Raw genomic sequence first — 57671 nt, 5'->3', positions numbered from 1 at the left:
TGGGAACCGTGAGGATCAACATCAATACCGTGACGCTTCAAGCAATCTTGACATCCTTCGAGTAACTTGGTCGTAACCAAATCATTGAAGCGACCAATCACCAATGCAAAGCGCAATGTCTCGGTCTGAGTAAAAGTTCCCTCAAAAACTGTCATGACTGCCTCATTTACTATACGATTCAATACTTATTTCTAGAACTAACGCAAAAACCGGACTTTTTGATGCAAGACTTACGTTCAGAAACCCGGTTTCTAGGCCAAATCGTCGTTTTATCAAAGATTTCAACGAAGAAACCGGGTTTCTAGGATTTTATGCGTAAATCGTGTTACCAATTTTTTTATCTAAATAAATCAAATTGCGGCGCCTGCAAGCGTCACATTTCCATAAAATAGCAGAGAAGCTAACGTAGTAAAGTCATGCATTGACAGGTTTTAGGATATAATCCCTTCGCCAACCAATTTCTACCTTTACAACGCTTGCTCCTCTGCCTATCACTACATTATACGTGTAGTGAGTTGTAGCTTATCTTCACTTGGTAGCTTACACTACGAAAAAGTTTAGGACTCCCACTACAATTACTAAAATAAACCATGCTCCTGAACCAACCCAAAGAAGCTTTTTCGATTCTACCCAGTTTTGGGGTGTAGCATATGCTACCGGAACACCGATGACCATAACGAAGGATAGAGCTACTAGAGCGATCAATGCAATTTGGAATATAAAAGTCATTTTCTTTTCTCCCAAGACAGCTATCTATTAAAGATAAAATATTTTACAACACAAATTTTACCGACTTTATTTCATTTTAAAGTATCTGATTCTAGTATTGACTATTAGTCAAACATTTTTATGGATTTAATTTTATGCCATACCACAGTGGATTTTGATGCGCTGGGAGCTGCTGTTGGACTGACGCGCTTGCTTCCGGGTAGTAAAATAGTTCTATCGGGTGGCGCCCATCCTGCTGTCAGAGATTTTTTAGCGTTGTACCGCGATGAGTTTACACTGATTGAACGACGGGCAGTTAATGTTTCAGAAATTCGTTCGTTGATAATTGTAGACACTCAAGCTCGTTCACGTATTGGCAAGTTATCAGAATGGCTAGAACTACCCCATTTAGTAGACATCACTATTTACGACCATCACCCAGAAGACTGTGATATAAATGCTACAAAATTATATATCGAACCTGTAGGCGCCACAACTACAATTATTGCTGAAAAGTTACAGCAAGCAGGTATTTCTCTAACTACTTGCGAAGCTACAGTTATGGCTTTAGGTATTCATGCTGATACAGGTTCACTAACTTTTGAAAATTCTACACCTCGTGATGCTATCGCTTTAGGGTGGTTGATGCAACTTGGCGCCAATATCCCTAATATTAACCAATATCTAGAACCTGGTTTACCACCACAATTACAGCAACTTCTCAAAACATCACTCGATAACCTTCAAGTTATAAACAAGAATGGATATGCAATAGGGTGGGTGCATTTAAAGACAGATGCTTTTGTACCTGGACTATCAAGTTTAGTTTCGCAACTGCGTTCAATATCTGAGACTGATATGTTGCTATTAGTACACGAGTTTCCCGTGGGAGAAGGTAATGAAACTCGTTTGACAATAATTGGTAGAAGTCAAATTAAAACTGTTGATTTAAACGAATTATTTCAACCATTGGGAGGAGGAGGACATGCTCAAGCTGCATCTGTTAACTTACGTGGCACCAATACTCAGGTTATTATAAACGAGTTAATCGAAAGTTTAAAACTTCAAATACCCAAACCTCCTTGTGCCAGAGACTTAATGTCTTCCCCTGTTCGTAGCATTCGTCCCGAAACAACTATTGCCGAAGCACAAAGAATATTATTGCGGTATGGACATTCGGGACTGTCGGTAGTTGATATCGAAGGAAACTTAGTTGGTGTAATTTCGCGTCGAGACCTTGATATTGCTTTACATCACGGTTTTAGTCATGCACCCGTAAAAGGTTATATGACAACAAATATTAAAACCATCACGCCTGATACTACTATGCTGCAAATCGAGGAGTTGATGGTTAAATATGATATCGGGCGCCTACCTGTAATGGATAATGGGGAATTAGTAGGAATTGTAACCCGTACTGATATTTTGCGAGAACTACACGAGAGTGCTGAGTCAAAAGTGCTGAGTGCTGAGTCAAAAAAACTCAGAACTCAGCACTCTGCACTCAGAACTAATTTAAAAAACCATATTAACCCTGCGTTATGGCAGTTACTTACTAAAGCATCCCAAGAAGCGACAAAACGCGGTTGGCATTTATATGTAGTAGGGGGTGCAGTACGTGACTTACTACTTGCCCAAAATATACAACAAGAACCTTTGTTACTCAAAGATATTGACCTTGTTGTTGATGGGTTCCACGAATCCGCAGATGCTGGTGCTGGTGTCGAACTTGCAACTGCACTGCAAAAGTTATATCCAAATGCGCGTTTAGATGTTCATGGTGCTTTTCAAACTGCTGCATTGTTATGGCACAAAGACCCCGAACTTGATTCATTATGGGTAGATATCGCTACAGCACGTACTGAATTTTATCCATATCCAGCAGCAAATCCTGAAGTTGAAGCAAGTTCTATACGTCAAGATTTATATCGAAGAGATTTTACAATTAATGCAATGGCATTACGTTTAACTACCCCACGTGCAGGTGAGTTACTTGATTATTTTAATGGGTTAATCGATTTAGAAGCTCGACAAATGCGTGTTTTGCACCCAAATAGCTTTATTGAAGACCCAACACGTATTTATCGGGGAGTTAGATTTGCTGTGCGGTTAGGGTTTACTATTGAGTCACAGACCGAAAGTTATATTCGTTATGCGATTAATAGTGGTGTGTATGACCGCACTGCACGCGAAAATAATAAAACTCCCGCACTTTCGACTCGTCTCAAAGCTGAGTTAAAGTTAATTCTTGAGGCGCCTTACTGGAAACGGGCACTCGAATTGTTAGATAATTTAAGTGCGTTGCAATGTATTCACCCAACTTTAAAACTTAATGTAGAGTTATTGCGTCAGTTACGTTTGCTCGAGCGCTGTTTACAACGTTTTGATAACTCACAAGCTATTACTCATTGGCTGCTTCGTCTTGAAGCTATTATCGCTCACTTGGCGCCGGAGTTTCGTAGTAAGGTTGCTACTAATTTACAATTGCCTGACGATAGTATTAAAAGATTATCGCATTTTAGTAAGGCAATGGATAATATTGCTGGTTTGACAGAGTGTAGACTAAAGAGTCAGGTTGTTGGTTTACTTAAGAAGTATGATTTGGAGACACTGATTTTAGCTGCTTTACAAAGTCAACGGTCTATTCGTCGTTCAATTTGGCAGTATATTAGTGTATGGCGTTTTGTTCAGGCGCCTTTAAATGGTAATGATTTACAAAAATTAGGGTATAAACCTGGTCGAGCTTTTAAGGAAATGCTTGATGATTTGTTAGCTGCGACTTTAGATGGCGTTGTTAATGATAGAGTTAGTGCTGAGGCGTTTTTAAGTCAAAAATATCCTCTGTAAATATATTGTCATGCTGAGGCACGAAGCATCTAGTATATTGTCATGCTGAGGCACGAAGCATCTAGTATATATTGTCATGCTGAGGCACGAAGCATCTAATATATATTTTCATGCTGAGGCACAAAGCATCTAATATATATTGTAATGAGTCACTATAATGAAGCATATTAATAAACATCAAAACTTTAGAGATTCTTCGCTACGCTCAGAATGACAAGTACATTTTTATAAAATTAGCATACTCTCGGAGAATAAACGTGTTAGTTTGGCAAGTTGATTTTTATCGTCGTCCTCAAAATCATGAACAGTTGTGGGATTTGTTGATTAATGATAGTAGCGGTAATTTTAAATATGAGGCATCTTGTCCTCAGTCGCAAGCTAATTCTAATTGGCTGACTTCACAGTTTGAGTTGGCATGTGCTTCTGGTATGCCTAATAAAATACAGGTGTTTCGTCCTCAATCTCTAAGTTTAGTTGAAACTGCTGCACGGAATTTAAATATAGAGGTCGAAGCAACTCGTCGCACTACAGCTTTGAAACAGTGGTTGAAAGATAAATCTTATCCTATTGAATTAGAAAAGTTACCCCCAGTTCCTTTACCTGATAATCTTTTAGGAGAAAAATGGCGATTTGCTTCGCTTCCTGCGGGTGATGTTGAAGAGTTTCGTCAGCGTCGTATTCCTATTGTTGATTTTCCTGATTTTATTCTTCCTTTTAATTTGGGTTTAGCATCAACTCAACTTATTCCTGGTGTTGTTATTTATGGTGGTAGACAGTCGATGCGGTTGGCACGTTGGTTACAACAATCACGTCCTGCTTATTTAAATTATATCGCTGGGGCGCCGGATGGTTTGATACTTGAAGCTGCTTTGGCTGATAGATGGGTGATTGCAACTTTTGATGATAATGATGTTAAAGTTGCTGCTCAAAATTATGAACAGCGAAAACAACAAAGCAAGGGGTTACATTTTTTACTCGTTCAACCAGATGATTCTGGGATGACATATAGTGGTATTTGGTTATTATCGATGGGTTAGGCACCCCGCCTGACCGATAAATAACATTAAGCAATATAAACTAATATTACAAAAAATATATAATTTAATAAAAATTTGTAGCAAAGCAAAAAGAATCAAGAAAAATATTTCAATTAAATAAATAACTGTTAGTCTAGAACACATAATCAAACTCAGCAATCTCCGAAGAAAACGTTTTTGGGAGAAATTTTGATTAGCTTCAATGACTATCGCTGCAAACCCCTATATTTTTGGTGAGTCATTAACTGGGTATATGCAAAATTCAAAAAATCTAACAAAAAATCTAACAAAATATTATTTGTGCTGTGCTGTAATCCTTTCGTCAGCGATAATAAGCGGTTGTGGTGCCAATAAACCATCAACGAATGCTGCGGGTGGACCCCCTGCTGCCTTAGTAAAATTACAGCGTGTTGAAACATCGACAGTCGAAAATAGTACAGAATTTGTAGGAACACTCGAAGCGAAGCAGCGTGTTTCGTTAAAACCGCAAATTAGCGGACGTATAGTACAAGTTACTGTTGCCCAAGGTAACTTCGTTAAACAGGGGACACCAATAATACAGTTACGTCCAGAAAGAAGCAGAGCGTCGGTAGATGCAGCGATAGCTTCGGTAAATTCCCAAAGGGGAACTTTAGAAAATGCAGTTGCACAAGTACGCGCTAATGAAGCTGAGATCAAACAGCGTACAGCAGAAATTAAACGTTATCAAGCAGATATTGTTAATCGTAACAGTGATGTTGAGCTTGCCAATATTAACTATAAGCGTTCAGAAGAATTAGCTAAAGCTGGCGCCGTTGCAAGGCAAAATTTAGATGAACGTCGTGCCCAACGTAATAGTGCTATTGCTGCACGTGAAGCTGCGATACAATCACTTGCATCAGCACAAAGCGCACTCCAACAAGCGCAGTCACAGTGGAGAGGTGCGGTTGCTTTAGTAAAACAAAATGAGTCACAACTAAAACGCGCTCAAGCTGAAACTGCTGTGCAGGTAGAAGACTTAAGCTATAACCGAGTGGTTGCTCCTGTAAGTGGTGTCGTTGGTGATGTACCCGTCCGTGTTGGTGATTTAGTTAACGTGGGTGATTCGGTCACGAGTATTATTCAAAATGATGAATTAGATTTACGTATTCCAGTTCCTACAAATTTATCTGGACAACTACGACGGGGACTAGCGGTAGCATTAATTGACCCAAACTCAGGAACACAATTATCTCGTGGCAGTATTAATTTTATCGCTCCACAAGTAAGTTCAGGAGACCAAGCGATTTTAACTAAAGCACGTTTTCCCAATAATGACCAAAAACTACGCGATGGACAATTTGTACGTGCGCGAATAATTTGGAGTCAAGGTGCTGGTGTTAAAGTACCTGCTGTTGCAGTATCTCGCATTGGCGCCCAAGATTTTGTTTTTGTGGCAGAATCTGAAACCAAAAACGGAAAATCACAAATGGTCGCACGACAAAAACCTGTGAAATTAGGCGTAATGCAAGGACAAGATTATCAACTTGTTTCAGGCATACAACCTGGAGAGAACCTAATTGTATCAGGTATTCAAAGCTTGACTAACGGGGCGCCTATTAGACCTGCAAGTCAAACAGCTTCTCTATAGAGTAATGAGTGCTGAGTGCTGAGTGCTGAGTTGGGGAAAGAATTGAGTTAAGAACTTATAACTCATAACTCCTAACTCATTAACTTAGTACAGACGCGATAATCATTAACTTAGTACAGACGCAATTAATCCTTAATTTAGTAGAGACGCGATTAATCGCGTCTCTACTCAGCACTCAGCACGAGCGCACTTTCAACTTTTTTAAACCATGAGTATTTCACAAAACTTTATCAAGCGACCCGTTCTCACAACGGTCTGCACCATCTTAATTATTCTTGTTGGTGGTATTTGTATTCCGCTACTTCCTTTAGATAAGTTACCTCAACTCGCATTAAAGCAAGTTACAGTGACAGCTAATTATCTGGGAACTGATGCAAAGACTGCTGAAGAAAATGTGACAACAGTACTAGAACGTCAAATCAACGGTACGGAAAAAGTTGTTTACATGTCGTCGCAAACGACAAACAACGGTGATACATCAATTAATGTATCTTTTCCTACAGATATAGATAGGAACACAGCACAGGTATTGGTACAGAATAACGTAGCTGTGGCTGCGTCTCAGTTGCCTGTCGAAGTGAACCAAACTGGTGTAATTACTCAGAAGCAGTCACCAACGATTACGATTGCTTATGCAATTTCATCAGAAAAAGACAAGAGCGGAAAATTTCTTTACGACAACGTTTTTTTGAGTAACTATGTAGACCGTTTTGTTCTTGATGAAATTAAACGAATTGAAGGAGTAGGAAGCGCGCGAATTGTTGGTGAACGTAAGTACGCAATGCGAATTTGGTTAAACCCCTCATCGTTAGCAGCGCGCGGAGTTACTGCACAAGATGTAGTTAGTGCCATCAGCGAACAAAATATCCAAGTTGGTGCTGGACGTATTGGACAACAACCGACTCCAAGTACGCAGCAGTTTGAAATTGCATTGCGAGCAGTTGGCAGGTTTACGACGCCACAAGAAGCTGAAGATATAGTAGTCAAGGTTGGGCAAGATGGTACGCTAACTCGTGTTCGAGATGTTGGACGTGCGGAAGTCGGCGCCCAAGATTACAGTACAACAAATATATTCGATAATGCTCCGGCTGTTGCGCTATTAGTTAACCAACTCCCTGGTACTAATGCTTGGAATACTGCGGGGTTAGTAAAAGCAAGAATGCAGGAATTATCAAAGAATTTTCCACCTGGATTAAAAGCTACAGTTGCACTAGATAATACTGAGTTCGTTGCTGCTTCGCTTGATGAGGCATTTAAAACACTGTTAGAAGCTGTGTTGCTTGTGTTTCTGGTTATCTTCATATTTCTACAAGATTGGAGAACAACTGTTATTCCTTCAATTTCAATTCCTGTATCTTTGATTGGTACGATGGCGTTTGCTTATGCATTTGGGTTTACACTCAATCAATTAACTTTGTTCGCGGTAATTTTAGCTACCGGGTTAGTAGTAGATGACGGGATTATTATAGTAGAAGCAATTGCTCTAAAGCTTGCTCAAGGAATGAAACCTTTACAAGCTGCCTTGGACTCGATGGGAGAATTAACCGGGGCAGTAATTGCTACATCATTAGTATTAATGGCAGTGTTTATCCCTGTATCGTTCTTTCCTGGCACTACGGGTATTGTTTATAAACAATTTGCGCTCATTATTGCTTTTTCGATTTTACTTTCGACTTTCAACGCTCTTACATTCTCTCCTGCAATGGGCGCCTTACTAATGCGTCCTGTTCAAGAAGCACACGGTCCGATTGCTGTACTATTTAGATGGTTCAATCGATTCTTTGATTGGGTCAAAGGTGGTTACACTAGTATCGTTGTTTTTCTAATCAAGATTCGTGTAATTGTTGTTCCTGTTTTTATTGCTGGGTTAGTTGCTTCCGCATGGATTTATATGGTAACTCCCCAAGGTTTTATTCCAGAAGAAGACCAAGGTTACTTTTTTATCATTGGTGAAGGACCTCCAGGGGTATCATTAAATTACACCAATGATATCGTTGAAAACGTTCAAAAAATAGTGCGGAAATTTCCTGAAGTTGAACATGTTAATGGTTTAGCAGGATTTGGATTTGAAGGAAACGCGACTAATAAATCTCTCTTCTTTGTTAAGTTAAAACACTGGGAAGAACGTAAAAAAGCTAACGAATCAGTTTTTGGTATAACTAGTGCGATTAATAAAGAACTTGCATCAAAAATTTCGGGTGCGCGTTTAATTGCAGTGAATGCACCCCCGGTAGATGGTCTAGGAAGTGCAGGTGGTTTGGAATTTTTCATCCAAAACAAAGCAGCGCTACCAATGGAAACACTCATCGATAATTCGCAAAAATTCATCAATGCTGCTCGCAAACGTCCAGAGTTAGCTGGAGTATTTACACAATTTACAAATAGTACTCCCATGATGCAAATTGCTATCGACCGTAACCAAGCCAAAGCACAAAATATTGCCATCAACGATATTTTTAGCACGATGCAAACCTATCTCGGCGCCCGTTACGTCAATCAATATGTACTAGGAGGGCAACTGTATCGTGTTTATGCTCAAGCAGAAGGAGAATTTCGTTCTAACCCTGATGCTTTAAATAGTCTGTATGTACGCTCGCGCGACAATAAAATGATTTCTCTTACTAGTGTCGTCAAAGCCGAACGTATTAACTACCCACCAATTATTACGCACTACAACATCTATCCTGCTATTAAAGTTCAAGCTAGTCCCGCACCTGGTTTTAGTACCGGACAAGCTATGATAGCAATGGAGCAAGTTGCCGCACAAACATTACAGCCAGGTTTTGGATATGAATGGACAGGTACCGCATTTCAAGAACGTTCAGGAGGTGGCGCCGCTCCCATTATTTTTGGTTTAGCTTTTGTGATGGTATTTCTTGTTCTGGCTGCTCAATACGAAAGCTATATCGACCCAACTATAATTATGTTGACCGTACCACTAGCAATTCTTGGTGCTTTAGGTGCAATTCAATTTCGCGCTAATTTCTTGCAAGCAGGTGGTGTATATCCAGTTGTTAACAATAATATCTACGCTCAAGTCGCGTTAGTAATGCTCATTGGTTTAGCTTCTAAAAACGCGATTTTAATCGTTGAATTTGCAAACCAGCTACACGAAATTGGTATGAGCGTTAAACAATCTGCTATTCGCGCAGCAGAAGATAGGTTACGCCCCATCTTAATGACCGCATTTTCTGGTCTAGTAGGATTTTGGCCCCTAGTAATTGCCAAAGGTGCAGGCGCCATGAGTCGCTGGTCATTAGGAACAGCTTTATTTGGTGGTTATTTAATATCCACAGTTTTAAGTTTGTTTTTAGTACCAGTACTGTATGTAGTCATTAAAGATATAGAACACCGCTTCTTAACACCCAACAAAATCGACAAACCCAAAAAATCCAAGCAACCTAAATCCGAACCTGCCGTTGTTGCCTCTCAAAGCGATAAGGCGCCGAACCTAAATATCTCCACACAGAACAAATAAACACTTCTATTGCCATTCTGAGCATTTAAATTGCCATTCTGAGCATTTAAATTGTCATTCTGAGCATTTAAATTGTCATTCTGAGCATTTAAATTGCCATTCTGAGCGTAGCGAAGAATCTAAATATCTACATATATAACGAGATGCTTCACTACGTTCAGCATGACATCAAAATACAAAAATTCTCTAACCACTTGTACCATGCTCAAAAAAATATTTCACAACTGGACATTTGACGATTGGATGAATCACATTTTATTCTCACTCGCAGTAATCTTGCTAATTCATTCCTTCTTCTTTCACGGCTAAAGAAACCCGGTTTCTCACTAAACATTACATTTACAAATACTACAAGAATTAGCCAATACAGGAGCAAAAAGTTTTATGACTGAAGATTACATTCAATTACAAAACCGTATTGTCGAACTTGAGGCAAAAGTCGCGCGTCTGGAAACGACTTTATTACTCATGCCAGATGTGTATAGATTCCAACACTTACAAAAATTACTCGCAGCAGGCGATTTTCGTGAGGCTGATCAAGAAACGATTCGAGTTATGCTCAGTATAACTGGCGCCGAGAGTTTAGAAACAATTACACCAAACGATGTGCGTGCTTTTCCTTGTAATCAACTGCAAGCTATTGATAAACTCTGGACAACTTATAGTCAAGGCAAATTTGGTTTCAGTGTTCAAGGTCAAATGTACCAAGAAGTCGGTGGGAGCATTGATACTACTATTGCCCAAGATAATAGTGTAATTGAAAAATTAGGTTTATTAAATGGATGGCGCTTAAATAATAAATGGCAAAAATGCGATGAACTAGATTACACGCTAAATGCACCAAAAGGATGTCACCCCTCACGCTGGTGGAACTCCCCTTTTGGCTCAAAAATGACCAATTATTTCTTTAACAGGCTAATTACCTGCGAAATTTCAACTTAAAACTATTCTTCTTGTTGCATTTGGAGTTCACGCACGCACTCTTGAGCTACTCCAACTGCAAATCCTATTTTTGCTCCTATTAGTACGTATTTATTGTACAGATTTCGATAGTACTCGCTCTCAAATCTTAACTGATTAAAATCGTTTTGACCAATTCGGGCGCCTGCTAATCCAATTACAGAACCAGCTAATGCAGTCAAAATACCTGAAAACATAATCATTTTCACATTCATAACGACCTCCAATCAAAGGTAAAGTCCATTCTGCTTATGCTTTTATCCTCTCAAAGTTCCATGCAATGATATATGTATTGCAACATTTATTAAAATTTGCATAATTGTTATTTTGACGTTTTAAAAGTTATGCCGCAATCATTTAAGTTTAGTCTGATTACCGCATTAATAGTAACAAGTTTGACATCAACTTTTATTGACTGGCATTGGGGTGGTATGACTATAGCTGGTTTCTTATTAATCTATATATCTAAGGGTATAAGAAGTATGCGTTAATTCTTACTCTCTGCGCTCTCTGCGTCTCTGTAGTAAATAGGTAAAGTCTTTTATATTACCACAGAGGCACAGAGGGCACGGAGAATAATTTTTTGTATAGAGATTTTAAAGTATTTGTATAGTTTTTACAAAAAAGATTTCAGTATAAATATTGAGTTAATTAAATCAAACAGAGTAGACGTATCAGTTCAGTATGGGATATTACTGAGAAAGCTAGTTGGTATTCTTTCATCTTGAATTTTAATTAGATAATGAACAATCGTGTCAGCGACAATAATAGTTTGACATCAATTTCGTCATTGATATCGCCTATAAATACCTTAAATACATTAGATATATCTAAAACATTTGGTCAATCAAATCGTAGTAGCAGTAGCATTTTAGCATCAGGCGCAGGCAATGGTTTACGCGGTGAGTACTACGACAATATTGATTTTACAAATCTCAAACTCGCACGCGCAGACTCAACAATTAATTTTAACTTTGGTAGCAGTTCTCCAAGTTCATTAATTGCTCCAGATACATTTTCTATTCGCTGGACTGGTCAAGTCGAAGCACAATACAACGAAAATTATACTTTCTACACTACTTCAGATGATGGTATTAGGTTGTGGGTTAATAATCAGTTAATTATTAATAATTATCGTGACCAAGCGGCCACTGAAATTGCAAGTCAGCAAATTACACTTGAAGCAGGTAAAAAGTATGATATTAGACTCGATTACTATGAAAATGGTGGACTCAGTATTTCTAGGTTAGCTTGGTCGAGTCTAAGTCAAGCTAAAGAAATTATTCCTCAATCACAATTATATTCACCTGCGGCGCCTGTTGCTGAACTAAAAGCAACTACTACCCCAACAGTTAACACCAGTGATTACACTTTCAGCGTCGTTTATGCTGATGATGCTGCTGTTGATGTTAGCAGTTTAAACAATGCCATTCGAGTCACAGGTCTAAACGGGTTTAACCAAGTCGCAACTTTTTTAGGTGTTGAACCGAATACAAATGGTACTTTCAATACAGCAAATTATCGTATCTTAGCACCTGATGGAACTTGGGACTTTGCTGATGTAGGTGGTTATACGGTGACGCTAGAACCAAACCAAGTTAAAGATACAGCAAATAATTTCGCTTTGTCACAAAATCTCGGTCTAGTCACTTTTAGTATTGCGGGTACTGGTACAGGGTTAAAGGGTGAATATTACGATAACAGAGATTTTACTAATCTTAGAGTTACTCGCACAGACCCAACTGTAAATTTTAACTTTGGTACTGGTTCTCCCGACCCATCAATTGCTCCAGATACATTTTCAGTTCGATGGACTGGTCAAGTTGAAGCAAAATTCAACGAGGAATATACTTTCTACACAACTTCAGATGATGGCGCCAGATTATGGGTTAATAACCAATTAGTTATTAATAACTTCCGTGACCAAGCAGCAACTGAAGTGGCAAGCCAGAAAATTTTACTTGAAGCAGGTAAAAAATACGATATTAGACTTGATTACTACGAAAACGGTGGATTAGCAGTTTCTAGATTAGCTTGGTCAAGCAATAGCCAAGTTAAACAAATCATTCCTCAATCACAACTTTATGTTGAAGGAGTGGCGCCAACAGCAACTCTTAACGCTACAAACATCGACTCAGCAGGAGGCAATGATTACACTTTCACTGTCACCTACAGTGATAATGTCGGGGTGAACGTTGCTAGCTTTGGTAATACTGATGTCTTAGTTACTGGACCAAATGGATTTAGTCAGTTAGCACAATACGTTAGTAGCAGTGGTAATACAACTAACGGAACTCCTCGCATTGCCACTTACCGAATTAATGCACCCCTGACTACTTGGAGTGCAACTAGTAACGGTTTTTATGATATTTCGCTTCAACGAAGTGAAGTAAGTGATATCAATGGTAATTTTGCTGCTGGGGCAACCCTTGGTAGATTCTTTGTTGATATTGCTGGCACAGGTACAGGACTCAGGGGTGAGTACTACGACAATGAGAACTTTACAAATTTAAAGCTAACTCGTACTGACTCATCTGTTAATTTTAATTTTGGTGGAGGTTCTCCAAACGTATTAATTGCCCCAGATACATTTTCAATTCGCTGGACTGGTCGAGTTGAACCTAAATACACCGAAACTTATACTTTTTACACGACAAGTGACGATGGTATTCGAGTCAAGGTTAACGGTACACAAATTATTAGCCGCTTTTTTGACCAACCTCCGACTGTAAGTCAAGGTACCATTGCTCTCGAAGCAGGTCAGAAATATGATATCGAGATTGAATACTACGAAAATGCAGGTGGCGCCGTAGCTAGGTTGGAGTGGTCTAGTCCAACACAAACTCGACAATTTATTCCTTCCACACAACTTTACTTACCACCTCTAAAGCCAACTATTCGCCTTGGACAAGTTCCTGTAAGCGTTGCTGAAGGTGATGGCGCCGCAGTTGTAGAAATTCAAAGATTTGGCGAAGATTTGAATTTGACGTCAACGGTGAAATATACAACTGCTGCTGATACCGCTACCGAAAATATTGATTTCACTAAAGTTAGTGGAGAGGTGACTTTTGCTCCAGGCGAAACTAGTAAGCTAGTATCAATTCCAATTATTGAGGATTCATTACCTGAAAATGATGAAACCTTCACATTTGTAATAGACCAAACAACAGATGCAAATCTCGGACCACAGCGAACCGTCAGAATTGCAATAGATGATGACGACCGAACTTATTTAACCTTTAGTTCGCCAATTGTTAATGAGGGTGATGGTGTCACTACGGTAGTTGTCAAACGTGGTTTAGTAACAGGCGCCGCTAGCGTAGATTATATTACCGTACCGGGAACTGCACAAGCCGATTCAGATTATCAACCAGTAACCGGAACCCTAAATTTTGCAGTTGGAGAACGTACCAAAACTATTTCCATCCCAATTATCAATGACACCCTTGGGGAAGCGAATGAGACATTTTCTTTTCAGTTCGGCAACCCTGTGGGAGTAACGTTGAACGGTCAGAATAGCTCAGAAATCACCATTATTGATAATGACCCAGGAAGTTTTGCGCGCGAAGTAGTAGTAGGTGGGTTAACACAACCAACATCGTTTGATTGGATACCAAACACCAATAACTTATTAATTGCTCAGAAAAATGGAATTGTCAGGGTATACAGAAACGGAGAACTACAAACTACACCATTTGTTGATTTGAATGAAGAAGTCAATGATGTGCGTGACCGTGGTTTGTTGGCAATAGCAGTTCATCCCGATTTCCAAAATAATCCTTATGTGTACTTACTTTATACTTACGACCCACCAGAAACTAATATTAGCAACCCCGCAAATAATCCCAACTCTGTTCTTGATGACCGAGACAATACAGGAAATCGTCCTTCAAGATTGCTACGCTTGAGAGCAACAACTAACGCTAATGGCGATATAATATTTGACGCTAACAGTACAGCTACTGATAATCGAGAAGTATTACTTGGTAAAAACAGTAACTGGCAATTTACAAGTCGTCCAGACGGTAACAGTACCGATATTAAAGCCGATGCAAACGGTAATATAGACTACGCTGCTAATTTTGCACCATCAGGAATTATCAACAGTAGTGGTCAATTGTTTACCAATATGCAAGATTACTACAATAATCTCAATAATTTAATAAATGTAGAAGATTATTTAGCGACTGATAGCGAATCACATTCGATTGGTTACATGAAATTTGGTAGTGATGGCAAACTTTATATAACCAATGGTGATGGAACATCATATAACCGTGTAGACCCGCGCACTATTAGAGTTCAAGACATTAATAACTTATCGGGTAAAATGCTACGAATAGACCCCATCACAGGAAATGGTGTTTCAGACAACCCATTCTATGATGCCGCAAATCCTAACAGCAACCGCTCAAAAGTTTTCAACTCTGGGTTACGCAACCCCTTCCGCTTTACTATCAACCCAACAAACAGACCATATATAGGAGATGTTGGTTGGAAAACTTGGGAAGAAATCAACGCGGGTAAAGGTCAAAATTTTGGCTGGCCATATTTTGAAGGTGGCAACGCTATCAGCTTACAGCAACCCGAATACTTTAGTCTTCCACCCGCACAAGCATTTTATAGTAGTGGACAACCAGTAACGGCGCCAATTTACGGTTATAAGCACACAAGTTCTAATGCAATAGTTATGGGTGATTTTTACACGGGTAATACTTTCCCATCGGTTTACCAAAACACCTTATTCATTGCCGACATCAGTCAAGGAACAGTTGACAACATAACTCTTGACGGTAACGGCCAATTTGTTTCAATTCGACGCTTCGATGAATTTACCAACCCCAACCTAAACTCCCCAGTGCAAATTACATCTGGACGCGACGGTAACTTATATTTTGCTGATATCGCAGCAGGTACAATTAGCCGTTGGCGCCCAGCATAAAATGTAGAGACGTGATTAATCACGTCTCTACTTCAAATATTTATCGCACCAATTTACCATTTCCCAAAGTGTATGACCCACGGCTTCGTGCGACCGATAGCCGTGGTCTTCATATGGTAAAACTACATAACGTACTGTTGCACCCAAACCTTTGAGTGCTTCATAAAGTCGCTCGGTTTGCAAAGGATATGTACCCGGATTACTATCTTTTTCTCCGTGTATTAATAATAGTGGCGCCTTAACTTTATTTGCATGGGTAAATGGTGACATATTATTATACGTATCCGCCGCTTCCCAGTAATTTCGTTGTTCACCTTGAAACCCAAACGGTGTTAGTGTTCTGTTATAGGCTCCACTTCTAGCAATGCCAATTTTAAATAAATTTGTATGTGCTAGTAAATTTACTGTTGTAAAAGCTCCATATGAGTGACCACCAATACCAATGCGATTTGGGTCGGCAATACCACGTTTAACTACATAATTTACAGCAGCTTCGGCGCCTGCAATTAATTGTTCAACATAAGTATCATTCGGTTCGGTGTCACCTTCTCCAACAATTGGAATAGTTGGACCAGAAAGAATTGCATAACCTTGGGTAAGTAAAAATAATACCGAGTCACGCATTGGACGACTAAAGGTGTTAGTTGCGGTTGTTACCTGCCCTGCAAATTCACGGTCTTTAAACTCTTCTGGATATACCCAAAAAACACAAGGTAAGGTACCATCACGATTAACATCATAGTTAGGTGGTAAATATAACGTTGCTGATAGTTTGACTCCATCTGCACGCTGATATTGCACAAGTTCTTTTTGTAGCTGTGCCAGTTGTGGTGCTGGGTCTTGATAATTTGTTAACAAAACAGGTTCAGTGTTACCGTTCTTAAGATAGTAATTTGGTGGTTCGGTTTGAGACTGGCGCCTAGTTATTAATGTTTGTGCTTCTGAGTCTAATATATCAATTACTGACTCAAAGTAAGGGTCTTCACACTGCCATAATCGTGTTCGTTGCTTTGTATCCAAATTAAATTTATCTAAAAATGGATATACTCCCAATGGAGAGGCGCCTCGACCATTTAAATATATACTACTTCCATCTTCGGTAAATCTAATTACATCACGACCATATTTTCCGTGTGTCGAAATTGGAACACCTGGGTCATTGTACTTGTCTTCAAAACTACGGTCAAAAAGCAATATTGGGGGTGTTTCACTGTTTTGCGGATTGATACGCCAAACACGCTGTTTACGACTATCGAACCACTTTTCCCAAACTAAAGCGACATCTTCACGTCCCCACGCTACATGTTGAAATCTATACTCACATTGCCAAAGTTGTTTTGGTTCTTTATCGAAAGGTGCATCTAGTACAAATAAGGCATCTCGATAATTAACATCGCGTGTTGGGTCTCCCTCATCTAAAGCTTCAACCCAGTGTAGTACACAAGCTTGGTCGGGGCGCCAAAAAACTCGTCGTTTCCCAGGTCGGACTGCATCAAATTTAATTGAAATGTTGTCAGCAAGGGGTAAATCAGCTATTTCACGAACCAACTCACCGTTAGCATTGAGTATTTCAATACGTTTGGGAAAATAAGATGCTGGTAATTGATACGAAAATGGTCTATGTAAAGTTGTTAATAAGATATAATTACCATCCGGTGAAGGTCTAGCTTCATCTATTAGACGAGGGGAAACTATCTGCGTACTTTTACCATCCAAAGTTACTTTATTCAAACTTGATGATATGTAATATTCAAATAAAGTTTCATCGTGAGGACTTTCGAGTAAATTTGTATAAGTACGGCTGGGAGTTTTTCTACCTAAATTCTCTTCTATCATTGGCGCCGTTGGTATCGGCGATTTTATTGGGGCTTCACCGCGTTCTGTAGAAATAAATTTACATATTAATGTATCATTCGATAACCAACGGTGTGGCGCCCCGTATGCAGCATTCAAAATTGGCTCAGTTAAACGCTTTGTATTCAGCGTTGCTAGTTCAACCACCCACAACTCTAAACCTGAGTCTGTAGTAATTGTAAATGCTAACTTTTCACCATCTGGCGCCCACTTTAAAAAACTAATCCGAGGATTTTCTGGCAGTGATATATCATTAAAAGTTGTTGAGCAAACAGCCTTAATTTTTATACTGTGGTATTGATTATAACGGAACGGTGCATTAGTACGTGGATTTAGTAAAAATCCAGCCAGTGGTATTTGCGGTTCAGCCAATTCTGCAATTGAAGAAAGTAAAGGCTGTTCTAACTCAACTAACCATTCTTGGTTAGGAGATAGCAATACCGTTGTCGGTGCTGGTGCATCTAAAATTTGATTAATAGGTGGAGGTGGTGATTGCCAAGTAAGTGTTGTCATAAATTCTTAATTAGGGGGAAAGGGAAAACTGAAAAGGGAAATAATGTTAGGTAGAAAGGAAATGGGAAGATAAACAGTGAATTTTTTGTATCCCCTGTCATCTTTACCCTTTATCCTTTCCCCAAGTTCTTACTTCCCTTTTGGCGGTTTACTTGTGACACCTTTTTCGTAAGTTAATGTGTAGACACCTTGCGTATGTAACACTCGGTACCATAATCTTGCTTGAGTACCCGTTGAGAGCATTTTACTTACTGTCGCTTTTGCGATTTTAAATTGCTCTTCATCCAATCCATCACCATACAAATCACGGACGATTGCATCGACGTGAAAGTGTGTTGTAGGGTTATACCGCATTAATATCAGAATTGCATTCTGAACAGAGTAATCTTGATATTGCGCCAGTAGAGGTATTGTACTTGGTTTTCTAGATATGTGAAGCTTGGGAATATCAGAGATGTCTGGTTTGGGCGGTTTCGCGGCTAGATTGGTCGTAGCTGATTGAGGAGCGGCGCTATTCGTCGAAGTTGGGGATGCCGTTTCTATAATTGGTGAGGCAGCAGCCTCATAATGATGTCGATTAAGTTGACTCAGACTATCCTGAAGGTATGCTTGAGTAGAAGATAAACTAGATAACCGACCTAAAGGATGATACATCTGGTCTTCTTGGGCATAACCTGATATTAGACCATCTAGAGAATTAATCTGATGTCGGATGAAAGACAAGCGCCGCTCTAAATCAACTGCCTCCAGTATGTAGCGGTCGCGTTCTGCCGACAGCAAACTTAGCATCTCAGGTGAATCAGTCATAGTAGTAGTTACCTAATTTCAAAGGAATAAAACAAAGTGGAAACTAAGGAAATTTTTGTTAAGGCTCATGTTCGTATCATTCGACAAAAACTTTACCGCTTCGTCTGCAAAGAATGCAACTTAGTAGCAGAGCGGATTTGTTTTCCCTCACAACCACTCTATTGCGAAACATGCCGACCGCCAAAACAAAAAGTTGAAAAACCTTCATCTGAAGCAGTTGTTAAAGCTAAAACCACCAAGAGAAAGCCTCCAGCTAAACAGCCTCGCACCGGAGTTGCCAAGACAACTACAAGAGCAAAAAAAGCTGCTTCTGCCAAATGATATTAAATTTTCACTCCTACTGACAAATCTACGCCTACAACCAATTATGTAAGCAGATTGCGTCTTTAACCCAGAATGTCCGTCAATTCAATCGTCTTAACACGAAAATTAATAGACTGTTATTGAGTTGACTGACAATCATTCGTAAAAGCTCCAGAAGCTGAGGAAAGCACACGTCAACCTAGCTTCTGCACCTTTCTAGTTAGAACAACATCAACCCTCAGTATGATGAAATACCAACATGCTCATCTCAAAATTAGCAAATAATATTGCTTATATCTTGCATTCGCAAGAAGCCCTGCATAAACCGGGCTTCTGTACGATAAATTAGAGGTTTATAGCGAAAATTTTGTGACTGTTGCCCGGTTTCTGTTAGATTAAATATCATTTTAATAACGTAAGGCATGTAAATAATTGTAAAAAAACGTTTATACTACGGACTGTAGTATAAAATATAATCAAGCAAAATTTAAATTTATTTCGATAATTAGTACCAGTAAAATGTATTATGTATTACTATTATCAATTAGTTTTAACAAAATTATAGCTGGAAATTTATCCGCTATAATCATTGCATAGATAGGCTTACAGAGATTTAACTAAAATTGATTTATATTAACTTAAAACAATATTTAAAGTAACTTTACAGTAAATAACATACTTGTTAAATAAATAACATTAGTATTAACGAAATAATAAAGTCAGGACTTACGCATGAAAACCTAGAAACCAGGTTTATGCAGCGCAAGTCCTAAAAGTTTTCAAGCTAATTTCAAAAATAGCGAAAATATTATTAACGAATAGACGATAGACGATATATATATACTCGGCGCCACATCTGAGCGGCAAATGCCAGATGCAGGTTGTCTATGGAGACATTCGTTTACCGCAACTCGCTTTCGGAGTAAAATGGCGCCTTTAACACAAAAGATTTATAATCAGCGTCGAATCATTATTTGCTGCTAGAATTTTCCCTGATAGAGGACTCAAATGGCAGTTTTACTCTAGCAAAGCTTTTAGCACAGAGGTAAAAAAATATGAGACTTAATATTCAAGGCAAGTATTTAAAAAGATTGTGGTGCAATAGTGAATAAGAGTGATATTATTAAGAACTGTTTCGCCTGTCTCACACAATGAACGCCTGTTTATATGTCTGATACTCAGATTACAGCATCCGCAAACGGGAAAAATCATATGCTGCCACAAATGAATAGTCAAAATACTATTCGCATTCGAGGTGCGAGGCAGCATAATTTGAAGGATGTTGACTTGGAAATACCCAGAGACAAACTCATTGTGTTTACTGGAGTATCCGGTTCGGGTAAATCATCACTAGCATTTGATACCATTTTTGCTGAAGGACAGCGCCGCTACGTTGAATCTTTGAGCGCTTATGCACGTCAATTTTTGGGACAATTAAACAAACCCGATGTTGAAGCTATTGAGGGCTTAAGTCCAGCAATTTCCATTGACCAAAAGTCTACATCGCACAATCCTCGCTCTACAGTTGGTACTGTAACTGAGATTTACGATTACATGCGATTGTTATTTGGACGTGCAGGGCAACCCCATTGTCCAATTTGTGACCGAAATATTGCACCCCAAACTATCGATGAAATGGTCGATAGAATTATGGAGTTACCCGACCGTACCAAATTTCAAATTCTTGCACCCGTCGTTCGTGGTAAAAAAGGTACTCACAAAAAATTATTATCAAGTTTAGCATCACAAGGATTTGTTCGTGTTCGCATTAATGGCGAAGTGCGCGAACTATCTGATTCGATAGATTTAGATAAAAATTTTACACATACTATAGAAGTAGTTATTGACCGTCTAATTAAAAAAGATGGACTACAAGAGCGTTTAGTAGACTCACTTTCTACAGGTCTCAAACTTTCTGAAGGTATAATTGCAATATTATACACGCCCACATCAGGTGATAATACTGAAGAACAAGAAATAGTTTTCTCTGAAAACTTTGCTTGTCCCGAACACGGTGCAGTCATGGATGAACTATCACCGCGTTTATTTTCTTTTAACTCACCTTATGGCGCCTGTCCAAATTGTCATGGACTTGGCACATTAAGAAGATTTTCGCCCGAATTAGTGATTCCAAACCCAGAGGCGCCTGTTTATGCAGCAATAGCACCTTGGTCAGAGAAAGAAAATTCTTATTATTTAGAATTACTATATAGTTTAGGAAAAGCACATAACTTTGAGCTACAAACTCAGTGGTGTAAGCTTGAAGACGAACAGCGTGAAATTCTATTAAACGGTGAGACGGTAGAAAAAGGAGATAAAACGCCTCATTTTCGAGGTATTATTCCGATTTTGCAGCGTCAGTACGAAGGTGGTTCTGAGCTAGTAAAGCAAAAATTAGAGCAATATTTAGTAGACCAACCTTGTCCAGTTTGCCACGGAAAACGCTTAAAACCCGAAGCTTTATCAGTACGTTTAGGGCAACATCGAATTTTAGATTTGACGAGTGTATCAATACGCGACTGTCAAGTAAGTATCGACCAGTTAAAATTAAACCAACGTCAAGCTCAAATTGCCGACTTAGTACTACGTGAAATCAAAGCACGTTTACAATTCCTTTTAGATGTAGGCTTAGATTATCTCACCCTTGACCGTCCAGCAATGACCCTTTCTGGTGGAGAAGCACAGCGAATTCGACTGGCAACCCAAATTGGTTCAGGTTTAACAGGTGTACTATATGTATTAGATGAACCTAGTATTGGTTTACATCAACGTGATAACGGGCGCCTACTACGAACATTAAATCGACTGCGTGATTTAGGCAACACATTAATAGTTGTCGAACATGACGAAGAAACAATTCGAGCAGCTGATTATGTAGTTGACATTGGACCAGGTGCAGGTTTGCATGGAGGTAACATTGTTGCACAAGGTAATTTACAAGCATTACTAGATGCAGACGACTCACTAACAGGAGCATACCTATCAGGACGAAAAGTAATTCAAACCCCAGGAACACGACGCGAAGGCAACGGCTTAAATTTAATCATTAAAAATGCCTGTCGCAACAATTTAAAAAATATCACCGTCGAAATACCTCTTGGTAAGCTTGTTTCGGTGACAGGTGTATCTGGTTCAGGAAAATCAACATTAATTAACGAAATACTTTATCCAGCACTACAACACCATATAACTAAGAGAGTTCCATCTCCCAAAGATGTAGATGGCATTCAAGGGTTGAGTGCAATAGATAAAGCCATAGTTATCGACCAATCACCCATTGGTCGTACACCACGCTCAAACCCTGCAACTTACACAGGTGTTTTCGATGTTATCCGCGACGTATTTTGTCAAACCGTCGAAGCAAAAGCGCGTGGTTACAAAGCTGGACAATTTTCGTTTAACGTCAAAGGGGGACGTTGCGAAGCTTGTAGTGGACAAGGGGTAAACGTCATTGAAATGAACTTTTTACCTGACGTTTACGTTCAGTGCGAAGTTTGTAAAGGCGCCAGATACAATCGTGAAACCCTGCAAGTAAAATATAAAAATAAATCAATTGCCGACGTTCTCAACATGACTGTAGAGGAAAGTTTAGAATTTTTCCAAAACATTCCCAAAGCAGTAGTGAGATTACAAACCTTAGTAGATGTCGGTTTAGGTTACGTTCGACTCGGACAACCAGCCACAACATTATCGGGTGGAGAAGCACAGCGAGTCAAATTAGCAACAGAACTATCTCGACGTGCAACAGGCAAAACACTTTATTTAATCGACGAACCAACAACAGGTTTATCGTTCTACGACGTACATAAATTGCTAGATGTACTACAAAGACTAGTAGACAAAGGCAACTCCGTCTTATTAATCGAACATAACCTAGATGTTATTCGTTGTTCCGACTGGGTAATAGACCTAGGTCCCGAAGGAGGAGACAAAGGAGGGGAATTAATAGTAGTAGGAACACCCGAAGATGTTGCCAAAAACGAAACATCACACACCGGGTATTACTTAAAACAAGTACTAAAACATTACCCACCCGTAGTCACAGCATAATTTAATAAAATACATAACAGTGGAATGGGCACCTCTTGTGGAATGGGCACCTCTTGTGGAATGGGCATCCTTGCCCGTTCCAAACTTAAGAGGGCGGGCAAGGATGCCCACCCCACAAGAAACCCCACAAGAAACCTTACAAGAAAATTTTGTAAATTCTAAACAGCTAACTCATCCCCCAGTGCGGCAACAATACGCAATATCATCACTACAACTAATAAACTCAACAAAGGCAAAGCAATAAATGGTGATTTAGTTAATCTCAAAATATACTCAGCAACTAAACCCAACCACAAGAAATGCATACCTGTAGTATGTAAAATTTGCCAATTACGCTTACCTAAATATTTAGCGGGTTTTTCAAACGATGTAACAGTCATCGCAAATAATAATATATAACCAATTGTTCCCAAAGGGTCAATTGCTGGCGCCACTCCTGCCGTAACATACCATAAACCCAACAACGCAAAAGCATGATAGGTATGCGATACAGCCATAGATAAACCGAGATACCGACGATTTTTAATCAGCCAATTTGATATTGGACTAAACCAAAGTTTACGAAGTGAAGAAGCAATAAAAGCACTCAAGAACAATAATAAAGATGTTCTACCAGTAGCACGAATCATCATTCGCATAGCTGACTCGTTCATACCCTGTAACAATATAATCGTAATTATCATTAAACCAACAAACAACGTAGTAAAACTAACAAGGCGCCATTTTTGTAAATATGTACCTATCATGCCAAAATACCTACATATACTCTGATAGGTAGTAAGTCTAAAAAATCTATATAACTAGCGTCTTGCCTATTCTTTTAAAAAATGTTCTAAACTTATGAATCTAAAGTAAATCTCTATAAACTTTAGGTGTAAGCTTAGTATATTGTTTAAAAACTCTAGTGAAGTGGCTTTGATTTTGAAAACCAACTTGTAGACAAACTTCAACTAATGTTAAATGAGTTTGTCTAAGCAACTGCTTGGCTTTTTCAACGCGACATTGCGTTACATACTGATGTGGAGTAACTCCCATCGACTGTTTAAACAAACTAGCAAAATAAGTTGTACTAATGCAAACTACACCCGCTAATTCCTGAAGCGTTAAATTATTTTCTAGGTGTGTTCTAATATACTCAATTATTTGATCAAGCTTATATTTAGGCAACCCATCTGTATATTGCTTAATTTCAAGACTACGCGAACAATATCTCCTCAGTAAATGTACTGTTAAAGCAGTTGTCATTGATTCAATATACAGCCTACTACTGGCGCCACCAATTTTAACTTCTGCCATCATTGCAAGTCCCATCTGTTCTATCAATGGGTCATTTACTTGTAATTGTCGCACCAGTTCTATATCAGAACTACCAAAATTAGCAGCAGCATCTCTAAGTATGTCACGGTTTAAAAATAACTCAAGCAAAGGTGTTTCTCTATCAAGCTGCGTCCGAGGAAAAACCTGCGTCGATGGAATAATAATAATGTCTCCCTTGGCATACTCGCATCGGCGCCAACGTGCATCCATCATAAAGCTAGCGCAAAAATTATCTAGCGCAATACAAATAAAATCCATCCCAAGCTCAATTTCCGGTGTACAGTCTGCAGGTTCAATCTCATAAATCAAATTTAAGTTATCCCATCCTAACTCAAAGCTATCAAGCAGATGCAAGTGTTCGGGTGGTTCATAATTAGCCATAGTTTCTTAGAATTTCTTAACTTTATGAAATTTTGATGTAAATTTTGGTAGTAACCAGGATGGCGCCTAAAAGTAAGAGTAATATAATCTTTGAATAACTATCTAGTTATTTCGTGTAATCTTTAGGCTTTTGATAATAATCATGGCAAATTCACCTTTTGGGGCGCCATCTCCTCAACTACCTACTTTAATACCTGGAGCGCGCGCTTGGGTAAACGCAGTAGGTTTAATATTATTACTGCTAGCTTGGCAATATGTACTAACTGAGATATATGAACATATTATCTTACTCATTAACTGGCGCCATGTACCCGTAAGAGTTTGGTACGTGCTGTTACTGCTTGCGTTATTATCTCCAATCGCAGTAGTTGCTTTTGCCCATCATTGGATGCATAGAATATTAGATAACTTTTTCCCAGAAACCAAACTTCCCGATACAGAGACAGTGCCAGGTACCTTTCCTGGAATTATGAGTTGGTGGCAAGGATTATTTGGTTGGGTAGCAAAGCTAATATCTTCTGCCATTGCCTATACTACCTTAGCTTTATTCTTAACAGACAACGCTCTCTCGTATTATTTTCTTAGATTTTTTACAGACGGTTGGAATGTTTGGAGAGTTGTCCCCATCATCATTCAAATTATTATTGCAGCTTTTCTTTATCAATTTGAATACGCCGTTAACCAACGCTTAATTGCTGCCGCACGAAGATAAGTAACGCACTCACATTTAACTCACACTTAAATATACTAACAAAATGATTGATTTAATACTTTCATCGGGATTGACTTCATTTGGCGCCCTTCTCTACAATTTTGGTAATTACAAAAGTGCAATCGATAATTACAGTTTAGCTATTCAGTGCAATCCCCAAGATGAAGTAGCTTATGTAAATCGAGGAATAGCTAGAGTTGTTATTGCTGAATATGAAGCAGCAATTGAAGATTTAAATCAAACTCTTCAAATAAATCCTCAAAACGCTCAAGCTTATACAGAACGAGTCTTGCTCGTGCCATGATTGGCGAAAACGAAGCTGCTATAGAAGATTGCAGTCGCGCAATTGAATTAAATCCTCAGTATTATAGAGCTTACTATGGACGTGGCGCCGCTCGTTCGTATATGGGTGACACACAAGGGGCAATTGAAGATTTTACCCATTTAATTAGATTACAACCAAATGCTTATATTTATTACAATTTAGCTTGTCAACAGTATTTAAACGGTAATGTAGCCAAAGCGATAAAGAACTTAACTAAAGTCATTGATAACAGTTACAATAAGAGTTATGTTGAGTCTCTTGACTATAAAGCATTAGAGATAGTATCGGGAACTTATAAATATAGTCCACATGCTTCTTACTATCTTCGCGGTAATATTTTCTATGAACTTGGTGACGAAGAAGCAGCAAATGAAGATTATCAAGAAGCAATTGGTATTGAAGCTAAAGGTGTAACTTTAGTATCTGCTTGTGATGAATATGGCTTTTGGGGAAGAGGTTTAGCAAAACATCGTCAAGGTAAGCGAGAAGGTGCGATTGAAGATTTACAGAAAGCTGCGGAAATTGCTTTAGAGCATAAAAATATAGCTTTTCATCAAAGAGTATCAGATTTACTTACCGAGATTACTTCATCGCAATAATTATCATTATACTGTAGAGACGTGATTAATCACGTCTCTACATGAACGTAATAAAATTATAAAGTTTTGATGATTTTGGTGGTGTGACTTAGTTACGGCTCTTCCGTACTTTACGTGCTAAATTTGAATTTAAATCGATAATTATCCTTTAAAATCAAGACTTACAGGCACTTATAGATGAAATTTAATTAATTTGATATTTATAAAGGTAATAATAGCTCTAAGATAAGCACAGCAAAGATTTAAACCTGATTTTTCAACAGATTTAGCACGTAAAGTACGGAAGAGCCGCAATTCTAGGAGGTATTGGAGTTGTAGCACTACAAGCTGAATACGTCCGTCGTACATTAATCAATGCTACCAGAAAAGAATTTGCAAAACACCTACCGCAAATTGCAGAAGAACAATGGCGCCCAATTTTTGAAGGTGTTCAACAATGCTTCAATGATTATGCAAATCTAATTGGTACACGCATCAACTCAGATATAAACTCACGAAAACAGGAGTTAGATAACTTACTCAAACAAAAACAATCTCACGAAATTGACATCAAAGCAGAAGCAAAACGCTTAAAAGACCTAGAAATCGAAATTCAATCACAAGTCAAACAAATTCACCTTGTACGCGAATCCTTATAAACTTTTCTGTCATGCTGAGGAACGTTAACGCAGTTTTCCCGCAGGGTAGCATCTCTCTTATAATGTCATGCTGAGGAACGAAGCATCTAAAAAGCTTGAACATAAAAGAGATTCTTCGCTACGCTCAGAATGACAATTTTTCATAAAGTTTTGGTATACCTTGTCTTTCTCTTGTTTTTAGTAATTGGTAAAAAAGAATACTACTGCACAGGCAAGATGCCTGTGCTACAAGATTTAATCTTTACAGGGTTTTAATTTGGGGTAAGCGATGCGTTTGTGATGGAACTGTTGCCATACTTTTACGAAAATTTCTGCTATTTGCGTCATTTCCGCGCGCGTTAGTCCTGAGTCTATAAGTTGATTATCTTGCCAGCGTCCGCGCAATATATTGTTAACAACTGCTAACGCTTGCTCGTATGTTGTATCTTTAAGGCTTCGCAGTGCAGCTTCACAAGAGTCTGCTAACATTACTATTGCCGTTTCGCGTGACTGAGGAATAGGACCATCGTAGCGAAAATCTGCTTCGTTTATTTCTATAAAAGGATTCTCTTTTGCTATTTGCTGTGCTTGATGATAAAAATAAGCAATTTGCATTGTTCCTTGATGTTCGGGAATAAAAGTTTGTATTGCTGTTGGTAATCGGTGTTTACGCGCTATCACCAAACCTTCACTGACATGCTTCTTAATAATTTCTGCACTTAACCAAGGGTCGTTGATCTCGGTATCATGTTTATTTGGTCCCCCCATTTGATTTTCGATAAATGCTTTGGGGTCGTGCATTTTACCAATATCATGATATAAAGTCCCTGCTCTGACTAGTTCAACGTTACACCCAAGTTTACAAGCTGCTGCTTCCGCAAGACTTGAAACGAATAAAGTATGTTGGAATGTTCCTGGAGTTTTCGCTGCAAGACTTTTTAACAGTGGACGGTTAGGATTTGCAAGTTCTGCCAAACGAATTGGAGTTACTAAGTCAAATAGTTGTTCTAAGTAAGAACTTAAACCTAAAGCTACAATGCTCCAACATAATCCTGAACAAGCGAATAACAACGAATTTGTTAATACAGAGTACCATTTACCTACCGATACACCACCAAATATAATTGTCAAAACTAAAAATACACAACCTTGTGTTACTGCTATTCCTATTCCTAACAACGCTAACTCTTCCCGTGAACGTCGTTTATGTGCCATGTAGCTTCCTAAAAATGCTCCTGTCGCTCCGGCAAATAGTGCAATTTTACTAACCCCAAAGTTTAATGGTAGTAGTACTGTTAATAATCCAATGACTGTAAGACTAATACGAGTTCCGTAAAAGCTGCCTAATAATAATGAAACTGCACTCCAAGTTGTATAGTAGGTACCCATTGTCAATACTAGTGGTGTACTTAGAGTTAGCAATAAAATTAAAATTCGGTCTCTTGTGCGTTTAAGATATTTTACCCGTTTATCAACAGCTGCAAAAACTAGAATGGCGCCACTAATGGCAGTTGCAAGAAGCAGTAAAGCGACCCAGTTAACTTCACGGTCAATCAAACCATAGCTTTCTAAAACTAAAAGATGCCAATCTGTTATTTTTTCTCCTTGACGAACAATAATTGCATTTTGTTTGACCTCTACCATGACAGGTTTGACTTCAGCAGCAGCAACTTCTACATTTGCTTGCGTTTTCGCTCCATCGGTTATCAGGTTTGGTTGCAATACGTTCAATAGTACTTTTGTCGCTAATTCTTGTGCTTCTTTTGGTACCGATGATGATTGAACATTCAATCTTACTGCTTCAGTTAGTACGCTTTTTGGTAAACCAGGTGAAATACCTTGAGCTAACATCCGTTCGGCAATTTGTTTAATTAAAGTTTGGGTGTTTTTCCAGTCTTCTTCTGTTAAATCTACTAATCTCTCGTTATATACTGCGTTTGGTTGATTAATTATTTCTGAAATTTGAGCTTTGGCGGCTTTATACCTTTGACGTGATAAAGCAATTTTTTGTGTTAATATAGGAATATTTTGCTCTGATGTAGTTAAACGGTAGGTTTCAACTTCTGACAATGCTTGAGTCAAAGCACTGCTTACAGTTAATTTTGAATTCGTCTGTGTTTCGATGTCGGCGCCTGATACTAAAAGTGCTTGTGAAAACTGCGATTGCTTAGTTGGGTGAACTACGGCAAACCTAAATGCTTCCCATTCATTATTTGATGTCGAACGTAAATAACGCTGCGTAGGCACACTTAGAACAATAGTATCAAAATACGGAAAAGAACCAGCCAGGTTACGAATATTATTCCCTTGTGCCACAATTGTTTCGAGTTTTTGCCCAACCTGATTATTAGCACTTTTATCAATCATCAATACAGGCGTCAACTTTAAGGCAATTGCATCACGCTTAGATTGAGTAGCGTACTTATTCTCTAAAACTTTTGTACTTGGCGCCTGTACTGTCACAATCGCAGTACTTCCATTTTTGACCTGCGGTTGATTATACCAACTATGCCCAATTACTGCCGTCAGTAATATAAGCGAAGCAGCAAAAATTACAGGTGTGCGTCTAAATACTTCTCGTAGCCGATGAGTATAAACTCGTAGCCCGTGATTCGCTAACTTTGCCACACTATAAAGCTGAGGTTGAACTACGTATAACTCTTGTAATGCTTCAGATGAACAATTACGGCGTAGTTTTTTATACCACCGCCGTACTTTTGTCAATCGCTGCGTCAAGGACTGCAAAAATGGCGCTTCTCTCATCAACTATGACCGCAGTTGCTACTTAAAGGATTCAAACAGCACAGTCTATTATAGAAAATTATCTTACCCATGTGTAATATAATACCACTATTGGCTAAGAATCTAAAATTTTCATTAAGACACTATATAAAATATTACTAACAGTTGTGAATTTTTGCGCTAATTACAGGACACACTATTTACTTTTGTTTACTTATCAAAGCGTGTTTATGCTCAATTTACCGCAATCGGATGATACGAGGAGCTGCATATACTGATAAGTGCGAGCTTTGTTCGAGCAATGGTAAGTAATTGCATAAGTCTTTTCCTTTGCTTTTTTTAGCATTTTGGTTATCAAACTCACATACACCCGACCATATTGCCAAAAGTTCATCTGTTAATTTTAGCATCTGTAAAAACTCCGGAACCGCTGTTTTAGCTGATAAATGGCTTAAATTTTTCATTTGCCAGCTAATTGGTATTCCTAATGCGCTATTATAAGCTCCTGATAAGGCGCCTGTCATTACACTACTAAGATAATAACCGTGGTTATTAAAACTTAATATTTTGCCGTTGAGATTAAGTGATACCGATAAGTAAAAATCTTCAAGACTTTTAAAAAAAGTATAAAACGCAATTGCGACGACGTTAGATAGAGTATTTACTTTATGTAGTTCAGTAAATGCTTGCTCCAAGCTAACTTGCTGGTTGAGTAAACTATTTACTGTTTCAAGTTGTTGGGGTGTATTTGTTGGTGTTTCACCAATAAACCTGATAATTTCACTAAAAACAGAAGATTGTGATAATTTTTCATTGAGCGATTGGGCAATTGTATAGCCAATAGCAAGTACGCTGTCTCTAACTATCAAGTTATCACTATGCGCGCGCGAAACTTCCAGTAAGTTATATCGAAGCTTCGATAAATCTTCATGAAAAAATAATATTACTGGTAAAGCTGAAAAAAGCGTATTGAGTAAAACTTCTTGATTTAGGGCTGTATCAGCTTGGTTTATCGCACAAAAGGAGTTACTATCGAACTTACCTTGTGCAATTAAACTTTTACAACTAAAGGTACTTTCAATATAAGCTTGTCTTATGAATTCTGGTTTACTGTCCTTTGCCAACTCTAAACCAAGCAAAGCACCTGCAATAGTTCCTTGGAACCGACTTTTGAGCGTATAGCGCATGGTGTAAACAAAGCTAGGATTATTACGATTCCTAACTATACCTATAATTAACTTTTCAAATGATACACCAATGCTTGTAAGCCCAGTATATAACTCTGGGCGCCGAAACCGCTAATTTGCCCAACTGCTACAGGAGCAATGTATGAATGATGACGAAACTCCTCACGACGATAAACGTTGCTGAGATGAACCTCAACAGTAGGAATATTTACGCCAGCTATTGCATCGCGCAAGGCTACACTCGTATGAGTATAAGCTCCAGGATTTATTAATATTCCTTGATGCTTTCCCCAAGAGTCATGGATTTTATCGACCAAAAAACCTTCGTGATTTGACTGGAAGAAGTCGATATTAACCGCTAAATCTCGTGCTTGTTCTTCTAACAAGCGGTTAATCTCGTTTAAACTAAGCGAACCATAAATACCTGGTTCTCGCTGTCCCAGCAAATTTAGGTTTGGTCCGTGCAGTACCAAAATGCTTAAAGTGCGCTGTGCCACGTAGTAAATTTTATTTTTAACGACGACGTGAGCGGTCGTTAACTGGAATCGGAATTAGCTCCGGTTCCGCTTCAGCATCCGGGCCTAGAAGGGCTTCAATTAATTTCCGCCCTAATTCTTTAAGCTTCTCCAGTACCTTCTCTATATAGTCCATCTAACTGACCGCTCCTGAGATAATACCTTAATTTAAGTTAACAGCAAAAGAATAATAAGGGCAACACACTTTTTATTGAATACGTTGTAAATGATTATACACGTACATACGCAAACAGCGGAATGAGCCGCGTTCTCTAAATTTTATTGTGTCACTTTCCCTACTTATAACAGTATCACATGAATCCCCCAATCAGCCGCATCTTTCTTGTGATGGGTATTTTGCATTTTTAGTCAATAGGGAATAGGCTGTTAGGAAGGGAAAATCACGTTCTCCCTTCCAATCTTTATTTTTTCGATTCAGTTGCAGTTGATTTTGGTTTCGCTGCTTTTTCGGTTTTAGTGGTCTTAGTAGTAGATTTTGTTGCACTTGCAGTTTTTGCTTTGCTGGTTTTGCGTGTGGTTTTAGAAGTAGATGCTTTGCTTGCCAGCAGTTGTACAGCAGTGGCGAGAGTTAAATTTTCTACAGTGTGTCCTTCGGGTATACTCACGTTGGTTTTACCATGCTTGATGTAGGGCCCATAAGGACCATCATAAATATTAATCGGTTGCTCGTCTTCAGGATGGGCGCCAAGTTCTTTTAAAGCAGCTTTTGATTTGGTACTGCTAGCTCGTCCTTTTTTTGGTTCGGAGAAAATTTCTAATGCGCGTTCTAATGTCACATCCAAAACGTTATCAGATGCTTTTAGAGAGCGATAGTCTTTACCCTCTTTGCCTTGGTCGTGAACGATGTATGGTCCAAAACGCCCTAAAGAAGCTTGAATTTTTCCACCGTCAGGATGAGTGCCCAATGTTCTAGGTAAAGCAAGTAAACCAATGGCTGTTTCTAGGGTGAGATTTTCTGGTGTAATACCTTTGGGTAAAGATACTTGTTTAGGTTTTGGATTTTCTTCAGATTTATCACCCAACTGAACATAAGGACCATAAGGACCAATCAGCGTATAAATTGGTTCCCCTGTTTCAGGATGGCGCCCTAAACTTTCGGGTCCTTCGGTTTTTTGTTTAAGCAGAGTTTGTACTTTCTGCGGGTCAAGGTCTGCTGGAGTTAAATCTCTAGGAATAGAAGCAGTTACTACCCCTTCTCCATTTTCAACTTCAATATAAGCTCCATATTTGCCAATACGAACTTTTGCATCTAAATTTTCTAGTTCTACTGTTCTAGCTGTTGTGGCATCGATTTGGCTTTCTTGTTCTCTAACAAGCGTTTCTAGTCCTTTATCTCCAGAATAAAAGTCTTTGAGATATGGTAGCCATTGAGCTTCACCTGTAGCTATATCATCGAGTGTTTGCTCCATTTTGGAGGTAAAACTAGGGTCAACGACATCAGGGAAGTGTTTTTCTAGCAAACCAGTAACCGCGAACGCTGTAAATGTAGGCACCAAAGCATTGTTTGTTAACTGAGCATAACCTTTATCAGTAATGGTGCCGATAATGCTCGCATAGGTACTAGGGCGCCCAATACCCTCGCTTTCAAGGGTTTTAACTAGTGTTGCTTCGGTATATCGTGCCGGAGGTTGGGTTTCATGCTTAACCGCTTCAAGTTCTTCACATTCAGGATGGTCATTAACCTTAAGGTTGGGAAGAATAATTTCCATATTCTCAAGCGCAGCATCAGGGTCATCAGAACCTTCGACATAAGCGCGTAAATATCCTTCAAAGTCAATACGTTTACCAGAAGAACGAAAACCAGCGTCTTCTACTTGCAGTTGCACTGTAATTTGGGTTTGACGCGAGTCTGCCATTTGGCAAGCGACAGTACGCTTCCAAATTAGATCATAAAGTTGAAACTCACGACCACCTAAACCCGTTTCTTGCGGTGTACGGAAACTACTACCTGCTGGACGAATAGCTTCGTGTGCTTCTTGGGCACCTTTTGACTTTGTTGTATATTGGCGAGGTTTGGGACTCAAGTAATCTTTGCCATAAAGCTTTTCAACACAGTCGCGTGCAGCACTTACCGCTTGGTCTGACAAATGTACTGAGTCAGTACGCATGTAAGTAATATAACCTTGCTCATAAAGATTTTGAGCAGTTCGCATTGTATCGCGTGCGGAAAGACGTAATTTACGGTTAGATTCTTGTTGTAGCGTCGAAGTTGTGAATGGTGGCGCCGATTTACGAGTAACTGGTCGTTCTTCGAGGTCTGTAACAGTCCAAGTTTGACCTATGAGTCGAAGTTGTAAGGCTTCGGCTTCAGCTTGGTTTAATAGTACAACTTGGCGCCCAGATGTAATTTGTCCAGTAGTTGAGTCAAAATCACTACCAGTTGCAACTTTTGTACCACCTAAAGTTACTAAAACAGCATTGAAAGGAGTTTGTTCTTGTAATAGCTCGGCTTTGAGGTCCCAATAGGCGCCTGTACGAAATGCTCGACGTTGACGTTCTTTGGTGACTAGTAAACTCACAGCAACTGACTGTACACGACCAGCTGAGAGACCGTAAGAGATTTTTTTCCAAAGGAGCGGAGATAAGGTATACCCTACTAATCGGTCTAAAATTCGTCTTGTTTCTTGGGCACGTACTAACTTGTCGTCAATAGAGCGACAATCTTTCAAAGCTTTTTGAATAGCTTCCTTGGTAATTTCATGGAATACCATTCGCTTTGTCGGAACTTTTGGATTAAGCAATTGGTATAAATGCCAACTTATACTTTCCCCTTCTCGGTCTTCGTCAGTTGCTAATATCAGCTCAGATGCTTCTTTAAGAGCATCTTTCAACTGAGTAACAATTTTCTTTTTATCTTTGGGGACAACGTAAAGAGGTTCAAAGTCGGCATCTACATTTACTCCAAGCTGTGCCCATTTTTCCGCTTTGACTGCGGGGGGTATTTCTGTAGCTGACTGTGGAAGGTCGCGCACATGACCCATTGACGCTTCTACCCGAAACCCTTGCGGCAGGTAATTACGAATGGTGCGAGCTTTTGTTGGAGATTCAACGATGACGAGAGTTGACATGGAGATTTTTTATAAAAAAGCAATGAGCGCAGTTAAATAGTCATTCTTGAGGCTAATCTATCAGAGATGTCAAGCTATATGTCACCACCTGCGTGGTAACATGTATTCTCACCAACTGTTTACAAGTAAACACATGCGAGTCACTTGTAGGCGTGCTGGGTTTACATCCCTCATCGTATGTTGAGGAGCGTGCTGCTAGACCTTTGACACATACGTGTTGGTTCCAGCTATTTCAATCATTAACTTATATCTTGCTTTTTTGGCGACTGTTAGCAAGTAAAAATCTGCCCTATTTGTCTAATCGGCGCCTCGAAGCTTGGTTAACATCGAAACCATAGTATAGTCCTCAATTCTTTTATATCGATAATAAATATAGTCATACATCAAAAAACGAGTCACGAAATTTTTAACCCACGGCAAAACCATAGCACTCGTCACGGCGCCCTCTTTTAGCTGACAGTGAGCGTAAACGTTAATTCTATAATCATCATTGCCTAACCATAAAGTAAATAAATAGCAATCATAAGTCAAATATTATACTTTTATAAAAATCACTCGCTAGACAGGTGTCAACTGGCATTACAGGCAAAAAAGTTATGCTAGGATAAACTTAGGAGAAAGAAATTCGGCAGATATGTTCTTGTTTTTACATCCAATTGCAAGTAATTCTGCGAATGTACATCTTGACTTATTTCAATTCTGGAGAGTTTCATGTCAATCTACGTAGGTAACCTATCCTACAACGTTACTCAAGACGACTTAGAAAAAGTATTTTCTGAGTACGGCGGCGTTAAGCGAGTACAATTACCCACTGACCGAGAGACAGGTCGTGTGCGAGGTTTTGGATTTGTTGAAATGGAAAACGACGCGGCGGAAACCGCAGCCATAAACGCACTGGATGGTGCAGAGTGGATGGGGCGCGTAATGAAAGTCAATAAAGCAAGGCCTAAAGAAGAGAAAGGTGGTCGCTCTGGTGGCAATAACTGGAGCAAGGGTGAAAACAGCAGTTATTCACGTCCCTACTAAAATAAAACCATTATTTGAGACAGCAAAGCCATATCTTCAAAGCTTTTGAGCCTTAAGAAACAATTTGCTATCGGAATTTAATTATAAGCGTAGCATATAGGAGACACTATTTGCTTTGATTTATTTATCAAAGTTATAGTTCGTAACCTATATGCTTAATTTTATGTCTGAAAGAAACAGAAACCGGGTTTCGGGAGCGAAATTGTCTTTTTCATTACAGATATTGAAAAAGAAACCCGGTTTCTAATTTATAGTTAGAATTCCCAAAAAACAATAGAATTAACACAGTTGGTTCCTTGATTCATAGCTGAAACCTAATAATTGTCATGGATTTTGCTAATCTTGCAGCCCAGCTAAATGCTGGAACGATACTACCAGAAGGGATTGTAATTATAACCCTGATGGCAGTTTTGATAATTGATTTGGCTTTGGGGCGTGCCTCAGAGCGCTGGATTGGCTATGTCGCGATTGGTGGCTTGCTAGCCTCAATATTTGCTCTTTACTTGCAGTGGGATAGCGCTAATCCTATAGGCTTTAGCGGTGGTTTCAATGCAGACGACTTAAGTATTGTTTTTCGCGGTATTGTTGCTCTCTCAAGCACCGTTACCGTTTTAATGTCAATTCGTTATATCGAACAAAGTGGAACCGCATTAGCTGAATTTATTGGTATTTTGCTGACTGCTACTTTAGGAGGTATGATTCTTTCTGGAGCGAATGAACTAGTCACTATTTTCATCGCGCTTGAATCGCTTAGTATTTCCTCTTATTTGCTCACAGGCTATACCAAACGCGACCCTCGTTCAAACGAAGCAGCCCTCAAGTATCTACTTATTGGCGCCTCAAGTACAGCAGTTTTTCTATATGGAGTGTCTTTACTCTACGGATTATCAGGTGGAAAAACACAATTAACTGCAATTGAGTTAGGAATTACTAATGCTAACTTGACGCAATCGCTTGGTTTAGTTATTGCATTAGTATTTGTAATCGCTGGTGTTGGCTTCAAAATTTCAGCGGCGCCTTTCCACCAATGGACACCTGACGTATATGAAGGGGCGCCAACTCCAGTAATTGCCTTCTTATCAGTGGGTTCTAAAGCAGCAGGTTTTGCACTTGCACTACGCTTATTGACCACAGTCTTTCCGCTTGTGGCAGAAGAATGGAAATTTGTCTTCACCGCACTTGCAGTACTCAGTATGGTTTTGGGTAACGTAGTTGCCCTAGCTCAAACCAGTATGAAGCGGATGCTAGCATACTCATCAATTGCCCAAGCAGGGTTTGTGATGATTGGTTTAATTGCGGGAACTGAGGCAGGTTACGCCAGCATGGTATTTTACATGCTTGTTTACCTGTTTATGAACCTATGTGGTTTTACCTGTGTAATCCTATTCTCATTACGAACAGGTACCGACCAAATCGCTGAATACTCAGGTTTATACCAAAAAGACCCACTATTAACTCTTGGTCTAAGCCTCTCACTGCTATCTTTAGGTGGAATACCTCCTCTTGCGGGCTTCTTTGGTAAAATCTACCTATTTTGGGCAGGTTGGCAAGCAGGACTTTACTGGCTAGTGTTGTTAGGATTAGTCACTAGCGTTATCTCCATTTATTACTACATTCGCGTTGTCAAGATGATGGTTGTTAAAGAACCTCAAGAAATGTCCGACGCCATTAAGAACTACCCAGAAATTAATTGGAAGTTACCTGGGTTTAGACCTTTACAAATTGGTTTGATTACCACATTAATTGCAACTTCGCTACTTGGTGTTCTATCCAACCCAATTTTTACCCTAGCGAATAACTCTGTCACCCACACCCCAATGTTGCAAGCTGTCACAGCACAAAAAGCTCAAGTAACTATAGCTAAAATCCACGAGCAACAGGAGTTATAGTTCTAATTGCTTCACAAGATACAGCTTGTAGCCAATTCAATACATTTACTCTGAGGCGCCTATAGTGGCGCCTTTTCTATTACAGGAATTGGAGCGTCTCTACATCTTTTCCGGAAATGTCTATTGTTAAATGGCAAAGATTCTAGATATATCTTCATTTTCATCCCTATGTCTATCTGCACTTAGGATGATATTAACAGTTAAATATATGCTTATTAACTTGATGATATATTTATTACAACTAGTAAGTATTTACTGAATTTACATCTATCTGGATAAGGATATTGAAAAACTACTTTCTATAATCATAGATTAAAATCTATTATTTTTTTATTATATATATATTTTAATTTATGATGCAAACAAGCATCGAAGTAGTATTTATGTAAAAATTAATGTCATGTAATTATGACATTTAAGTATTATTACTATTGTTTACTGTTATTTGTAATACTTTTTATTTATCTTGAAAAAAATTTTTTTAATAATTTTAAGCAAAAATTTATAAATTCTGTGTTGGACTTGATATCTTTTAAAAAATTAATTAAAACTTTAAGACAGTGATATGTGTTTAAAACTCAACATACGAGAACTTAGAGTTATGCATTACCACCACAACATTCTTTTACGCTTAAATAAATCTTATGGTTGAGATTTGTTTTGATAATGTATCTTTAGTAACTGCAAGCTAAATTGCAACTAACAGAATAAAATAATTCAGCGCAAATACTTATAGTATTTTTAAATAAAAAATTAAAGAATGGATTTTAAGAAAATAGTTTAATTCGCTATCCAAAAATTATTTTTGTCTATTCTCAACTTTCATTCATTGATAAAAAGTTTTAGATAGTAAATTGAACAAGGGTAAATTATATTAAATTGAGGTCACACAGATGAAAGATGTTCTTGCATTAATTAGAATTAAAAAACAAGAGTTGGAGCAACTGCCATTGTTAAAATATATGGAGGATGAAAGCATAGAACCTCTACAAAGATTAGCTTGGATTCCCTGCCTTGCGCCTTTTGCTATGAACTTTGGGGATTTAAACAAATTTGTTCTCAGACAAGAGCCAAGCAATAATAAAATTCAACAAATTATTAACATACATACCTATGAAGATGACCATCATTGGCAGTGGTTCTTGGAAGATGTACAAAAACTAGGATTTGACCACTCTATACCTTTTAGTAAATCTTTAAAATTCATGTGGAGCGAGGAAACACAAAAAACACGTTTAGTATGTCATAAGATTGGGTTATTGTATACTTTTAACACTGACCCAATTTTAAGACTAGCAATATCAGAAGCAATTGAAGCAACAGGACACGTTATTTTATATAGAACAGCGCAAATAGCAAAGAAACTTACTGAAAGTCGTAAACAAAAGTATCGTTATTTTGGTCAGTCTCACTTTGATGTAGAGACAGGTCATCCTATCGGTACTGAAAATGTAGAAGAATTTATAGCAACTTTAGAGTTAAGTGAGGAAACCAAGAATAAAGCTTTTGAATTAGTGGAAGCAGTATTTACAGCATTTACAGAAATGTTTGGTGAATGTATGGAATATATTGTAAATTATTCTCTTGAACAACCTTACATAAAACCTATTGATAAAAAGCGTGAATTAGCCATACTATAGAAATATACACGTTTGGCTTTGTTTATTTTCTTAGAGGTTGTGTTTCAACACTCTAAGTAATAAAAAAATCAGAAAAAATCAGCAATTTATTACAAAAACATTATGACAATGAATATTAAAGGAAAATTATTGAGAAACGATAACTTATATCCAGCTTTAGCTTTGAGTCAAATTATGTTTGGAACTTGGATTGCTCAAGCTGTTTATGTTGTTGCTTTTTTAGGAATAGCAGATTTGCTAAAAGATGGAGCCAAGGATATTAATGAACTTGCACTCTTCACAGACTCTCAAGCTTCATACCTATATCGGATACTTCGCGCACTAGCAAGTGTCGATATATTTAACGAGGTCGAGCCATACAAATTTGCTCTAACACCTATGGCAGAATATCTACAAAGTAATATTCCTGGTTCCTTACGCGGTCTTGCCATAATGTTAGGTGACGAGTGGCACTGGCACTGCTGGGGAGACATTGTCAATATTGTTAAAACTGGTACGCCTGCTTTGGAACATTTGTATCAAGCTGACGACACTTTCAAGTTTTTTGCAGAAAATCCACAATCCGCAGCAATATTTAATGATGCAATGACTGGTTGGTCAAAGCACTCACATACCGCAATTGTGGATGCATATGATTTTTCTGGTATTGAAACAATTGTAGATGTTGCAGGTGGTCATGGAGCATTGATTGCCGCTATTTTGGTAGCAAACCCGAAAATGAGCGGTGTTCTCTTTGATTTGCCACATGTAATTTCTGGCGCCAAAGATTTAATAGAAGCAGAAGGAGTTAGTAATCGTTGTCAGATGGAAAGTGGGAATTTTTTTGAATTAATTCCTGCTAATGGTGATGCATATATACTGTCTCATATTCTTCATGATTGGGATGATGAATGCTGTATACAAATACTTAGTAATATTCGTGAGAGCATATCTAAACAAGGTCGATTACTTGTTGTCGAAGGTGTCGTTCCTCCTGGTAATGAGCCTCATCTCAGTAAATTAATGGATATAGAAATGATGATTTTTTATCCTAGGGGTAAAGAGCGCACTGAGATAGAATATCGGCAGCTTTTTGAAGCAGCAGGTTTTCACTTAAATAGAATTTTGCCTACTGCTAGTGCCATAAGTCTATTGGAGGGAGTATGTATTTAATTATGTTTGCAGAATAAAGTTTTTTTATAATATTAATTACTGGAGTTTAGACTATTTTTACACATCAAGCCGCTAAACCCTTATCCGGTAAAGCTTTGATGATTTATTGACTGTTTATGATTCCAAAGTCTAGAATGCTTACTACACAAGGGTTTTAGATTATTTAGTCTAAACTCCAGTAATTATGTTGGAATCTCAATCACAAATTCAGTTCCTTTTTCTAAACAGGAATTACAAGTGAGCTTACCCTTGTGTCTATCTACAATAATTTGATAGCTAATCGATAAGCCTAGTCCTGTTCCGCTACCTACAGCCTTAGTAGTAAAAAACGGGTCAAAAATTTTATGTATAACTTCTTGACTTATTCCAGTACCATTGTCTGCAATCTTAACCCTAACTCTGCCTGAATTTATTAATTCTGTGGAAATACGAATTTCAGGTTTATAATTTAAAGACTTATCACTGGAAATTAATTCATCAAGCGCATCAATTCCATTATTTAAGATATTCATAAACGCTTGATTTAATTTACTAGCATAACAGTTGACTTGAGATAGTACTCCATATTCTTTGATAATTTTAATTTCTGGTCGATAGCTTTTTGCCTGTAATCGATGCTGTAATATCATTAAAGTATTATCTATCCCTTCATGGATATCAACAGGCTTCATCTCAGCTTCATCTAGACGAGAGAAATTACGTAAGCTAAGAACAATATTACGAATACGCGAACTACCAATTTTCATTGACTCCAGCAAGTTAGGTAAATCTTGTGATAAAAAATCAAAGTCAATTTCTTCATTCTTTGCTTGAATTTGTGGCGTGGGAGAATATTCCTGCTGGTATAGATTAATTAAATCAAGCAAGTCACCAATATAATTATTTGCATGAGTAATATTACCATAAATAAAGTTAATAGGATTATTGATTTCGTGTGCGATTCCTGCTACCATTTGCCCTAAACTTGACATTTTTTCGCTTTGTATAAGTTGAGTTTGAGTATTTTTTAAATTATCTAAAGCTTGTTTTAAATGCTGATTTTTTTCACTGAGTTCTTGAGTTCTTGCCTCAACTTTTTCCTCAAGTTTGTGATTATAATTCTCTAAGTTTTGATTCGCTTGCGCCAAGTTTTTATAGAGTCTAGCATTTTCGAGCGAAATAGCAGCTTGTGTAGTAAGGAGGTTGAGAATTTTAATACGGTCGCGTGTAAATGTTCCTACCGCAACATTATTTTCAAGGTACAAAATACCAAGCAATTTACCTTGGTTGATAATTGGCGTACAGAGTAAACTCTTAGGTTGTTCCCGAACAATATAACTATCTCCAGCTAAAAAGGCAACATCTCTTGCGTCGTCAAATACAAAGATATCCTTAGTACGTTTGACATAATGAATTAAACTAACAGGAACATCTTTACTGTCATCAATTTGAATAAATGGGAATGTAGTAGAAATAGATGTTAAAGTGGTGCCAACAGCACTAAGAATTAAATCTAAATTTTCTCCTTCACTTAAAATTAAAGCACACTTAGAGGCGCCAGCATTTTCCATTACGACTTGTATTAGCGTACTTATAAGTTCATAAAAATCAATTTTTTCTGACAAAACTTGTGATGCTTTAATAATAGTAGCGACATCATAATATTTAGAAATGCTAGTATATGAGCCAAATATCGTTTGATTGCTGCAAAAAGTAGACAGCGATGTTTGAGGTAAACTATTACTATCGCGGATTGAAGGACGGCTAAAAGTTTCTTTTTCGATAATATGAGCTAGTAATTGTGGATATCGTTGTAGCAACTCATCAACTTTTGCTTTTGCTCCCCATCGAACGTAGCAATAGTAAGCATCTATTATATAGATTTGAGCTATTTTATCTTTACCCCATGCCAGATAGAAATTACCAGTGAGTTCATTAGCTAAAGCTTCTTCTTGAACAAACCCATGTTCTTTTGCAATGGAAATAGATAACTCATAATACTCTATCGCTTCAAATCTTTTGCCTATAATTTGATATTTTTCTGCAATTAATAAACAGTATTTATGCTTAAAATTCTCTGGAGAATGTTTTGCCCAAGTTTCTAATCGATTTTGAAGCAATAATATTTTATCTAAAATTTTTACTTGCTCAACAGGTGTAGCTTCTGGATATAACTTTACAAGTGTTAAAGAATAATATAAACAGAAGATACTAATAACATACTTAGATGGAACAGCATCTAAATAATCTTCAGCTAATTTCGCATTGCATAGCGCTAGAGAGTAGTTGTGAAATAAGTAATTAAGAAATAATTTTTGTAAATGTAGATAAAAAATAGGTGTCCTACTACCAAGCTGTTCATATATTGGTAGCATAACGTCTTCATCATATATTTCACTTCTTAAACAATATGGCTGTTTTGTTTTGTTTAATAAAGTCAATATTGTTTGCCAGTTAATTGTAAGAGTTTGAAGCGGCATATCTTGCTGTATATGAGTAATTTTACCATGATATTGAGCGGCTTCTTTTTCTAAATCTAATAAGTTCTTTCCCATCCAAAAACTATGCTCAATGTACATGTAATTGGAGTAAGCTGCATGCTCTAAATCTCCTGTATTAAGACCTATCACATATGCGTCTAATAAAGGGTTAATAGTTTGTTTTATATGTTTTTTCCAAACTAGCAAAAATGTATTTACAACAAATAAAACAATAGATTTAAACACAGGATTGTTAAATGTATTTAAAATATTTAAAGCCAACTGCCCATATTCATAACTTGAATCAATATCTTCATAATGACTATTTAAAGCAATACCATACGTTCCATATGACATAGCAGATGCGTCGCAATTGCCATATTTTAATGATAAATTTATTTGTTTTAAAACGATTAAATTAAATAATACTTGATTTGTAACAGCTGTAATTGGTAAGAGTCTGACTAAAACATTCATCATTATCAGCTTCTCTTGACTATTCATTTTAGGTAAGTCAATGAATTTGCTAATATCCTTTCCTGCTAAAGCCAATTGTGTCTTTTGAAAAATAACACCAACATCTTGCTGGTTTGGCTTCTCTGGCAATTCTATACCTAATAATCTCAAGACTTTTAATCCAACTTGAATAGCTTCAGTTGCTTGGCTTTGTGCTTTATAAGTCTCAATGCTAATTTGATAAACCTTTACTTGTTCTAACAAGGTCTGAGCATGTGCTAACACTATTTCAATAAATTGTTTAGCGCGCTTAAACTCTCCGCTAAGATAAGCTGCTTCTGCTGCGGTTTCATACAAAGCTAAAGTTAGTTCATATTTTATTTCCCAAGCATTTTCTGCTAATAAGTTAATTCCTATAGTTAAATAGTTGAATGCTGCTGAGTATGCTGTTGATGCCATTGCTTTACGTCCAGCAGTTAAATTTATTTCTGCCAGTTCATCACGTGTTGTTTGTTCTGTAATTAAATCAATAGCAACATTAAACTGTTTGACTAACTCAAAAATTTTTTCTTCTCTTTGATGTATTGGAGTACTTTTGAAAAGTAAATTTCCTATTTTTAAATGAGTCAACTGTTTTTCTTCTTCAGAAATTAATGTATATGCAGCTTGTTGTACCCGGTCGTGTACAAATTTATATCCTTGCTTATATTTATAGTTTGAGTAATTATTAATATCTACTACATCTTGATTTAAACTTTCATATAATACATTACAAGTTTCGGCTTTTGGTACAATTAACCCTTCCAATAATGCATCCCACAGCTTTTCTGTTAAATCTTCTATTGGCTCTTGATTAATAATAGCTAAAGTCTTTAAATCGAATTCGTTACCTATACAAGCAGCATATTTTAACAAATTTTGAGTAGAGTATGGCAATTTTTCTAATTGTTTTGCCATAAATTCTACAACGTCATCTGTAAAAGCTAGCGCTTTAATTTTGTCAAGCTCATATTCCCATTTAACAGTTTCGCCATTAAATCTAATTGCTTTTTCGCTATATAAATATTTAAGAAATTGATTTACAAAAAACGGGTTGCCTTTAGTTTTAGTAAATACCATTTGAGTAAGAACAGTAGTATTTACCTCCTGATGATGGAGAGTATCGGCAATCAGAGAGTTTAGTTGATTTTGCGTTAAAGGTTCTAATATAATATAATTTACTTTAGTTCCGGTTTTTTGAATTTCTTTGATTGTGATATCCAGAGGATGTGATTCGTCAACTTCGTTATTTCGATAGGCGCCAATTAATAGTAAACTTCTCGTACTGTCTTGCGTGTCGCTCATCAATAATTGAAGCAACTTTAAAGAAGCTGCATCAGCCCATTGTAAATCATCGATAAAAATAACTAATGGATGTTCTGGCGCCGCAAAAACATGAATAAATTTTTGAAATAATAAATTGAAGCGATGTTGTGCAGCACTACCTGAAAGCTCTTGAACTTCAGGTTGCGACCCAATAATAATTTTTAATTCTGGGATAATGTCTATAATGACTTGACCTTGTTCTCCTAATGCAGCCAAAATTTTTGCTTTCCAACGCTCAATTTTAGTTTCACTTTCACTCAGTAGTTGCCCAATCAAATCGCGAAAAGCTTGTACTAACGCAGCAAAGGGTATATCTCGCTCAAACTGGTCAAATTTTCCCTTAATAAAGTAACCACGATTTTTGATAATTGGTTTATGAACTTCATTAACTACAGCAGTTTTACCTACTCCAGAAATACCCGTAACTAAAACCATCTCAACATTAGAGGACTGAGGGGGGATCGAAGTGCGTTCAAAAGCAGCGAGCAAAGTTTCTACATGTGATTCTCGACCGTATAGCTTTTCCGGAATTAAGAAGCGGTCTGAAATATCCTTCTGTGCTAATTCAAAAGGCACAATACGTTTCATTTCCTGCCAAGAATATAAGCAAACTTCTAAATCATGTTTCAAACCTAAAGCACTTTGATACCGTACTTCGGCATTTTTTGCCATTAATTTATTGACTATTTGACAAATAGTGCTAGGAATATTTTGGTTAATAGTTTGTATAGGTATTGCTTGCTTTGCAAGATGACAATAAATTAACTCGATAGGGTCGTTGCTAGCGAAGGGTAATATCCCAGTTAAAAGCTCGTAAAAAGTGACACCTAACGAGTAAAAATCGGTGCGGTAATCGAGCGCACGGTTCATACGTCCTGTTTGTTCAGGAGAAAGATAAGCAAGAGTTCCTTCTAAAAAGTCGGGATTTGTAAGCTGCTTAACTTCTTTAGGTAAAAGTGAAGCAATGCTAAAATCAATTATTTTAACTTCAAAAGTCGTAGGATTGATAAGAATATTAGCGGGTTTGATATCTTTATGTATAATGCGGTTACGATGTATAACATCAAGGGCAGTAGTAACTGAAGTAGCAATATGTAAAAAACAACTAATAAAATCAAATTTATTATTAAAGTGTAATAAATGATTTAGATATCTATAATTCTCTACTTTTGTTTCTTCTTGATTCAATAATTTTTTGATATCTTGAAGAGAAATACCGCCAAAATCTTCCATTACCAAAGCATAACCATTGCGGTAGTTTTCTAAGCTATATGTTTTAACGACCCCAGTCAGGCTGAGATTTTTCGTGATTGTATATTGATTACGAAATTGAGCTACTTCACTAAAAGTTGGGTAATCATTCCGCATCATTTTAATGATGACAGATACTTGGTCTTTTTCTCTTATACCTCTGTAAACAACTGTTCTTGAACCTAGATAGACTTCTTCAATAATATGGTAGCCAGGAAGCCCGGAGATACTATTTAATGATACAGACATGTATTAATATACTCAAATCTTCTCTACAAGTAGTATTCCCACCTTTTTACAGCTACTAACAGAACCATAAAAAATATGAATACTTTTGTAGAAGAAAAAATGTAGTTACTTATAAAATGTGAGAAACCGAGTTCCAATAAAGAAACCCGGTTTCTTAATCAAGCTTTTACTACGAACACAAACATTTAAAATAAAAAGCCTGATTGTTACAGGCTTATATGTTTTACGGCTAGCATAGCAGTACAACAACTCATTTAATTTTTTGTTTAATAAATGTCACTACTTGAGCTAACTGTTTCTTCAAGCTGTCTATTTCCACTTGCATTTTGGCAATTTTGTCATTTAACGCCTGAATTTCAGCTCCGTTTGTAGATGTTACAACACCGTTTGTTGGAGTTGCTCCATTTTTACCAGCAGCTTGTGCATTCACTTGGGTTTGGTCTTGGCGAGGTTGTTTTGACTTCGCCATTGCTGCTTTAATAGCATTAATTAACTGTTTTTGGTCAAAGGGTTTGTTGAGAAATTCAAAGTACTCAAAAGGTTCCGAGATTTTCTCCGTAACTTCTTCCTTTCGCCCTGACATGATTACCAAGGGGATTTTTCTTAAGTCGGGTTGGGCTTGAATTTGTTGGAATACGTCCCATCCGCTCATTTTGGGCAAGAGAAAGTCCAGCATAATTAAGCTAAACTTTTCCTGTTGGATAAGTTTTAGCCCCTCAATACCGTCTTTTGCTTCAAACACTTGAAAGTTGCCTGAAGGAGGTAACATTTCTCGTACTTTTACCCTAACAACTGTAGTGTCATCGATAACTAGGATTTTGTTACTTGCCACGACTGATTTCTCTAACAGATACTTTAGTTTTAGATGGCTAATGCCGATTAGTAGACAATGAATCATCCCACTATATCCAATATTTATGTGAATTGGGGGATAGTAGATTCTGGGAAATATAACGATGATGTAAATTTGTTGTGTACGTATCCACGTAGTAATGGTTTTTACTGATATCAAGGTGATATATGTCTTCAAATACAGAATTTAAATCAGAAATTTTGGCACTCCCTCAATGGCTACGGCGCCCAATTGGCAAAGCTAGCGAACTTTCAACAGTCCAGCAAATTATTAAGCAGCGGCAAATACATACGATTTGCGAGGAGGGTCGATGTCCAAATCGGGCAGAGTGCTATGCTCAAAAAACTGCTACCTTTTTATTGATGGGTCCAACCTGTACAAGGTCTTGCGCGTTTTGCCAGGTTGACAAAGGACATGCGCCAATGCCTTTAGATATTGATGAGCCAACCAAGGTAGCTGAGGCAGTAAAGCTTTTGGGTTTGCGCTATGTAGTTTTGACCTCGGTTGCACGCGATGATTTGCCCGACCAAGGCGCCGGACATTTTGTAACTACAATGGCGAAGGTCAGAGAATTAAATCCTGAAACTCAAATCGAAGTTTTAACTCCGGATTTTTACGGTGACTTTTCTCGTATCGAAGCTATTGCTCAATCTAAACCCGCCTGCTTTAACCATAATATCGAAACAGTACGACGCTTAACTCCAAGAGTCAGACGTGGCGCCAAATATGACCGTTCACTTGCAGTATTGCAAATCGTCAAAGATGTTGACCCAGCAATTCCAACTAAATCGGGTTTGATGTTAGGACATGGTGAGACACGCGCAGAAATCATCGAAACAATGGCTGATTTACGTTCGTATAAATGTGACCGCATTACATTAGGTCAGTACATGCGTCCCTCACTAGAACATCTACCAGTACAAAAATATTGGACACCCGAAGAATTTGATGAACTTGGCGATATCGCGCGCAAAATGGGTTTCCGTCATGTTCGTTCGGGTCCTTTAGTTCGCAGTTCGTATCACGCAGGGGAATAAATAAAATGATGCTAACAAAAATATTTTTTACGAATGTAGGCAATGGGGACAGCTCTTTGGTATTTCTAAAGAAGTTCTTAAAATAGGAGTTCACATATATGGCACCTACAGTTGGAAAAGACGTTGCGAATACTGGAGCTAAACCTCCTTATACCTATCGCACAGCTTGGGCACTTCTGCTTCTTGCTGGCAATTTCATAGTAGCTGCGTTCTATTTCCATATTCTTGAGTAATCCATAAGGGTAGAGGTGAAGGCGGAAACCCTTTTGCCTTTACCCTTCTTTACAAAAATAAATACACACTTAATTGAATTTGCTTGTGTCGAGTGCATGTGCGACTATAGTAGTTTTTCGGAAAGCAGCATTCCAACCGTAAAATTTCATACGTAAGACAAAGAGCCAAATGTAGTCAGGGCAATGGTACTGTCTACAGTAATCGTATTTACAGTCAGTTGGGTAAGTTGGTTAATTTAATTTGTAATAAACTGGGCAAATTGTGCATTCATGAGTTAATCTTGTCTAGTTGTTATTACGGTTTTGCGATGAATGATTTTTGATAATGAGTATCAACATTAAAGTTATATTTGACACTTTTGGTTTTAACTTATCAATATAGAGATAAATGTACGCTAATATACATGGGGACTTACAAGCACTTTTGTGCGTAGCCAAATTTGTTCAGTGGTCGATTTGACAATGCAGCAGTATTCGAGCTTACCAGAACAAAACTCACAAGTTGATTCAACATCAACACTTTTGACCACGATTGAGCATTTGCGCGACCAATTATGGGTAGAAAGCAGCTTAAATCACCTGCAATCTCATTTAAACGAATGCTTAATTTCCATTTGCACTGATAATATACAGTGTTTAGAGTCTAAAATATTTCAAACCTTGGTCAATCAGCTTGGACTTGCGATTAAGTCGAGTCAAGTTGGTATTGCATTAGTTCAACCTGGGTCTACTTGTGCAAAACTTTGCTATATCTCAACTGCTGCGGCGCCTGAAAGTGAAAATCCACAAGTTAAACTACAGCTAGAACAAATAATTAGTACCGATGAATTAAATTGTTGGAAAACACAGCAGCCTCAGTGTGCCTTCCCAATTACAGCTAACCAAGTCAACACATTAGTGGGATGGCTGATAATTGTCTACCCAACTCAAATTAAAGAAACTGCCTTTTTTAACACGTGTAAGCAGCAGTTGCTAGAATCATCTGTTGAGCGATGTATTGCAGCGTTAATACAAGTGCGGCAGTTACAATCATTAGAACAAGTTTATCAAGATTTAAAGAGCTATAATCAAGAGCTTCAGCGTACCAATCAACTCAAAAATCAGTTTCTTGCTAGCACCAGTCACGAAATTAGAACTCCATTAAGTTCAATTCTTGGCTTTACTCATTTATTAATCGCTCAAGGATTTGATGCCAGTCGCGAACGTCATCAAGAATACTTAAATATAATTCAGTCTAGCGGCAAGCATTTGCTAGCTTTGATTAACGATATATTAGACCTTTCCAAAATCGAAGCAAATCAAATGGAGGTGCAGTGGGAAGCTGTAGATATACCCGCAATTAGTCGAACTGTTTTTGCGCTGGTAAAAGAGAAAGCTGCAGCAAAGGGTTTGAAAATGGTTTTGGATTTAGACCCTGATGTGACGAACATTATCGCTGACTCGCTACGACTCAAGCAGATGCTGTTAAATTTGCTTTTTAACGCTTTAAAATTTACTGAGTCTGGTTCAGTTGGTTTGCAAGTTAAAAAAATCAATGACTTTGTGCATTTTATAGTTTGGGATACAGGTACAGGTATACCATTCGAGCATCAAGGGGAATTATTTCAACCTTATTCGCAAATAGCCAATGTACTGGTAAGTCGTGATGAAGGAACAGGTTTGGGACTAGCAGTAACTCGTAAGTTAGCAGAACTTCACAGTGGTTACGTCGAAGTTGAATCTGAGATGAATAAAGGTTCGCGTTTTACAATTGTATTACCGTTGAATCAATCTATAAACGTTGAAACAGAAAATAATACAAATCAAATTGCAGGAATGGAGCATACTACTTATTGCCCACTTCCTGAAGTAATTTTATCTTCTAATCCTCCCTTCATTTTAATATTGGAGGACGACTTGCCCAACGCACAAATGATGCAAACCTACTTAGGAAAATTAGGTTACAAGGTAGGGTGGGTAAAAAATGCTACTCAATTCTGGGATTTTTTACAGCAACAGTGCCCATCAATAATTCTGCTAGATATATACTTACCTGACTGCAATGGCTTCAAGTTAATTAAACAATTACGTAAAAATGAAAATTATAAAGATATAACAATAATAGCTCAAACAGCGATGGCAATGAAAGGCGACCGTGAAACCTGTATTGCAGCTGGTTTTGACGATTATATTTGTAAGCCAATTGATTTACCACTGCTTGCAGCAATTATATCTAAATATAGTTAAATAGTAGAAACCGGGTTTCTCTCGCAAAATCGTTATTTTTATTACAAGTTATCAAATAAGAAACCCGGTTTCTAAAATATGTTTAAAATAAGAACTGGTGCCATATAATATAAATTTATGTTAAATGAAAAACTTGATAAACTCAAAGTTTTATTCGCTCAAATGGAGCAAGCGTTAATAGCTTATTCTGGTGGTGTTGATAGTACCTTAGTAGCAAAAATTGCATATGATGTCTTAGGTACACGTGCTTTAGCTGTGACTGCTGTTTCACCTTCTTTGCTTCCAGAAGAGTTAGAAGATGCAAAAGTTCAAGCTGCGACAATTGGAATTCGCCATCAAGTAATCGAAACACACGAGATGGAAAATTCTAATTATACAGCAAATCCAGTTAACCGTTGTTATTTTTGTAAAAGCGAACTTCACGACACCCTTAGACCATTAGCAAACCAGCTTGGTTATCCTTACGTTGTAGATGGGGTCAATGCTGATGATTTACACGATTATCGTCCAGGTATTCAAGCTGCCAAAGAAAGAGGCGCCTTTTCTCCTTTAGCTGAAGTAGGTGCCAGTAAACTAGAAGTACGCCAGCTTTCGCAGCAACTTGGTTTACCGTGGTGGGATAAACCAGCACAACCTTGCTTAAGTTCAAGATTTCCTTACGGAGAAGAGATTACAGTAGCTAAATTGCAGCGAGTAGGTAGGGCAGAAATATATTTACGTAAACTAGGGTTTTCAAACCTGCGTGTTCGCTCTGAAGGTGATACCGCACGGATTGAGCTACCAGCCGAACACATTAAAGATTTTGTACAAAATACAGATTTACAACAAGTCGTTTCTACTTTCCAAGAACTAGGTTTTATCTACGTCACATTAGATTTAGAAGGATATCGCAGCGGCAAGTTAAACCAAGTCCTTAACAAACAACTAGTCAACATCAATTAGTTTCGACAACTTGTAGCACAGGCCTTCTTCGCCTGTGCAATAACTACAAGTAATTATCTTTACCACAAAGACGCAGAGACCACAGAGAAAATATTATAAGTCTCGTATTGGGTTCTTGCTCAAACACAGCAATTTGGTACTACTGGTTTTGTTAACAGGTAGTACTCACACTTTGGCACCGCTTGCATAGCAAATAAATCATCCGTTACATCCGCTTATCATCCGTTGCTAATCTGACCACATTTACAAAATTTCTGCTTCAACAGGCACTAAGAAGCAGCCATTAATTCTCCAAATGCCTTCTGGCTGCTTGGACATTAAATATAAAGCCCTAACTGGAACTCCATCAGGACCCAGAAGCAATACAAGCTGTGTAATATTTCCTTGAATTGTAGTAATATTCTCAAACAGTACCGAACGGGGACGGTAAACAGGTAAGTACCCTGTTTTCACCATTTTGAGAAAATTCTCTGCCGTTTGAAATTGCGTCCTAATTTCAGGACTTGCGAAAGCAAACGCTTCTTCAGCGTTGTCTTGTTGAAGCGCTTGCAATTGCTGTTCAATCACGAAACGAATAGCCGTGCTATCACTATCAGTTACTTTCATTCTAAAAATGAGTTACTTAGTAGCTACAATTTCGCCTTTTTGATTAATTTTCATTGAAGTTTTAGGAAAATCTTTTTTTATCAAATCGCGTACTAGTCTGACCGTGCGTTTATTCTTGTCAATATGAGGAATTCCCTGTTTATCCATATGAACTGGAATAATTTTACCTTCAACCAAATCTCCAGTTTGATTTAACTTTGCTTCTAGAATCATTGAGTAACCAGTTTCGGCAGTTGTGGATAAAGTTCGATATCCCAAAAAGTTACCCAACGAATAAGCTATTAATTTACCTTTGTAAATTTCCATCGCTCGTGGTACATGTGGTCCATGTCCCAAAACCATATCGGCGCCTGCATCAACCATTGTTCGGGCAAACTTAACTGAATTACCACGATTTTCACCATAAAAATACTCGTTACTGTTTCGAGTTCGCAACGCATTGGTGCCTTCGGCGCCTGCGTGCATTGACACTATCACAACATCAGCTTGCTTTTGTGCTGATTTAACAAGTTGTGCAGCAGTTGATATATCGTGAATCGAGTTGTAATAATCATATGGCGCAAATCCAACCATTGCTACCTTGACGTTATTACTATTAAGCAAAAGAATTTGATTTTTATGACCTAAAGTATTAATACCTACCTTTTTTAAATTTTTAACCGTGTCACGAAAACCCACCACTCCAAAATCTAAAGCATGGTTATTCGCGACATTAAATACATTAAATCCAACATCAGCAAATAGTTTGGCATATTCTGGTGGCGACCGAAAAGCAAATGTTTGCCCTTTGGTAATATCTTTGGCGCTATAGCGATAGTTTGTTAAAGAACTTTCAAAGTTGCCAAATAATATATCAGCATTTGCTAAGTATTTACGTACTGATTGAGGAATTAATTTATTACGATTGCTAGGTAATCTATTGTTAGGGTAATTAGTACCAGGAATAACATCCCCAACAGCTTGAATTGTAATCGAATCAGGAAAAATTTGCTCCTCAGTTACCGGAGGCAATATGGGTAGAGAGTCTGAAGGTTTCGGCGGTTTATCAGATGCTTGTATTTTACCCATCCGAATTGCACTTCCAAGCGTAATACCCACACATAAACATGTACTAACAAACGTAACTGAAAGTAATTTTCCTAACCACCGATTGAGCATAATCGCACCTCCTCACGCAATGAAGTACAGTTTAGCTCACTAATCTACTATGTCTAGGTATATTTTATTTCAATCTCATTATTGGCGCCTTCCAACTGGAACAATGGGGAGACACCTTTGTTTAAATCTATTTTACAAGGAATAATCGGAGAGGGGGGGATTCGAACCCCCGTTGACATTGCTGCCAAAACGCATTTCGAGTGCGTCACCATCAACCACTCGGACACCTCTCCAGGTTTTATATTTTATATGCGCTCATCATAATAGCATGACTATTGGTTAGTTTTAAAGTGCTGAAGTCTTATTTTCCATCGTTTGTATAAAAGTCTCGAACTGTCCGTTCGGTTTCCATTGAATCGTACCATCACGTCCAGTAAATAGAAGCTGGGTTTTGATGTCACTAATTTCTGACAGAATGTTTGGGTCGATGTCAGCACTTGTGGTAATTGTTACTTCTGGTTGTACAGTACTAACTAGCTCTTTTAATATTTGAGGTGGACACCAAAGAACTTGCGAACGTGGTATGGCGCCAGTTTTAATCAAGTTTTTTAGCTCTGTAGGTTTAAGATTTCCAACTAGTAACCAGCTTTTGTCTTGAATTTGCATTTGTAGTATAGGTAATTCTTCGTTGAGTAGCTGTAAAGCGACTGTGCCAGCGTTTATACTCTGCCCAACTCCTAATGCTTGATAGGCGCCTTGATTTTGTTGTAATTTTTTCTGAATTGCTGAACTTGCCAGAGCATTTTCTGAATTTGCAGAATAATCATAAAATGCTCTGACAGGTAAACGTAGTAATATTTCTAACCAACCATTACTACCGTTATCTTGAAAATCTGATGCTACAGCCCAGTCAATTTGATTCACACCTTGCTGTTGTAGGAACGGTAATATGGTAAAGCGTCCTGTTCCTTCATCTCCACCGTTAATTAATGTGATTTTGCCTTTATCTTGAATAACAATTACAGGTTCTCCATTTGCTGCGAGCATTGTAACTTGAAACAATGTGTTGGTAGAATGCCAAGCAGGGATAAATACTAATGCTAAAGCAACACCACAAGCAAACCACCAGCGTCGCTGCCACCAACGAATGAACCATACTAGTATTATGAGTGTATAGATGGTAATTAATTGTAGTAGGCTAATAGTACCCACTGAAAAAGAGCTAAATTGTATATTTCCAAAAAATTGTGCTATGTTCAATAACCAGTTGATTGGTTGATATAGTAGTCCAGCTAAATAGCTACCTGCTGAAGGTAGAATAACCGAGAACAGCGCACTTAAGAAACCACCTAAGCTAATTATTGAAATTAAAGGCGCCGTAATTATATTGAGTAATAAACAATAGACAGGTATAGTTCCAAATAAATATAGTTGTAATGGCAAAGTCCAAATCATTGCTGCCAAGGGAACTGCTATTAAAGCAGCTATTGCTAATGGTAGCCAACCTAAACGTTTAGTTATTGCTGGGGCAGTAACAATTAAGCCCAGTGTCGATAAAAAGCTAAGTTGAAAACCTAAATCCCAAATCCATAATGGATTCAATATTAGCATTAGTGTTGCTGTGAGCAACAATAAACTCAATTGTTTAACTGTACGTTTTAGTAGTAAAGCAATCAATGCTGCAAATCCCATGATTGTAGCTCTAACTACCGGGGGGTCAAAGCCTGTTAGAGATACAAATATAATTAATGCAATAGTTCCTAATGTAAATCTAGTGCCACGTTTTGCGCGTTGAGTTAAACTTAAAATTACTGCCAAAATTAAAGAAGTTTGAAACCCTGATGCTGATAAAACGTGTGATAAACCAACTTTAATAAATAAGTCGCGTACATCATACGGTATATCTACACCTTTACTACCTACGACCATTGCGCTTAATAGTGGACCAGAGGGAATACCTAAAGGGCTAACCTGTGCGCGTATAATTGTTTCGCGCAGTTTCCACCATCCCCACTTTCTATCTTTATTATCTTCATTTAATATATTTATTTGGCGCCCGCTTAATCCAGCAAAGGCGCCTCGTTGATTTAAATAATTTTGAAAGTCAAAAGCTCCTGGATTTATTGCGCTTTTGGGTTTATACAAAACTCCTGTGACACCTATTTCCGCACCTGGATATAATCCTGTTGCTTGTAATAACGGTACGGTGACATATAAATTACCAGATACTCCTTTACTTCCACCAATTTTATCGTCTTGATCTTTCACCTCATCAAACTGTTTTGCTTCCATCCAAAACTGTCCTTTGGAAGCGCGAGTTAATTTGGGTGTACTACTTACTGTGCCACGCACAATATATAGTTGTTCTTGATTACTGTTATTTCCAGTTAGAACATATTTACTAATATCGTTGGCGCCTGGGGTAGGAGTGCGAGACTGAAGGTAAAAGCTTGCTAGTAAACCAATGAAACCAGCTATTAGCCATACTCTCGGATGTGGAAGTAGGTGTCTATTCGCAGGTAGACTTTTTGACTGAATTTGTCCTTTTGCTTTAGTTTGCTGCGTTTTACGTGGAATAAGTCTTTTTCTAAATATAATTGCCGCGATTACGCCAATACCTAAAATCCATAAACCGCTTCCTGGAATTGCTGTGAATAGCAACCCCAGAATATAAGCAAGACATATAATTACACCGCTCACCTGAACCATGCCAATCTTTAATAGAGTTATAGAAAAAGTTAAGCACTATTTACCGAGTTATTTATAGATGGTGCGTGTCGTTTGAATGCACCATCTTATTAACATACGCCTTTGATACTAGATGCTTATTCCCAATCTAAACCCAAGTATGGCATGTATTATCAAGACCAAAAATGCTGTACTGCCCAAATAAGCGTGTAAGTTCCGCAGTCCTTGATTGTTTCCACCAAAACCATTTAATGAAATGGCGCCGTTAAGCCCTAAGAGTATCAGTACACTAGAACCAGTCCAAAAATGTGGACTTTCCATAATGGGTTGCTTCTGCATAACCAGAGATAATAAGCCACCTGTGTAACCTAATGCCATAAAGATAAACATTAAAGGCGCCAGTTTGCGGTGGTCTGCACGATTTTTAATCGCTACATCTTTATCTGCTGCGATTCTCCCTTGCCAACCTGCGTATGCAACGTAGCTACCTAGGACAAATATAACGATGCCCATCATGGCTGGGTGTCCCCAATGCACAATTGGTTCTGGAACGTTCAAACTGCGGAACCATGCTGCAATAGGTTTTAAAATTTCAGCTAACTTAGTGCCCATTCTTTTGTTTCAATCTCTGTAATAAAACTTTACACACTTACCAAGAATAAATTTTAGGCTACTACTAGCATTTTTGGTGTGTTAGGTGTCAGATGTATTTTTAAGTAAAGGGTAACCTAATCGCTCTCGTTGTTCTACGTACAATTGAGCTACTTTACGGGCTAAGTTGCGAATTCTGGTAATGTATCTAGTTCTTTCTGTGACTGAAATTACACCTCTTGCATCGAGTAAGTTAAAAGAGTGTGAACATTTAATTACATAATCCAAGCTGGGTAGGACTAATCCCCGTTCGGTTAACTGAGTAGCTTCTTGCTCGTACATATTAAATAGTGTCAGCAGCATTTCGGGGTTTGATGCTTCAAAGTTGTATACACATTGTTCAATTTCGCCTTGGAGGTGAACATCTCCATATGTAATGTTGTCAGTCCAGTGAATTTTGGTTATTGCTTCGACGCCTTGAAGGTACATTGCCAACCGTTCTAGTCCGTAGGTTATTTCTATAGATACTGGACGGCAGTCTACTCCACCGCATTGCTGGAAGTATGTAAATTGAGTTACTTCCATTCCATCTAGCCAAACTTCCCAACCAGTACCCCAGGCGCCTACTGTTGCATCTTCCCAGTTATCTTCTACAAAGCGTACATCATGGTCTTCGGGTCGAATACCCAGTGCGCGCAGTGAGTCTAGGTATATTTCTTGGATGTTATCTGGTGAGGGTTTTATAAGTACTTGATATTGATAATAGTGTTGAAAGCGATTTGGGTTTTCTCCATATCGTCCATCTGTAGGGCGCCGACATGGCTCTACGTATGCAACTGACCAAGGTTCTGGACCCAATGCTCGCAAGAATGTGTGGGGGTTTTTAGTGCCGGCGCCTTTCTCCATGTCGTAAGGTTGGGCAATTAGACAACCACGCTCACTCCAAAACTTATGTAACTGTAAAATCAACGATTGAAAATTCATTCTTCTTGCTCCTGTTATACGCTCTGGCATAACTATTGTTGCTCAAAGTAGCCACAGCAAGGCATTTAGACGCAGTAAAAAATTAATCAAATTTTTTTTGAAAAAAGTGTTGACAATACTATTTACGCTCGCTATATTAAATAAGTCGCTGATGAGCGAGCGCGAGAGAGCGCAGTTCGTCAAGTGGTCGAACCATGAAAATTATATAGTTTGATAGCCAGTATAACATTTGCGTTAGCAATGTAAAGAAATTAACCTTAGCTGAGGTTTAAATCAGCTATTTAGAGCTAAACAAACAAATGCCTAGTAATAACTGATTCATCAGTTTTCCAGA

General features: G+C 38.0%; 39 protein-coding genes and 1 tRNA gene (1 of these 40 running past the window's edge). 20 read left to right on the top strand and 20 right to left on the bottom strand.

Annotated features, from left to right (window positions below):
• Positions 1-155, bottom strand: the beginning of a protein-coding gene (gene ribH / locus DSM106972_RS05925) for a 6,7-dimethyl-8-ribityllumazine synthase (RefSeq protein WP_019490700.1). 412 nt of this gene lie to the left of the window's left edge; only the first 155 of its 567 coding nucleotides appear in the window; it begins with the start codon at positions 153-155; its stop codon lies off the left edge, out of view.
• A gap of 385 nt (positions 156-540) precedes the next feature.
• The gene (psbZ, locus tag DSM106972_RS05920) at positions 541-729 is read right to left on the bottom strand and encodes a photosystem II reaction center protein PsbZ (protein WP_127079718.1); all 189 of its coding nucleotides are present in this window, start codon (positions 727-729) and stop codon (positions 541-543) included.
• 120 nt (positions 730-849) lie between these two features.
• Between psbZ and DSM106972_RS05915 the strand changes: the two genes are divergently transcribed.
• From DSM106972_RS05915 to DSM106972_RS05895, 5 genes are all read left to right on the top strand, one after another.
• On the top strand, positions 850-3555 hold the full coding sequence (locus DSM106972_RS05915; protein WP_127079716.1) for a CBS domain-containing protein: 2706 nt from the start codon (positions 850-852) through the stop codon (positions 3553-3555).
• Positions 3556-3812: 257 nt separating this feature from the next.
• The gene (locus tag DSM106972_RS05910) at positions 3813-4592 is read left to right on the top strand and encodes a Tab2/Atab2 family RNA-binding protein (protein WP_127079714.1); all 780 of its coding nucleotides are present in this window, start codon (positions 3813-3815) and stop codon (positions 4590-4592) included.
• A gap of 202 nt (positions 4593-4794) precedes the next feature.
• A complete protein-coding gene (locus DSM106972_RS05905; RefSeq protein WP_127079712.1) occupies positions 4795-6201 on the top strand; it encodes an efflux RND transporter periplasmic adaptor subunit in 1407 nt (468 codons plus the stop codon).
• Positions 6202-6409: 208 nt separating this feature from the next.
• Positions 6410-9679: an efflux RND transporter permease subunit gene (locus DSM106972_RS05900; RefSeq protein WP_127079710.1), complete on the top strand. Its 3270-nt coding sequence runs from the start codon at positions 6410-6412 to the stop codon at positions 9677-9679.
• A 384-nt stretch (positions 9680-10063) separates the two neighbouring features.
• Positions 10064-10621, top strand: a complete 558-nt coding sequence (locus DSM106972_RS05895) for a GUN4 domain-containing protein (RefSeq protein WP_127079708.1) — start codon at positions 10064-10066, stop codon at positions 10619-10621.
• Positions 10622-10623: 2 nt separating this feature from the next.
• Here the strand turns inward: DSM106972_RS05895 and DSM106972_RS05890 are convergent, their stop codons facing one another.
• Positions 10624-10854, bottom strand: a complete 231-nt coding sequence (locus DSM106972_RS05890; RefSeq protein WP_127079706.1) for a hypothetical protein — start codon at positions 10852-10854, stop codon at positions 10624-10626.
• Positions 10855-11381: 527 nt separating this feature from the next.
• Between DSM106972_RS05890 and DSM106972_RS05885 the strand changes: the two genes are divergently transcribed.
• On the top strand, positions 11382-15581 hold the full coding sequence (locus DSM106972_RS05885) for a PA14 domain-containing protein (RefSeq protein WP_127079704.1): 4200 nt from the start codon (positions 11382-11384) through the stop codon (positions 15579-15581).
• 27 nt (positions 15582-15608) lie between these two features.
• Here the strand turns inward: DSM106972_RS05885 and DSM106972_RS05880 are convergent, their stop codons facing one another.
• Together DSM106972_RS05880 and DSM106972_RS05875 are read right to left on the bottom strand one after the other, a co-directional pair.
• Positions 15609-17948: a S9 family peptidase gene (locus DSM106972_RS05880; RefSeq protein WP_127079702.1), complete on the bottom strand. Its 2340-nt coding sequence runs from the start codon at positions 17946-17948 to the stop codon at positions 15609-15611.
• A 129-nt stretch (positions 17949-18077) separates the two neighbouring features.
• The gene (locus DSM106972_RS05875) at positions 18078-18755 is read right to left on the bottom strand and encodes a hypothetical protein (protein ID WP_127079700.1); all 678 of its coding nucleotides are present in this window, start codon (positions 18753-18755) and stop codon (positions 18078-18080) included.
• Positions 18756-18791: 36 nt separating this feature from the next.
• Here DSM106972_RS05875 and DSM106972_RS05870 point away from each other — a divergent pair, with 36 nt between their 5' ends.
• Positions 18792-19076 carry a hypothetical protein gene (locus DSM106972_RS05870; protein ID WP_019490689.1) on the top strand — a complete coding sequence of 95 codons (285 nt, stop codon included), beginning with the start codon at positions 18792-18794 and terminating at the stop codon, positions 19074-19076.
• A gap of 1149 nt (positions 19077-20225) precedes the next feature.
• Positions 20226-23108 (top strand): excinuclease ABC subunit UvrA, encoded by a 2883-nt coding sequence (gene uvrA / locus DSM106972_RS05865; protein ID WP_127079698.1) that lies wholly within the window; start codon positions 20226-20228, stop codon positions 23106-23108.
• A gap of 158 nt (positions 23109-23266) precedes the next feature.
• Here the strand turns inward: uvrA and DSM106972_RS05860 are convergent, their stop codons facing one another.
• Positions 23267-23854, bottom strand: coding sequence for a cytochrome b family protein (locus DSM106972_RS05860; RefSeq protein WP_127079696.1), 588 nt, complete (start codon positions 23852-23854; stop codon positions 23267-23269).
• A gap of 100 nt (positions 23855-23954) precedes the next feature.
• On the bottom strand, positions 23955-24806 hold the full coding sequence (locus DSM106972_RS05855; protein WP_127079694.1) for an AraC family transcriptional regulator: 852 nt from the start codon (positions 24804-24806) through the stop codon (positions 23955-23957).
• Positions 24807-24948: 142 nt separating this feature from the next.
• On the opposite strand from DSM106972_RS05855, the gene DSM106972_RS05850 reads away from it, so the two are divergent.
• The 4 genes from DSM106972_RS05850 (at position 24949) to DSM106972_RS55675 (ending at position 27080) form a co-directional block, all read left to right on the top strand.
• Complete coding sequence (locus DSM106972_RS05850) at positions 24949-25518, top strand: hypothetical protein (protein WP_127079692.1); 570 nt, start codon at positions 24949-24951, stop codon at positions 25516-25518.
• Positions 25519-25561: 43 nt separating this feature from the next.
• On the top strand, positions 25562-25822 hold the full coding sequence (locus tag DSM106972_RS53140; protein ID WP_233787159.1) for a tetratricopeptide repeat protein: 261 nt from the start codon (positions 25562-25564) through the stop codon (positions 25820-25822).
• Positions 25819-26442, top strand: a complete 624-nt coding sequence (locus DSM106972_RS05845) for a tetratricopeptide repeat protein (protein WP_233787160.1) — start codon at positions 25819-25821, stop codon at positions 26440-26442. The genes DSM106972_RS53140 and DSM106972_RS05845 overlap by 4 nt, the downstream gene beginning before the upstream one ends.
• Positions 26443-26735: 293 nt before the next feature.
• Positions 26736-27080, top strand: coding sequence for a hypothetical protein (locus DSM106972_RS55675; RefSeq protein WP_411675277.1), 345 nt, complete (start codon positions 26736-26738; stop codon positions 27078-27080).
• Between the two features lie 234 nt (positions 27081-27314).
• On the opposite strand, the gene DSM106972_RS05840 is transcribed toward DSM106972_RS55675, so the two are convergent.
• The 5 genes from DSM106972_RS05840 to DSM106972_RS05820 form a co-directional block, all read right to left on the bottom strand.
• On the bottom strand, positions 27315-29822 hold the full coding sequence (locus tag DSM106972_RS05840; protein WP_127079690.1) for an HD family phosphohydrolase: 2508 nt from the start codon (positions 29820-29822) through the stop codon (positions 27315-27317).
• Positions 29823-30040: 218 nt separating this feature from the next.
• On the bottom strand, positions 30041-30988 hold the full coding sequence (locus DSM106972_RS05835) for an ADP-ribosylglycohydrolase family protein (protein WP_127079688.1): 948 nt from the start codon (positions 30986-30988) through the stop codon (positions 30041-30043).
• Positions 30989-31035: 47 nt separating this feature from the next.
• Positions 31036-31485 (bottom strand): type II 3-dehydroquinate dehydratase, encoded by a 450-nt coding sequence (aroQ, locus tag DSM106972_RS05830; protein WP_127079686.1) that lies wholly within the window; start codon positions 31483-31485, stop codon positions 31036-31038.
• A 440-nt stretch (positions 31486-31925) separates the two neighbouring features.
• The gene (gene topA, locus DSM106972_RS05825) at positions 31926-34592 is read right to left on the bottom strand and encodes a type I DNA topoisomerase (protein WP_127079684.1); all 2667 of its coding nucleotides are present in this window, start codon (positions 34590-34592) and stop codon (positions 31926-31928) included.
• Between the two features lie 297 nt (positions 34593-34889).
• Entirely contained in the window at positions 34890-35123 is a 234-nt protein-coding gene (locus DSM106972_RS05820) for a hypothetical protein (protein ID WP_127079682.1), read from the bottom strand.
• A 180-nt stretch (positions 35124-35303) separates the two neighbouring features.
• Here DSM106972_RS05820 and rbp point away from each other — a divergent pair, with 180 nt between their 5' ends.
• The 4 genes from rbp (at position 35304) to DSM106972_RS05800 (ending at position 40299) form a co-directional block, all read left to right on the top strand.
• A complete protein-coding gene (rbp, locus tag DSM106972_RS05815; RefSeq protein WP_127079680.1) occupies positions 35304-35618 on the top strand; it encodes an RNA-binding regulator in 315 nt (104 codons plus the stop codon).
• A 326-nt stretch (positions 35619-35944) separates the two neighbouring features.
• Complete coding sequence (locus tag DSM106972_RS05810) at positions 35945-37507, top strand: NAD(P)H-quinone oxidoreductase subunit N (protein WP_127079678.1); 1563 nt, start codon at positions 35945-35947, stop codon at positions 37505-37507.
• 893 nt (positions 37508-38400) lie between these two features.
• Positions 38401-39147 carry a hypothetical protein gene (locus DSM106972_RS05805; protein WP_186538434.1) on the top strand — a complete coding sequence of 249 codons (747 nt, stop codon included), beginning with the start codon at positions 38401-38403 and terminating at the stop codon, positions 39145-39147.
• A 102-nt stretch (positions 39148-39249) separates the two neighbouring features.
• Positions 39250-40299: a methyltransferase gene (locus DSM106972_RS05800; protein ID WP_201800686.1), complete on the top strand. Its 1050-nt coding sequence runs from the start codon at positions 39250-39252 to the stop codon at positions 40297-40299.
• Between the two features lie 182 nt (positions 40300-40481).
• Here the strand turns inward: DSM106972_RS05800 and DSM106972_RS05795 are convergent, their stop codons facing one another.
• A complete protein-coding gene (locus DSM106972_RS05795) occupies positions 40482-46079 on the bottom strand; it encodes an ATP-binding sensor histidine kinase (protein WP_127079676.1) in 5598 nt (1865 codons plus the stop codon).
• A 250-nt stretch (positions 46080-46329) separates the two neighbouring features.
• Entirely contained in the window at positions 46330-46911 is a 582-nt protein-coding gene (locus tag DSM106972_RS05790) for a response regulator (RefSeq protein ID WP_127079674.1), read from the bottom strand.
• Positions 46912-47099: 188 nt separating this feature from the next.
• Here DSM106972_RS05790 and lipA point away from each other — a divergent pair, with 188 nt between their 5' ends.
• From lipA to larE, 4 genes are all read left to right on the top strand, one after another.
• Complete coding sequence (gene lipA / locus DSM106972_RS05785) at positions 47100-47969, top strand: lipoyl synthase (protein ID WP_127079672.1); 870 nt, start codon at positions 47100-47102, stop codon at positions 47967-47969.
• Positions 47970-48067: 98 nt separating this feature from the next.
• Positions 48068-48202: a photosystem I protein PsaX gene (locus DSM106972_RS05780; protein WP_073621040.1), complete on the top strand. Its 135-nt coding sequence runs from the start codon at positions 48068-48070 to the stop codon at positions 48200-48202.
• Between the two features lie 462 nt (positions 48203-48664).
• Entirely contained in the window at positions 48665-50428 is a 1764-nt protein-coding gene (gene hrmK / locus DSM106972_RS05775; RefSeq protein ID WP_127079670.1) for a hybrid histidine kinase/response regulator HrmK, read from the top strand.
• Positions 50429-50545: 117 nt separating this feature from the next.
• On the top strand, positions 50546-51370 hold the full coding sequence (gene larE, locus DSM106972_RS05770) for an ATP-dependent sacrificial sulfur transferase LarE (protein ID WP_127079667.1): 825 nt from the start codon (positions 50546-50548) through the stop codon (positions 51368-51370).
• Between the two features lie 243 nt (positions 51371-51613).
• Here larE and DSM106972_RS05765 read toward each other — a convergent pair whose 3' ends face one another.
• The 6 genes from DSM106972_RS05765 to glyQ form a co-directional block, all read right to left on the bottom strand.
• Complete coding sequence (locus DSM106972_RS05765) at positions 51614-51976, bottom strand: DUF4864 domain-containing protein (RefSeq protein ID WP_127079665.1); 363 nt, start codon at positions 51974-51976, stop codon at positions 51614-51616.
• 12 nt (positions 51977-51988) lie between these two features.
• A complete protein-coding gene (locus DSM106972_RS05760) occupies positions 51989-53134 on the bottom strand; it encodes a CapA family protein (RefSeq protein ID WP_127079664.1) in 1146 nt (381 codons plus the stop codon).
• Positions 53135-53280: 146 nt separating this feature from the next.
• Positions 53281-53367, bottom strand: a tRNA-Ser gene (locus tag DSM106972_RS05755).
• A gap of 52 nt (positions 53368-53419) precedes the next feature.
• Positions 53420-55783 carry a ComEC/Rec2 family competence protein gene (locus tag DSM106972_RS05750; RefSeq protein WP_127079662.1) on the bottom strand — a complete coding sequence of 788 codons (2364 nt, stop codon included), beginning with the start codon at positions 55781-55783 and terminating at the stop codon, positions 53420-53422.
• A 108-nt stretch (positions 55784-55891) separates the two neighbouring features.
• Positions 55892-56374, bottom strand: coding sequence for a DUF4079 domain-containing protein (locus tag DSM106972_RS05745; protein ID WP_127079660.1), 483 nt, complete (start codon positions 56372-56374; stop codon positions 55892-55894).
• 81 nt (positions 56375-56455) lie between these two features.
• Entirely contained in the window at positions 56456-57337 is an 882-nt protein-coding gene (gene glyQ / locus DSM106972_RS05740; protein WP_127079966.1) for a glycine--tRNA ligase subunit alpha, read from the bottom strand.
• Positions 57338-57671: the final 334 nt, after the last annotated feature.

The organism is Dulcicalothrix desertica PCC 7102 (genome assembly GCF_003991905.1).
Taxonomy (GTDB): Bacteria; Cyanobacteriota; Cyanobacteriia; order Cyanobacteriales; family Nostocaceae; genus Dulcicalothrix; species Dulcicalothrix desertica.
Note: the sequence above shows the minus strand (reverse complement) of the source record. Positions and strands in the feature narration are given on the sequence as shown.

What these genes read in the sequence shown, in the direction of transcription:
- larE (WP_127079667.1), top strand. Translation starts at nt 50,546, where the DNA reads ATGTTAAATGAAAAACTTGATAAACTCAAAGTTTTATTCGCTCAAATG.
- DSM106972_RS05795 (WP_127079676.1), bottom strand. Translation starts at nt 46,079, where the DNA reads ATGTCTGTATCATTAAATAGTATCTCCGGGCTTCCTGGCTACCATATT.
- DSM106972_RS05760 (WP_127079664.1), bottom strand. Translation starts at nt 53,134, where the DNA reads ATGCTCAATCGGTGGTTAGGAAAATTACTTTCAGTTACGTTTGTTAGT.
- DSM106972_RS05890 (WP_127079706.1), bottom strand. Translation starts at nt 10,854, where the DNA reads ATGAATGTGAAAATGATTATGTTTTCAGGTATTTTGACTGCATTAGCT.
- DSM106972_RS05885 (WP_127079704.1), top strand. Translation starts at nt 11,382, where the DNA reads ATGAACAATCGTGTCAGCGACAATAATAGTTTGACATCAATTTCGTCA.
- DSM106972_RS05765 (WP_127079665.1), bottom strand. Translation starts at nt 51,976, where the DNA reads ATGAAAGTAACTGATAGTGATAGCACGGCTATTCGTTTCGTGATTGAA.
- psbZ (WP_127079718.1), bottom strand. Translation starts at nt 729, where the DNA reads ATGACTTTTATATTCCAAATTGCATTGATCGCTCTAGTAGCTCTATCC.
- DSM106972_RS05900 (WP_127079710.1), top strand. Translation starts at nt 6,410, where the DNA reads ATGAGTATTTCACAAAACTTTATCAAGCGACCCGTTCTCACAACGGTC.
- DSM106972_RS05905 (WP_127079712.1), top strand. Translation starts at nt 4,795, where the DNA reads ATGACTATCGCTGCAAACCCCTATATTTTTGGTGAGTCATTAACTGGG.
- rbp (WP_127079680.1), top strand. Translation starts at nt 35,304, where the DNA reads ATGTCAATCTACGTAGGTAACCTATCCTACAACGTTACTCAAGACGAC.
- DSM106972_RS05860 (WP_127079696.1), bottom strand. Translation starts at nt 23,854, where the DNA reads ATGATAGGTACATATTTACAAAAATGGCGCCTTGTTAGTTTTACTACG.
- glyQ (WP_127079966.1), bottom strand. Translation starts at nt 57,337, where the DNA reads ATGAATTTTCAATCGTTGATTTTACAGTTACATAAGTTTTGGAGTGAG.
- DSM106972_RS05855 (WP_127079694.1), bottom strand. Translation starts at nt 24,806, where the DNA reads ATGGCTAATTATGAACCACCCGAACACTTGCATCTGCTTGATAGCTTT.
- DSM106972_RS05915 (WP_127079716.1), top strand. Translation starts at nt 850, where the DNA reads ATGGATTTAATTTTATGCCATACCACAGTGGATTTTGATGCGCTGGGA.
- DSM106972_RS05805 (WP_186538434.1), top strand. Translation starts at nt 38,401, where the DNA reads ATGAAAGATGTTCTTGCATTAATTAGAATTAAAAAACAAGAGTTGGAG.
- DSM106972_RS05850 (WP_127079692.1), top strand. Translation starts at nt 24,949, where the DNA reads ATGGCAAATTCACCTTTTGGGGCGCCATCTCCTCAACTACCTACTTTA.
- DSM106972_RS05745 (WP_127079660.1), bottom strand. Translation starts at nt 56,374, where the DNA reads ATGGGCACTAAGTTAGCTGAAATTTTAAAACCTATTGCAGCATGGTTC.
- DSM106972_RS05835 (WP_127079688.1), bottom strand. Translation starts at nt 30,988, where the DNA reads ATGCGCTATACGCTCAAAAGTCGGTTCCAAGGAACTATTGCAGGTGCT.
- hrmK (WP_127079670.1), top strand. Translation starts at nt 48,665, where the DNA reads ATGCAGCAGTATTCGAGCTTACCAGAACAAAACTCACAAGTTGATTCA.
- DSM106972_RS05750 (WP_127079662.1), bottom strand. Translation starts at nt 55,783, where the DNA reads ATGGTTCAGGTGAGCGGTGTAATTATATGTCTTGCTTATATTCTGGGG.
- DSM106972_RS05845 (WP_233787160.1), top strand. Translation starts at nt 25,819, where the DNA reads ATGATTGGCGAAAACGAAGCTGCTATAGAAGATTGCAGTCGCGCAATT.
- topA (WP_127079684.1), bottom strand. Translation starts at nt 34,592, where the DNA reads ATGTCAACTCTCGTCATCGTTGAATCTCCAACAAAAGCTCGCACCATT.
- DSM106972_RS05800 (WP_201800686.1), top strand. Translation starts at nt 39,250, where the DNA reads ATGACAATGAATATTAAAGGAAAATTATTGAGAAACGATAACTTATAT.
- DSM106972_RS05780 (WP_073621040.1), top strand. Translation starts at nt 48,068, where the DNA reads ATGGCACCTACAGTTGGAAAAGACGTTGCGAATACTGGAGCTAAACCT.
- DSM106972_RS05875 (WP_127079700.1), bottom strand. Translation starts at nt 18,755, where the DNA reads ATGACTGATTCACCTGAGATGCTAAGTTTGCTGTCGGCAGAACGCGAC.
- DSM106972_RS05840 (WP_127079690.1), bottom strand. Translation starts at nt 29,822, where the DNA reads ATGAGAGAAGCGCCATTTTTGCAGTCCTTGACGCAGCGATTGACAAAA.
- DSM106972_RS05810 (WP_127079678.1), top strand. Translation starts at nt 35,945, where the DNA reads ATGGATTTTGCTAATCTTGCAGCCCAGCTAAATGCTGGAACGATACTA.
- DSM106972_RS53140 (WP_233787159.1), top strand. Translation starts at nt 25,562, where the DNA reads ATGATTGATTTAATACTTTCATCGGGATTGACTTCATTTGGCGCCCTT.
- DSM106972_RS05895 (WP_127079708.1), top strand. Translation starts at nt 10,064, where the DNA reads ATGACTGAAGATTACATTCAATTACAAAACCGTATTGTCGAACTTGAG.
- lipA (WP_127079672.1), top strand. Translation starts at nt 47,100, where the DNA reads ATGTCTTCAAATACAGAATTTAAATCAGAAATTTTGGCACTCCCTCAA.
- uvrA (WP_127079698.1), top strand. Translation starts at nt 20,226, where the DNA reads ATGTCTGATACTCAGATTACAGCATCCGCAAACGGGAAAAATCATATG.
- DSM106972_RS05880 (WP_127079702.1), bottom strand. Translation starts at nt 17,948, where the DNA reads ATGACAACACTTACTTGGCAATCACCACCTCCACCTATTAATCAAATT.